The following is a 57,671-nucleotide window of genomic DNA, read 5'->3' as shown; positions in this document are numbered from 1 at the left end:
ACACTCAGAAACCTGATGTTTAGCGGCTTTACTATTTTGATGGCCTAAGGAAAATGTGGCCCTCTTTTTATTTTTATACTCTTGACATACCCGTTATTTCGCTTCGAGCGGTTTTTTCCACAGTCCCAGAATGAGCGCGGAAATCACGGAGCCAATCACGACTGCAAGCAAGAACAGCAAAGCATGATTGGCAAGAGCTGCTACAAAAATCCCGCCATGTGGAGCTGGAAGATTGATTTGCCAGAACTGTGTCAGACCACCAGCAATCGCTGAACCTACAATACAAGAGGTCAGGACACGCAGAGGATCGGCAGCTGCGAATGGAATGGCTCCTTCTGTAATGAAGGACAATCCAAGTACATAGTTCGTCAAGCCAGACTTGCGCTCTTGCTCAGTAAACTTATTTTTGAAGAACGTCGAAGCTAATGCGATCGCCAGCGGAGGTACCATACCACCCGCCATAACAGCCGCCATCATAGCACCGTTCGTGTTACCGCTGGAAGTAAAGACACCGATCGAAAATGCGTAAGCTGCTTTGTTAAAAGGTCCACCCATGTCGATCGACATCATTCCGCCCAGGATCAGACCCAAAATAACTGCATTACCTGTTCCCAAATTGTTCAAAACATTAACAAGCCACGTATTAATACCACCGAAAATTGGATCGAACAGGTAGAACATAATCGCGCCTGAAATTAGAAGTCCAAATACAGGGTATAACAAGATTGGTTTTAAACCATCCAGTGCTTTCGGCAGACCTGCCAAAGCTTTACGCAGGAAGATCACCACATAACCAGCCATGAAACCAGCTGCCAGACCGCCAAGGAAGCCTGCATTAGAGTTTACAGCCATCAGACCCCCAACCATACCTGGCATCAGTGCCGGGCGGTCTCCAATGCTCATCGCGATAAATCCGGCCAGTATCGGAATCAGGAAGTGGAACGCACCTGTTCCACCGCCAATTGTCTGCAACAGTTGGAACAATGCATTGTCTTCTCCTGCCACTTGCTCAATCAAGAAGGAAATTGCTAACAAAATCCCCCCGCCTACAACGAATGGCAGCATATGAGAAATACCGTTCATTAAATCCTTATAGATTTTACTGCCCACGCTGCTCTTCTCCGCTTTCGACTCTTCAGCGCTGCTTTTACCTTCACTACGATAAATGGGGGCATCGCCGTTCAGCGCTTTGCGGATCAGTTCCTCAGATTTACGGATACCGTCGCTTACCGGTCTTTGCAATACAGGTTTACCGTCAAATCTGGCCATTTCAACCTTTTTGTCAGCAGCAACGATTACACCTTTGGCACGGCGAATTTCATCCGCTGTGAGTACGTTTTGCGCACCTTCCGAGCCATTCGTTTCTACCCGGATGTTAACACCCATTTCTGTCGCTTTCTTAATGAGAGCGTCTTCAGCCATAAACGTGTGCGCAATACCTGTTGGGCAGGCAGTCACCGCAACCACAAACTCGTCTGAATTCGGGTTACCAACGATAACATCCGGCGTTTTCTGTGCTTTGGCAGCCTCTTTCTTTGCTTCTTTTGCTTTCTTGGCTGCTTCTTCTTCCGCCTGCTTGGTATCAAACAGCTCGGATACTTCATCCGGTGTTTGCGTATTCATCAGTTTGTCAATGAAATCGGTATCAATTAGAAGCCGGGAAAGAGCCGCTAGTGTGCGAAGATGCGTATTTGCTGCTCCCTCTGGAGCGGCAATCATAAAGAACACTTTTGCCGGCTCTCCGTCCAACGATTCGAATTCTACGCCTTTACTGCTTTTGGCGAAAACGACAGTCGCTTCATTCACGGCTTTGGTCTTGGCATGCGGCATCGCAATGCCGCCGCCGATTCCAGTGCTAGACTCTGCTTCACGTTTGTAAATCATTTCTTTAAACAAGGCACGGTCATTAATACGTCCACTTGCTTCGAGACTAGCGATAAGCTCCTCAATCGCCTCGTCTTTTGTCGTCGCCTGCAGGTCCATGATCATCGTTTCTTTAATCATCAGGTCTGTTATTCTCATTTTTTCACACTCTCCTAAGTTCGATCAGCGTGTTGGCACACGCATAATAAGCTCATGATGCAGCCGAATTACCGTTTTGAAATCGTGACTTGCGGCCGTAATTGTTCAATCTTCTCTTTAGTAGCCAGATCATCGGAAAACGCAGTTGCGCTTCCGGATGCCACTCCTGCACGGAATGCTTCGATCGGATCGCCATGAAGAGCCAGCGTACCCACGAATCCAGCAATCATTGAATCACCTGCGCCTACAGAATTTTTCACCGTACCTGCTGGTACATTTGCGTGATACACTTCATCTGCCGTAATGAACAAAGCCCCTTCTCCTGCCATGGAGATCAGTACATTTTTTGCACCTGCTTCCAGCAGCTTACGACCGTAAGTGACGATCTCCTCCTTTGAATGAATCGTTACGCCAAACAACTCAGCCAACTCGTGGTGATTCGGCTTGATGAGCAGCGGTTTATGAACCAGTGCCTTCATCAACGCCTCACCTGTGGTGTCGATGACGAATTCAGCGCCAGTTTGCTGACATACGCTAATCAGCCGATCGTAGAAATCTCCTCCAAGTGACGGCGGAATACTTCCCGACAAGACGACAATGTCATTTTTCTGGAGTCCCGCCAGCTTTTGCACCAACGCATCGGCCTCTTGCTCACGAATCGCAGGTCCCAAACCATTAATTTCCGTTTCATCGCCATGCTTGAGCTTAATGTTAATCCGTGTGTCATCTTCGATCATTACAAAATCAGTTTTAATGGATTCTTCCCGCAATGTATCGTCGATAAACCTGCCTGTGAACCCTCCGAGAAAACCAATCGCCGTGCTATCTGCTCCCAACTGGTTCAGTACACGTGATACATTAATCCCCTTACCACCTGGCAGTTTTAAATCACGTTTCATCCGGTTCAAATCACCAAGCTTCAAATCATCAACTTCCACGATATAATCAATGGAAGGGTTCAGCGTTACTGTATATATCATTGTTATCCCTCGATTATCTTAGTTTTCTGAGCGATGGATCGGCGTGACCGTTCTGGCATCGATTCAGTAATAAGTATAGCTTCCTTAAGCTCGAACAGTTTGGCGAAGGTTACTTCTCCAATTTTGCTGGAATCGGCTAACACATACGTTTTGCCAGACAGCTGGTGAGCACGTCGCTTGATCAGCGCCTCTTCGGGATCAGGAGTTGTATACCCCATTTCCATATCCACCCCGTTCGTTCCCAAAAAGCACTTGTCGAATCGAAAATTGTCCAAATTTTGTAGGGCAATACTCCCGATTACGGCTTTGGTATGAATTTTCATCATCCCTCCCAGTAGATAGCTTCTGATTCTTTTGCTTACCAGTGCTTCTACGTGGGATAGTCCATTCGTCACGACCGTCACGTCTTTAGCTTCAATGTAAGGAATCATCGCCATCGTTGTTGTTCCCGCATCCAGATAAATACATTCGCCATCCAAAATTTCTTTGGCTGCTATACGGGCCACCGCATTTTTTTCTTGAACGTTTTTGAATGTTTTTTCTTCCATGCCAGGTTCCTGACTTTTCTGATTCAGCAAGGTTGCCCCGCCATGAATCCGCTTGAGCAACTGACGGCTCTCAAGATCTATCAAATCACGCCGAATCGTTGACTCAGAAGCTCCCAACAGATCAGCCAATTCTTGCAACTTTACAACACCACATTCTTGTAAGCGCTGTATTATTAACTTGTATCTTTCTTCCGTCAGCATCATCATTCCCCCAACTGATCATATCGTACCACAAACTTGACAAAAAACAATCACTTTTCTTCAAAAAGATTCAAAAAAATTCATTTCTAATTCATTTTTTTACAAAATGGTGAATTCCTGCTCCAATCATCATGATTGCGTTTACATTTTAAAGAAAATACATCTACTTTTATGTAAATTCATTCTTCTTACATAGGAATTCAGCAGTAAACATTCAAAAACGTTCTAAAGCTTCCATCAGTACTATTTTACCATTATGCGCACAATTCGTCCCCACCTTCTCTACTACTCAGAAAAAGGCTAAACACGAGGACTGCTCCCCTTTGTGTTTAGCCAATCGAGACGCTTAGCGTTCAGCCCTTAACGATTCCAATGACGAAACCGTCATACCCCTTGCTCCCCACGGTTTGGATAGCTGTAGCTGTAATCCTTGATTCCTCAGCTAGCATCTCATAAAACTTTCTTACTCCCTGCACACGAGGGTCTGTGCTATAAGCTTGAACCACTTCTCCTTCACGGATAACATTATCACCGATAATAACGGTGCCAGGATGTGAGAAGCGAAGTGCCCAATCCAGATAAAATGGATTATTGGGTTTATCCGCATCGATAAAAATAAGATCAAAGGGGTCAACTCTCTCCTCTTTCATCTGTGCTAACTGCTCTAAAGCGTCTCCCTCCCGAAGTTCCACTATTCCATCCAACTGAGCCAACGATATATTATACCGGGCAATTTTAGCATGGATCGGATTGGCTTCCAGCGTAACTATTTCTCCATCCTCCGGCAACGCCCTTCCCAACCAGATTGTACTGTAGCCTCCCAAAGTACCGATCTCCAGCACACGTCGCGCTCCCTGCATTTGAGCAAGGATATTTAATAGCTTTCCCTGATTGTGGGATACATCATGCGGAGGTAGTCCCGCCTTTTGATTAGCGGCCAAGACTTGTTCCAAGACAGCATCATGCGGAATGAGACACTCCGAGATATACTGGTCTACTTGATCCCACGTGTTCGTTTGATTCATTCGCTCCACTCTCCTTTGGATTAACTTACAATTTGATTGTAAATGAATTATTATTATAAAAATAATATATGTTTTTGCTCTATTCATAATCTACATATATGAATCTGTCGGAAAGGAAGTATGGTCTTGAACCTGCATGCATTACGCTTATTTCACGTGGTCGCCTCTACAGGGAGTGTGACACGTGCCTCTGAACTTTTAAATATTAGTCAACCTGCGATTACTGCCCAGATTAAAAAATTTGAAAAAGAAATATCTCTCACACTGCTCATGCCGCTAGGAAGAGGGATTGCCTTAACGGATGCTGGTGAAAAACTTGCTGTACTCGCCAGACGGCTCTTTGCTGTCGAACAGCAAATCGAACAATTTTCACAAGATTATCGTGATGGAGCCCATGGTCATATCCGGCTAGCGGCTACTTATTTACCGGCTCATTTTCTCGTTCCGGCCTGGATTGCAAAATTCAAACAACAATATGAACATGTTGAAATGACGATTAACACTACAAATTCCAACGATGCTTTGCAGCAGCTATTAAATATAGAAGTGGATTTGGCTATCTACGGAGGACTGCCTGAGCAGTACCCCGATACGATTCAGACTGAAGAATTATTTCGTGATGAGCTGTGGTTCGTGGTGGCTCCAGATCATCGATATGCAAATCAGCAGGTTTCTTTATTGGAAATGATGCATGAACCCTTTGTTATGCGTGAAAAGGGGAGCTCGACACGGGAGAGATTATTTTCCTTATGTCGAACCTATAATGCCCCCGCCCCCCAGGTCACCCTAAACTTCACAGGGCTGCATGAGACGATTACCGCAGTTATTGCCGGATATGGCGCCAACTTTGTGTCCTCACTGGTCGTGCGTGAATATGTAGAACGTGGCGAGCTGTGCCGGGTATACGTAGAAGACATCCAGCTTCTCAATTCAATCGCCATCTGTACCCGTAAGAACGAACCCCTATCTACCGCTACTCTAAATCTCATTCAGCTCATACGTAACCATTCCTGATGAGCATTAGGCACCTGTGTACACTAGCGCTGTATTTTAAAATAACAAGAGCCATGACTGCGTGCATACCGCATTCATGGCTCACCTTGTTATGATAAATATTCACCCTCAATAATCTTCTCCAGATAATCTTCCGGCTGTGCAAGAAACTCGGCAAAGCTGCACACATCCGCATATTCCTGATGCTCCTTGTCATGATAACCCAGACACTTTTGCTTCGGATTCCACACCAATATGATATCCGAGTAATTGTCTACGTTTAGAGACAGACGCAACAGCTTTTGCCGACCTACCTTCATCTCAACCGTATCTATGAATGAGAAGAACTCAACAAATTGAATATCAAGATCATTTTCTGGCAGGTTCACACGGAGCTGATCCCCCATCAGAAAGGCTATTAAATCCTTCGGAAGCTTGTAGCTTTTCAAAGCATGTCGTTTATTTTCCAGATTATGAAATGCCGGAGGCTCTAGAGACTTTAAATACTCAGCCATTTCTACGTTTTTATTACTTAGTGCAATTGTATATGCCCGTTCTCCATCTTTTTCTGCCAGCGTCACATCAGCGCCTTGCTGAACCAAATACTTCACCATCGCAAAATCGTTGTTGCGTGCCGCCACTGTCAAAGGTGTGGCTTTATAAGGATATACCATATTAGGGGCATTGAAATTAATATCTACGCCATGTTCCAATAGTAATGCTACTGTTTTTAGGTCATGCTTACTAACTGCGCTGCGGAGTGTTGCTCCAGCATGCTGCTTCATATCGAGGCCCAGCTCATGGATAAGCAGCATATTACTTTTGTTACCGTAGTAGGCTTGCTCATAAGCACCGGATTTGACATGATTTTTACCGTCGAGCTTGGCGCCATGGGCGACCACATAACGGACAATCTCTTCGGCACCATAGCGAACAGCCGTCAGGAATGCGGGATTATCCTTCACATTAAGTTGGACCCCCTCATCGACCAGTAGCTTCAAGACTTCCATTTGCTCAGTGATGAGTGTAATATCTAATGGACTTAATGTCGTATATTTGCTGAGTACGATTCCTTGTTCTATATCCCAGCCTTCGGTCAGCGCTTGGCGTAAAGCGGATATATTGCCTTGAACGATATGCATCGCTATCTCAGGAAGAACCTCGAAATTGCCTACATCTTTTAATTTAATCATCGTTATTCCCTCACTCTTTATGTATCTACTATTAATCATGTATATCTATTCTATGCCAACCTCTCCTTTATATAAATCCAACAGACTCCCCAAAATTCATTATTCACTCTAGCGCAAACAAGTGAGTAATAGAGATCAAAATACCTTATAGAAGCTATCATTGTATTATGATTCCGTATACCCTGTGCAACGAAAAGGGGCTCCCGGGCTCCATCCCATCCCATCCAATCCATATCTAAAATATTCACATAAACTATAATATTTATCTGGAATATTAGGAATGGAGGAATTCCTATGTCTATTATTCGAATCTATCTGGAAGCAGACAGTATTGTATCTGGAAACATTGCTATCACAACAAGTATCAATGTCACTCCAGTGGTTAATCGTTACACAGCTATTGTCGTGCTTGGTAATATATTAGGTGGAGTGACCACTATCCCAGCACAAAATTTCACGAATGATAGTGGTACTTCAGTCGCGGCAAACAGTCTTGTGGTTCCGACCAGTAGTGGATACTACAATGTATTTGTAAATGGGACGTTGCAGCGAGGCGGCTTAACAACGCTTTCTGCTACAAACCTAATTATAAATACAGGCCTGATTGTTGGTGCAACAGTAGTCATTGAGGTTATTAATTTCAACTCTAGTGCTTCCTCAACCTCTGTCAACAATGTCACAGTAACGACTACCATAAGTGACTAAGCTACGTAAAACAGGACAAACGCCTCTTTTTTATAATTTTATAAAAGGGTAAAATTTCCTTTGTAAATATGAAACAGAGGGAGTTATTTCCATGCAATTCAATTTTGCGCATTTCCGATTTTATGTTATTGCACTGATCGCAGTGCTCATGCTTACCAGCTGCACCTCAAATAATGCTGCAACTACAGTCCAAACAAATTCTGATGTAGACAATGCGACTCATAGTACAACAGTTGTAGACAAAGAAAGTCAGCCTGTTTTACCCGTCACAGAGTCGCTGGCTCATACCGTTACCTCGGATAAGGATCTTGTGGCTCTTACCATTCCCGCTGGCTGGCGTAAATTTAAACAGGGACAACTGGATTCGGTGCTTAGTGTTTGTGACAAAGAAAAAAAGAACGTAGGTCTGGTTTTCCGTGTCCCCAAGTCAGCTTTTGCAAATAATATGACGCTCGACGAATTCGTACAGCAACGTGAAGAAATCTCCGCATTGGGCCTAGAAAACTTTAAGGTTGTGGATACTACCCCAATCCAGATTGATTCCACAACCGCCAGAACAGCCGATTATAGCGGGAAATACAATGGCCAACAGGTCTATTACTTCAGTGCCATGTTAGAGAGTAAGCAGCACTATCTTCAAGTATTAATCTATTCAAGGGGAGGCTCTGCAGTAGAACAACATCACGAATTTGCAACTATAGCCAGCTCCTTGAAAGTCTTAAGCGACTCACAAGTTAAGCCAGACCTTCGCTCAACAACTATTTTGAAAACATTTAAAAGTGAAGATGCCAAGCAACAAATTCGTCTCCCTTATATATGGAAGACTGGTTTAATTCTTAATCCAGATGCGCTAATTCAAGCCTGGTATGAAAAAAACGATGCATACATGACGATCATCAAGGATTGGAAATCCGAACTGCCGTATGAGAAATCCTCAATGATCACATTAAAAGATTACGCTGAGTTTTCAGCTCAATTAGTACTCAAAAGGTCTGGAAAAGGGATTATTTCGACGGGACCAGTAAAGGTCAATATAAACGGGAATCAAGGCTTGCAATACGAAGTATGGGTAGAGAGTGATAAAGTAAAAATTGTATATTTAATCACTTATTTGGAACATTCCGACTCATTCTCTCAAATTATTTTTTGGACGAGAGCTGATTATTACGATAATCAAAAATCTGAATTTCAAAGATACACCAAAACATACAGAGAAGAAGAAATATAGACATAATAAAATCCGCCAAACACTTAGGAATCTTTGTGTTAAGCGGATTTTGTCTATATGACTATCACAGCTTGAAATTCTAAAAGATTCCCCTTGTTTAGATAGGAGATGTTACTGTACATCCTTTTATTTTTTGTGGGCTAATAAGAGATTAACTATCGTATCCAATTGAAGTTCCAATGAATAAGGATCTTCCATCACAAACTCATCCTCTTTATCGCTGAATGAACCGTACATATAAACCTGTCCTTTTTTTACAGCCGGAAGGCCTTTCCATAGCTCACTATGCAGAATCTGGTTAGCCCCTTCATCTTCTGAACCGTATACAAAGATGTGATCTCCCATATACTCGGGTAAAACCTCAAGCGAAATATTTTCAAAACCTTCTTTCATGTTCAATGCCTTTTTGGTAGGTGGCAGCTTTAGCATCTGATAAATGGTCGGACTTCCGTAATTGCCGCCTTTCGCTGCCAAAACATATATCGATTTATTGGCGACTTGTACAATTGAAACCGTCTCTCCGTCTTTAACGATACCTTGAATTTTCGTTCTGGCCTCTGCAGCTTTCTTCTCATATTCAGTAATCCACTGCTCGGCTTCTTTCTGCTTGCCAAAGATTTCACTGATTCTGCGGAATTTATCCAGTGGCCCCGCTGTAGATTCGCCCTCCCAATACGGCAAGAACACAGTCGTTCCTACCTTTTGGTAGCTGTCGATGTTCTTTTCGATTGAACCGATAATTAAATCCGGTTGCAGAACGGTCAGTTCCTCTAAATCCATAGGAAAATCACCGAGATCCTTGATTCCGGCCAACTTCTCTTTGGGATATCCCGATTGATCAATCCAAACCTCATTCAGCATATAGCTTCTGACCCCCACCGGAATAATCCCCAGTTTTAAAAGATGACCCATATACTGATCCGATGCCACTCGTTTCGGGTTTGCAGGTACTTCCACATCGCCTTTTAATGTCTTAACCGTTCTTGTCTGTGCTTGCACTGCCGCTTGTCCATCGCTGTTGGATGATGTCGCTGTATGATTAGCCTTCGTTTGCGAGCTTCCATTTGTATTCGTCGAAGCCGAGCAAGCTCCCAGCATCAATGATAAACACAACATAATCATCATGGCCGTTATTTTGACTCTTCCGTGCATGAATAAAAGTGGCGTCCGTCTGCATTAGCAGTTCTGCTGCTCGATCTGCTCTTACTTGGCCCAAGTAATGAATCGGACTGGTATGCATTTTACTTTTGAACAACCTTGATAAATGTCCAGTACAGCATTGTAGCTCCTCCGCAATGGACTCAAGTGTCATAGGCCGACTAAAATGCTCACGCATATAGGCTACAGCCTGCGATACAAGGTCGGGCTTAAGAGGTTCGATGTCCTGCCCATACAACTGCTGCAACAACTCATATACAAATTGATGAAATAAGGCTTTAACATGCAGTTTGCCAAGTCCAGAAGCTTCACGCCATTCTTGCTCCAACAGCTTCACTTATCGTACAGGGGCAGCGGGTAATGAGGTGCAAAAGCATACTGATTCTGAAAAGGATTTTCCTTTTCAAGCATGCAGTACATGGAAACGCTCTACCCTGTGAATACTGTTATCCAACCGTACCCATGCGCTTCCACGCACAGCATACAAGAACGCACTAACAGGAAGTCGATAGGTTCGTAGCTCCTCCCCTTTTTCTATCTTCTTATGACGAACATCCATCACCTGTATAAAAACATGATTCCACAGCAAAATGTGATCATTCAACTTCATTGCTTTTGTTCAGCCTCCATCCAAACCGTTCCTTCAGTTCTTATTCCGCGCTATCAGAATTAAATTCATTATAATTGATAATCATTCTCACAAGCAATCGATTGTATCTAACTTCCTCTGAACAGTTCAAAACCATTGATTATGTATGTATATATCGAAATATATGTAAAAAAGCCCTGCAAAAGGGCTATCTTTCTTGCAATTCATTCTACTGTTGATTAGAGCTCACCTGTATGATTATGTTCCAAATCGTTTGCGGTACCCGCATTTTCGGCATAACTCTTCTACCGCTTCTCTCTTGGAGAAACCGAAGTACAGACGGTTGGCACGCTCCCCTTCCATAATGTCGGAAAAAGATTGTTCGTGCACGTTACCTAAATTAATGACACCTTCTCCATCCAGACAGCAAGGGACCACCGTTCCATCCACCAATACCGCCGCCTGGCTACGGAGTGCATGGCAAAAGCCTTTTCCGTCATCTTCCGGGGCACTGAGGCTCGGCCATTCAAATTCATGGTCTTGATTCAAATAAACGTTTGGTGCGATTTTGACCCCACTGCCTGGTATCACCTTTTCCTCAATCCGATAGTCCAGTCCAAACTCTTGCTCCAGTCGTTCAAGCGTTTCCCGGTTGCGCTGACGCTGCACATTAGTCAGATTATCCTGAGTCAGGTTCCAGAGACGGAACGAAATAATGACATTGTGTTTTACTGCTTCTCTTACAAACGTGAAAATATTACCCAAATATCCTTCTCGATCCACGGAGCCTTCGTGCCCGTCAAAGCTGTGAAGAGAGAAGTTCATCTGACGCAGCGCTGGTTGCCCAAGCAGCTTATGTCCGGTCTTCGGCAGCAAGGTACCATTGGTGGTAATATTGACCTTCAATCCTTTCTCATGAGCACTTTCCAGCAAAAGATCAATTTTCGGATGGAGCAACGGCTCTCCTTTTACATGCAAATAGATGTAATCCGTGTGTGGTTTGACCTGATCAAGCACATTTCGAAAGACTTCCGGATCAATAAATTTTTTGACACGCTGTGTTTGAGGACAAAAACTGCATGCGAGATTGCAAATGCTCGTTATCTCAATGTATACCTTTTTAAAAGTTTTCAACATGATTTCCCCATTCTAACCTTCATCCGGAGCATCTTGTTTATGCTCACTAATCTTATGATTATAACGGGTTATCACCGACAGGTAAACTCTCCAGTCTCCCCCTTGGTGTGGGCATCAAATGCTCGACACCTATGCCTATCCAAGATTTGATTTGATATTTTCTATTGACCCTAGGTCTGACCTAAGGTTTATAGTGGAGTTATTCAACTATCAGTAAGGAGTCCTGTCATTGAAAGAACACATTACGATCAGTCAGCTTGCTCAGCTCATGAATGTATCTGTACATCAACTGCGATATTTTGAAGAAAAGGGAATCCTGTATCCATCACATACAGAAGAAAATCAATATCGGATGTACGGGATTCATGAGATTTATCAGCTTTCGCATATTTTATTGTTACGCAAATTAAATGTCCCTGTCGGTCAGATTCAAGAATGTATGACTTTCTATGCTGCCGATGACTATAACCAGCTTTTAGAGCATTCGTTGCAGAAGGTACAAGCTGAAATAGCTAACTTGAAGATGCATGAACAGTTTATTCACAAAGTGCTAGAAGAACATGATAGCCTGACTCAGCGAAATGATGAATATCAGGTCAAACGATTAGGTCCCCGTCATTTAAAGCTATGGTTTGCATTGGAGAATGGTCAAGAGCTCACTGCCGGAAACTTATTTGAACACCACCCTGCCCCACCTCGATTATTTGAAAATGACCTGCATTACTTGTCTGATGCCGGACAGGTGAAGCTTTGTTATGAAACGGTGGATGTGGCTGACTATATTCTGGAAGAAGGCAACTATCTTTATAAGCATCTTTCCGTCATTGAAGAATCTGAGATTGATTATGAAATCAAACAAATGGAACGATATGTAGCTCATCACCAATATAACTGCCAAAGCAAGATTGTCCTAGTAGAAAAATCTTATCTTTCGATGTTCGACAACAATAAGCTGCAATACGAAATTCAGGTTAAAGTAGAATAAATCTTGGAGGGCGTTACATGAGTGCAAAATCCTTTGACATTGTTGCATACCAGAAACAAGACCATGAAGCTGTTTGCAGTCTTTTAGTTGAATCGTTTAAAGCAAAATTTCAATCTCTTGTTACACTGGAGGATCAAGCTATACAGCAGTTGTTAATGAAGGTTTGGGTTCAAAATCCTTATTCTACATCTATGAAACAATTTGTAGCCAAAGAGAACGAAGAAGTTGTTGGTGTTCTTTCCCTCAAATGGAAGACCCCCTCCTCTTCACTTCCTGAAACAAACCCCATTTCTTTGGCTCCGCTCATAAAACAGTTTGGTTGCTTTAATATATTTAAATTTTTGACAGGTATGCATGCGCTGGAGTATCCCCCCGCTGCAGATGAGTGTTACATTGATCATCTGGCAATTCGTTCAAGTCATCGTAACCAGGGAATAGGACGCCGTCTTCTAGCTTTCGCACAGCAATTTACGGTTGAATCTGGTTTTCATACATTGACGCTTCATGTAGCGTATAAGAACCAAGGGGCTATCCGTTTGTATCACAAACTGGCGTTTGAAGTAGAACAATCTAAGTATAATGGGTTACGGCATTTTTGGTTCAAGGAGCCTGTATGGCATCTGATGAGTTGGAAAGAGAACCTACATTCGAGGAGAGAACACCATTGAAAAAAACATTTAAGCTTACACTTGGTATTGTGGCAGGGCTAGCTGTTGCCTTGATACTCATTGTTCTATATCAAAATTCCTACAAGATGACAGAAGAAAAAATACAAATCACGACACCTAAAGGGCTGTTAACAGGTACATTAGCTTTGCCTAAGAACTACTCGGAAAAGGTTGGATTAGTTGTTTTTGTTCATGGGGATGGTCCTATTAATGACACATATGATGATGGATACAAACCACTGTGGGAAAAGTTCGCCTCCAAGGGTTATGCCTCCCTGTCATTGAATAAGCCCGGTATTAATAGTGCCCCTGGCAATTGGCTGGATCAAAGCATGGAGGACCGCGCACAGGAGATCCGATATGCAATAGACTGGGCGAGAACCTTGCCGATGATTGATACGCAAAAAATCGGCCTATGGGGAGCCAGTCAAGCAGGATGGGTCATTCCGAAGATCGTTAAAGAGGAACATGATATTGCATTCAGCATCCTTGTATCGCCTGCCGTGAACTGGATTTCCCAAGGACAATTTAATACCAGAAAAGAAATGGAGCAAGAAGGAGCTACTCCGCAAGAAATTCAAAAGACATTGAACTACGATCAAGAGATTCTACAGTTACTGAAAAAACATGCTTCTTATGAAGAATACCTAAGCATAGCCGATCCTGAGGATATGATCTCCAAAGAAAGATGGAGCTTTATAGGCAAAAATTTTCGGTCTGATTCCACCGAAGAATTAAGTCACTTCCATTCTCCTGTACTCTTGGTTCTGGCTGGCAAAGATATTAATGTAGATGTAAAGGATACCGAGCGAGTCTACCGCCAGAAAATACCCGCAGAGCTGCTGTCCGTTATTCATTTACCTGAAGCCGACCATTCCATGATGGATGAAAAAATCGCGCGTTCAAAATCTCTAACTTTTTTAACAGCCGTATTCACCCCAAGAAAATTGGTGAATGACGAGTATCTCAAATTCCTTGCCGATTATGTCAATCAATGGAAACCCCATAATGTTTTCAGCTAGACTGAGAATAGATCTATAAACAACAAAAAAACGGCATCTCTGCCGTTTTTTCTAAAGGATGGACTCTCAGGGACTCGAACCCTGGACCAATTGATTAAGAGTCAACTGCTCTACCAACTGAGCTAAGAGTCCATAATAAAAGTTTGGTGGAGCCTAGGGGGATCGAACCCCTGACCTCATCGCTGCCAGCGATGCGCTCTCCCAGCTGAGCTAAGGCCCCATCGTAAGTAAGTTTTTTCAACGTTTCAAGCGACTTCTATATCATATAAAATTTTTATTCCTGTGTCAATACTTTTATAAAAAAATATAATCATCTTCCCACTTTGTCCCAAGAAGGATACAGTCAGCGATCAGTCGCTGGCTGTATCTTTAGATAACAATGTTTTCAGTTCCTTCATAAACATATTGATGTCTTTAAACTGACGATAGACGGACGCAAAACGTACGTAGGCGACTTCATCCACTGGGTAAAGCTGTTCCATGACCAGCTCACCGATCTGCTGGCTATCCACTTCTGTGGCTGCTGTGTTGCGGATAGCATTCTCTACCTGGGATACGATCATATCCAGTTGCTCGACGGATACTGGGCGCTTCTCGCAGGCTCGAATGAGACCGCGCAGCATTTTATCACGACTAAATTCTTCACGGCTGCCGTCTTTTTTGATGACCATGAGCGGGGTTTCCTCCACCATTTCAAAGGTGGTAAAACGCCTGGCACACTGCTCACATTCACGGCGGCGACGGATGGACTTGTTATCATTCGCAGGTCGCGAATCCAACACTTTCGTGCCGTTGTAGGCACAATACGGACATTTCATAATCTCACCACTTTCTTTTTCCAATAAATTCCCGAAGATTCTTAGTAATAATTTTGTCAAAACGGATCATAATATGTTTACCATATCGCGAGGAGGTGAACAACAATGGCACAAGGAAACAATGGCAACTCCAACAATCTGGTAGTCAGCAGATCCTCCGGCGCTCTGGAGCAAATGAAATATGAAATCGCTCAAGAGCTGGGTATCAGCATTCCTCAAGATGGATACCAAGGTAACATGACTTCCTATGAGAACGGTTCGATCGGGGGCTACATCACAAAACGCCTCGTAACGATCGCCGAACAACAATTGGCAGGTCAATACCAATAATCGCGGTAATAATGCAGAAATAACAAGATAAAGTGTATGGATGGGCTGCTAAAAACAGCCTGTCCTGCGCTTTTTTCATTTTAAAGCGAAAAGGCTCATCATGTCATTAACTTGCCATTTAAAAATCATTATAAATTTTCGTGTATTGCCTGTAGTAATAAATGACCCGCTGTACATAATGTCGTGTCTCACCAAAAGGGATTTGCTTAATGGACTCTTCTTTTCCATCCCACACTCCCTTATCCAGCCACTCCTGAACTTTCCCTGGCCCTGCATTGTAAGCAGCTACGATTGCTACAGGATTATCCTGAAACTTCATGGATAGGTTATGCAAATACCAGGTTCCCAGCTCAATATTGGTGCCAGGCTCGTGCTTGACACTGTCCAGCGGAACCTTTTGAATCTGGGCACTGTCCATAATCCAATTTGCCGTATTCGGCATAATCTGCATCAGGCCCAGTGCACCCTTATGCGACTGCTTGCTGGTTTTAAAATTGGTTTCTACACGGATAATAGACGCCACCAAAAATGGGTCCACTTCATACGTTTGTGAATACTGCCGAATCTCATCCTTATATTGAATTGGATAGAACCAGGACATCCAATTTGAATTAAGGAACAGGATTAGGACAAACCCGACAAACAAAGTGAGCAGGACTCTTTTCTTTCGCAAAATATTCATGCAAGTCCCTTCCGCTGCCAAAATTGATCAATTTGTCGTTTCGTCTCAGTCTGTGTTCCGCTATTATCGATAACGATATCGGCCAAGCTTTTCTTTTGTTCAATATCCATTTGTGCGGACAGCCTAAGTCCAGCTTGCTCCTCCGTCAGACCGTCTCTGAGCATCAGACGCTGGAGCTGAATATCACGTGGTACGTACACAACCATAATCTCCTCGTACAAGCTCTCCAGCCCGGACTCGTACAATAACGGGATATCTGCCAAAACAAGCTTGTCCGGCTGTTCCCGTTCATATGCTTCCATGCGCATACGCATTTCCTCACGAATAGCAGGATGTGTAATATCGTTAAGTGCCTGCCGCTGGGCAGGGTCTCCGAATACAATCTCACCCAGTTTTTTGCGGTGCAGGGTTCCGTCATTGTTCACTATAGCTTGTCCAAAATGCTGTATGACCGCCGCCAGCACCGGATGCCCCGGAAGCATGACTTCCCGGGCAATGGCATCTGCGTCGATCAGCAGCGCACCTTTGGCGACCAAAAGAGCCGACACGGTGCTTTTTCCGGTAGCAATACCTCCGGTTAATCCGATATTCATGCTCTTTCACCTCATAACAGCTTCAATATGCCCATCATAATCAGTAATAATGCCGGCAATACACCCAGCGCCTTCATAAATCGAAATGCTGATAGAAAGAAGCCTGCCTTCATCCCTGCAATCAAAAATGTTCCACTGAATAACGTAATAGCCAGCGCAGTAGACAGTGGCTGAAAACCAAGCATAGCTGCCCCGAGTCCCGCTCCGAACGCATCGACCGATAATGCAATGCCCAGCCAAACCGCTTCGGTAGCAGATATACTGCCGGAACGGTCCATATCCGCAGCAGACGGACTTCGAAGAATCCGAATAACAAGTCCCCATTTGCGGAACTCCAGAGAAAATAGCGTTCGCTCCTGCTGCTCCACAGAAACTTCTGACGACAGGTCTTTTCTTGAGCTAAGGAAAGACTCTGTATCAGTATCCTCTATACTCTTCTTCTCCCCAAGAACAGATCTGCTCACTGGATCAGTCTGTTCTGTAAGAAGCAACCCCCGAGAGGCCTCCGCTGAATCCTCTGGCGAATCCTCTTTGCGGTGCAGAGCTTGAAACAAAGAGTAACAGCCGATACAGATCAGGATGACAGCGCCAAAAACGGTCGTATATACAGGAGACAGGACACGAGATAGTAACGCGCCCAATTGCATGGATATGCCAATCACCAAACCTGAACATACGGAGATGATAGCAATCGACAACAGTGGAATTTTCATTTTGCGCAGACCATATGTAACACCGACTCCGAAACTGTCCAAACTTAGCGCAAATGCCAGTAACAGCAGGCCTCCCCAATGATTAGCCACTCCAATTCCCTCCCATTGCGAAGGCAGGGCCTTATAACAACCGAAACCCTCCGCAGTATTGGTACTTGGAACAATATATGAGAGGGATGGGCTTGGGGTGACTGTGCCTGTTTAGCGCAGAGGCTGGCAGACCGGACAATGATGTGTGCCACGTCCGGCTACGACAGATTTTTCGATCAATGTGCCACAGTTAACGCAAGGCTTCGCGTTACGTCCATAGATTTGCAATTGATGCTGGAAGTCGCCCGTTTTACCCTGTCCATTAACGAACGATTTAATGGACGAGCCTCCAACCTGAATCGACGCACCCAGCGTGGAGACAATAGCTTCATGCAAGACATGAAATTGGCTATCCGTTAGGCTTTTGGCTGGCTGTGCTGGATGAATCCCCGCCTTAAACAACGATTCATCTACATAAATATTCCCGATGCCCACCACATATGACTGGTTTAACAGCGCTGCCTTGATCGAAGTCGAACGAGTTCCAACAGCAACACGCAGCATTTCGGGTGTAAAGGCCTCGTCCATCGGTTCCAAGCCGAGCTTGTTCAGCGGCTTTTCCAGCAAATCCTGTCCTGCCGGAAATAAGTGCATTGTGCCAAACTGACGCACATCCTGATAACGCAGCTCCGTACCATCTTTAAAATGAAAGATGACATGGGTATGCTTTTCCACAGGATCTTGTTGCGAATACAATCCATATCGCCCTTCCATTCGAAGATGGGAGACCAGCACCAGCCCGTCCAGCAAAATCCGCAGAAACTTTCCGCGTCTCTCAACCCCTGTAATCCGGTGATCGGCCAATTCCATCGCAAAAGCGTGGATATCATCGGGCCGTTGAATGATCCGCGGCAAATTAACGGTGACATGATCTATATGTTTATCAACGATAAGCTCGTTTAGCGTTCGTTTAATGGTTTCTACTTCCGGTAATTCCGGCATGATGTCTTCACCTCACCCTATATTATAACGGAAGCAGCGTCAAATTGGGACTATCTACTCATTGAAATATATTACTTGGCCTCATACCAATTGCTGCCATAGCTTACTTCGGCTTTGAGCGGCACAGCCAGCTTTAATGCGGCTTCCATGGTAGCCGGGACAAGCTCTTTCATCGTTTCCATTTCCTCAGGCGGAACCTCGAACACAAGCTCATCATGTACTTGGAGCAGCATTCTGCTGCGAAGTTTACGTTCACGTAAGGCCTCATCCATCTGTACCATCGCCAACTTGATAATATCGGCTGCGGTACCTTGAATCGGCGTATTCATCGCTGTACGCTCAGCGAATGAACGCAGGTTGAAATTGCTGGCGTTAATCTCCGGCAAATAGCGTCTGCGTTCCAACAGCGTTTTTACGTAGCCGTCCCGCTTCGCATCCTTCACAATATCATCCATGTAACGGCGAACGCCTTGGAACACATCAAAATACTGGTCGATAAAACGAGCCGCTTCCTTCCGCGTAATATTCAAATTTTGTGACAGACCATAATCACTGATCCCATAGACAATCCCAAAGTTGACTGCCTTCGCAGAACGCCGCATATTGGAGTCCACATCTTCCGCTGCTACCCCAAACACATCGGATGCGGTCTTGGTATGGATGTCCATATCGTGGACAAAGGCCTCCTTCAAACGTTCATCATCCGAAATATCAGCCAGCACCCGCAGCTCGATCTGTGAGTAGTCTGCCGCCAAAATAGACCAGCCCGGTTCGGACGGAACAAATACTTTGCGGATTTTGCGACCCTCTTCAAGACGAATCGGAATGTTTTGCAAATTCGGAAATTGACTGCTCAAGCGTCCAGTTGCTGCAACCGTCTGCCGGAAATACGTATGCACCTTACCCGTTTTCTCCGAAATTTCTTTCAGCAATCCTTCGACATACGTCGATTGGAGTTTGGCAATGGTGCGGTACTGCAAAATATTTTGCACAATATCATGATAGGGGGCCAGCTTTTCCAATACCTCCGCATCAGTCGAGTACCCCGTTTTCGTCTTTTTAATGACAGGTAAACCCAGTTTATCAAACAAAATCTCACCCAACTGCTTGGGCGAATTCAGATTAAACTCTACTCCAGCAATGCTGTAGATTTCACCCACCAAGGTTGCAATCTGGGCTTCAAATTCTTTCCCCAAAGCGCGCAGTTCTTCTACGTTCACCAAAATGCCCTGCTTCTCCATATCCGCCAAAATGCGGGACAACGGCATCTCCAGCTCATGAAACAGCTTGTGCATTTCCGTTTTTTCCAGCTCCGCCTGCTGTACAGGCACCAAAGCTTCAATCACCGCTGCCTTACGCGCCACATGATCGGACAGTACAGCCACGTCAGGAACTTTATATTTAGCTCCTTTACCGAACACTTCTTCGTCTGGACGGATCGAAGACAAACCATATTTGGCTGCCAATCCGCTCAATGTCTGGTTTGCATCGGTCGGGTCCAGCAAGTACCCTGCCAGTTGCACATCAAACTCGGCCCCTGCAAACTCAATTCCATGCCAGTGTAAAGCCAAATCCGTACGATGCAGATCATGACCACGTTTTTTGCGTTCAGGGTCAGCAAGCCATTCGCGAATAGATGAAGCTGCATCGCTTTGCAGTACATCCAGTGTCATAAAAAACTGCTGTCCCGTTGCGGCAAATATCAGACCTACGATGTCAGCATGATGCGGATTATCACCATGCGTCTCTACATGCAGCACATCCACATGATCCAACACTTCTACCAATTCGCTAATCCGCTGCTCATCCAGCACTGTTACGTCAGCCGCGGCTTCCTCTACGTCTACCCCAGTACTCCCAACCTCACCTGAAAAGGATAAACGCTCCAGCAAGGACTTGAACTCTAGCTTCGCCAGAGCTGGCCCGGCCGTTTCTGCTTGCAACCCGCCAAAAGCCACATCTTCCAGCTGCTTGTCCAACGTTACATCCCGATAAATGGTCGCCAAATCTTTGCTCATTCGTGCATCATCAGCATGTGTCTCTACGCGTTCTTTCATTTTGCCCTTCAGCTCATTCGTGTGCGCCAGCACTTCTTCAACTGAACCGTATTGATGCAGCAGCTTGAGCGCTGTTTTTTCACCCACGCCGGGAATACCAGGAATATTGTCTGACGTATCGCCCATCAGACCCTTAAGGTCAATAATTTGCAGCGGCTTCAGGCCATATCGTTCCTGAATTTGCTCAGGTCCATACGTCTCCACCTCAGTAACCCCTTTGCGGGTCAAGCCGACTGTGACATGGTCTGAAGCCAATTGAAGCATATCCTTGTCCCCGGTCACGACCAGCACATTGAAACCGGCTTCGTCCGCTGTCTTGGAGAGGGTCCCTATAATATCGTCCGCCTCATAGCCATCCAGTTCAAACTGAGCAATGCCGAAAGCGGTCAATAGCTCTTTCAGCAACGGAAATTGCTGGGACAGCTCTGGCGGTGTTTTCTCCCGTCCACCTTTGTAATCCTCGTATCCTTTATGGCGAAACGTTATTTTACCAGCATCGAAGGCAACCAGAATATGTGTTGGTTTGTGCTCCTCCAAGAGCCGCAATAACATCGTCGTAAATCCGTACACCGCGTTCGTCTGCTGCCCGCTCGAATTCGTTAACGGTGGCATAGCAAAAAACGCCCGGTAAATGATACTGTTACCATCTATAAGCATGAGTTTATCCATTTAGCACCTCGCAAGTTCATCAATGCATTCGTAACGTTCTTACGTTTTACGCATTCCTCTTCCTATCTTAACATACAAGACTCCTTTTTCAGAAAAAAACGGCTGCTTCCTAACCAAATTTGCCTTTTGCTCAAAGACAAGTCTGGGTCAGAAACAACCGCTATATACCTGAAAGCTCTACTGGTTCAAATCTGGTCTCTCCCCTGTCACGAGATATACAGTGCTTTCACCGATATTCGTAGCATGGTCACCAATTCGTTCAATGTATCGTCCTACAAGCAACTGCAGCATGGCTTGTGAAGCCTCTGCCGGCTTTTCTACCATAAAGGCATACAGATCGCTGATCATGTGGCTATACATGGAATCCACACGATCATCCTCTTTGGCCATTTTGTAGGCCAGATCTGTATTTTCATCCAAATAGGATTTGATCGCATCATCTATCATTTCTTTAACAATGGAAGCCATGTGCGGAATATCCACCAGCGGCTTAATGATCTGCTGCCCTTCCAAGCGAAGTGTCACTTTGGCAATATCAAGCGCCAAATCGCCCATTCGTTCCAGATCACTGGAAATTTTAAATGCAACAATGATCCGGCGCAAATCCTTCGCTACCGGCTGCTGGGTAATAATGAGCTTGGAACCCATATCGAGAATATTCTCTTCCAGCGTATTGAGGGATGCATCATTTTTGACCACTTGCTGAGCCAATTCTGTATTTTTGGTCTGCAAACATTCAATGGCCTGATCGAGCGCCTTCGAAACGTGTGCACCCATTTCGCGCAGTACGGCTCTCAGTTCATCTAACCCTTCATCAAAACCTTTTCTACGTATCATTTCGAAGTCACCCCTTCTGGCATATTCATCTGTAGGCTTTAGCCAAATCGCCCTGAAATATAATCTTCTGTACGTGAATCTTGCGGCGTGGAAAACATCGTCTGCGTATCCGCCGCTTCCACCACAACACCATTCAAAAAGAACGCAGTTCGACCGGACACACGCGCTGCCTGATGCATGTTATGCGTCACCATGACAATGGTATACGTGTCTCGCAATTCCTGAACCAGTTCTTCAATTTTCATCGTGGAGATCGGATCCAGCGCAGATGTCGCCTCGTCCATAAGCAAAATATCTGGCTGTACAGCAAGCGCCCGGGCAATGCACAACCGTTGCTGTTGTCCACCGGATAAACTCAGAGCAGAACGCTTCAGAAAATCCTTGACCTCTTCCCAAAGTGCCGCCTGCCGCAGGCTTTGCTCAACCAATTCGTCCAACTTGTCCTTTTGCCGAACTCCATGCAGACGCGGGCCGTAGGCCACGTTATCATAAATCGATTTGGGAAATGGGTTAGGCTGTTGAAAAACCATTCCCACCTGCTTACGCAGAGTTTCTACTTCCATAGTATCGCCGTATATATCCTGACCTGCGATACTCACAGTGCCTTCAATACGCGTTCCCGGTATCATATCATTCATCCGGTTCAGCGTACGCAGCAGGGTTGATTTGCCGCAGCCGGACGGGCCGATGAAGGCAGTTACCGTTTTTTCAGGAATATCGAGGTTTATATGTTTCAGCGCGTGAAATTTCTCATAATATAAATTCAGCTTATCGATCCGGATTACGGAATCATTCATGGATTTATGATCTCCTTCGTGTTGCAGTTATGATCCTCAAGCATTGCACCTGATTTGCACAATATGAAGATTATATAAGCTGTGTGTAAATTTAGTGTGGTGGATTTGTTAACGGTATGTAAAATGATCAAGAACTTAGCATGAGCTCAAGCTCCTGCGCAATTTCGGCTGCATTCAAAGCCGCTTCCTCTGCGGAACGGGACATTTCGCTGTTTTTGGCTTCAATTTCGTTGACAGCCTGCAGTAGTTTGGCAAAAGTTTGTGTTCCGGCAGAAATATATTGAGAGCCTGTATGAATCTGCTGCATACTCGTATCCGTCAGTTCAGCGGTGTCACGCAGCATTTGCTCGATATGGGTGAGTAAGCCTGTAATCTGCGTGGAAAAGGCTTTCGTCTGGAGTGACATATTCCGCACCTCCTGAGACACAATCTGGAAGCCTCGTCCGTGTTCGCCAGCATGCGCCGCTTCAATGGACGCGTTGATCGCCAGCAGTCCGCTATGATCTGCCAGTGCACGAATGGATGAGGCCATGCGCGCAATGTCATTCAGCGATTGGGTCAACGCCGTCATCTGCTCATGCTGGCGCTTCATTTGCTCCGTGACTGCACGATAGGAGAGCAAAACATCCTCCAGTTCTACTTTGCCACGACGGGATAATTCACTCATTGAGCGGGTTAGCCGCACACTGTCGTCGGCCTCTTTAGCTGCATCCAGCACAGTCAGCTGAATACGCTGGACTCCGTCATAGCTATGCCGAATCACATCGCCCCGCTCTTCGTCTGCTTCTCTTTGCATTCGCTGCACGACGGACAGGATATCACGAATCGTGAGTACGCCGAGTAACCGTGTTCCTTCCTTAATCAACACACAATCGTAAAAACGCTGATCTTCGCGCAGCATCGCCAGTTCCACAATGTCCGATGCCTGGCTTTTCAGATCCACAATTAATGTATCGGGGTCGGCAAATATGGCCGCAGGCTTATCATAGAACAACGCCGCAGCAAATCTGCCCGTAAAATGGCGATTGTACGCATCTCTCATAATAATGCCCAATGGAAGATCATTTTTATCCACAACAATGACACAAGGAATATCCTCCTGTGTTTTCATAAGCGCTAACAGTTCTTTACAAGTCATATCCGTACCAATGATCGGAACCTCCCGGCATGGCACATAGGTAGTAATCGGCTTGTATGCTTCACGTTCAATCACGGCAGTGGAACTCGGCTGGGTCTTTGGTTCCGTTATCATCGTTCTGAAGTCCCCTTTTTTTAACTACTTGGAGTGACGGGAACATCATATCGGTCATTTGTTGATTCTAGCGTCTATTTTTGTTAATGAAATGTAAAATCACGAAATGGACACAAAAGTCGTCAGACACTTCCCTGGATAAAGAAAAACGCTCCTCATTTATAATAAATGAGAAGCGCTTCTTTTTTTATTTACAACCAGCTTGTACCCCACTCCACGGATCGAATCGATATGAACCGAGTCGGGATCCAGCTCCAGCTTTTTACGTAAGGAACTGACGTGCACATCCACGGTTCGTTGACCGCCAATGTAGTCAAAACCCCAGACAGCATTCATCAGATCATCCCGAGTCAATACCACACCCGGCTTGCGGGACAAATAAAGAAGTACCTCAAATTCCTTTGGTCTGAGGCTGATGGACTGACCTCCAAGAATGACCTCATATTTCTCAGGGTAAATCTCCAGCTCGCCCAGTTGAATTTTGGAGCTATCTTTCTGATCAGACAGCACTCCTTCATCCCCGCCGGAAGTTCTTCGCAGCACAGCCGTTACACGGGCCAACAGCTCAGAAACGCCAAAAGGCTTCGTGATGTAATCATCTGCACCCGACTTCAGCCCTTGGACAACCTCGGCCTCGCCGTTTTTGGCCGTTAAAATAATGATAGGCGTTGTCAGCCCCTGATGGCGAAGTCTGCTCAGAATGTCCAGTCCGTTCATTCCCGGCAGCATCAAATCCAGCAGGATCAAATCGTAGGACTCTCTGGAGGCTTTTTCAAACCCTGCACTGCCATGATCCTCCGTGTCCACTTCGAAGCCTTCTTGTATCAAATTGTAGGATAGCAATCTGGCAAGCGTTGGTTCATCCTCAATAACCAGCAAGCGTTGTCCCATAAATAACTTCATCTCCTGTTTACCTGTTAAAGGCGCATTGGTCAAAATCCTGAAACCTTTTCCATACTCATGCGACACCCGTTTATTTTATCACGGCATTGTTAAGAGAATGTAAAAAAGGTTATAGTTCATTCTTCCTGTTGCAATAGCGGTAATTCAACTGTAAATGTGGTACCCAATCCAAGCTCACTTTCCACCGAAAGGGTGCCATGATGCAAATCGATCAAGTGTTTGACGATCGACAGTCCCAGTCCCGTTCCTCCAGAGTTGCGCGAGCGTCCTTTGTCCACCCGATAAAAGCGTTCAAAGATACGTGGCAGGTCCTTCTTTGGAATTCCAATACCTGTATCACTGACTGTAAATACGACCTTTTCCGTGTCATTCTCCCGCTGGATCGTTAAAACCTTAATCTTTACCTTGCCACCATCAAGTGTATAGTTGATACCATTAGACAAAAGGTTCAAGAAAATCTGCTGAAGCTTATCTTCATCTGCCTCCATAAACAGCTCATCCGGGATATCCATGTGCAGCGTAATTCTTTTTTTGGCAGCTACATTGTTCAGTTTTTCCAGCAATGATTCTATGAACGACGAAACGTGCACTGGCGAGCAATCCAGCGGAGAACGCTTGGATTCAATTTTGGATAGCTCCAAAATGTCACCGATCAGCCGATTCAATCGTTCGCTTTCATCATATATAATTTGCAAAAATGAACGGGCCGTCTCCTCATCTTTAACCCCGCCACCGAGTAACGTCTCGGCAAAACCCTTGACTGCGGCAATTGGTGTTTTTAGCTCATGAGAAACGTTTGCCACAAATTCGCTCCGCATATTTTCCAACCGTCGAATAGCCGTAATATCCTGTAAAAGGAACAGCATCCCCCGGTATCCGCCTTCATCCTCATACATCGGAACACCATCCAGCAACACGAGTCTTTCCTCGGGATTGTACAAATGAACCTCACCATGCAGCCTTTCTCGGCTTTGTATGCTGCCCTCAATTAGCTTTGTGAGCTCATAGTGCTTCTTCAGCTCATGATACGGCTTGTCCGTCACCCGTTTACCCACGACACCGAGCATTCGCTCAGACTCACGGTTTACAAGCGCAATAGACTCACTTGCATCAATCATTAGAATCCCGCCTGTCATATTACTCATGACGCTCTGGAGTAGATCCTCATTGTCACGTATCGTTTTCATTTGGTTTTGAAGACTGTCAGCCATACGATTAATGGCTTCCCCCAGTTGCCCTACTTCGTCCCGGCGCTGCACACCAACCCTTGCGTCATAATCCAGTCCTGAAATGCGGTTGGCTACCCCTGTAATATGCTCAATAGGCGAGGTCAGACTGCGGGCAATACGATAGCTCACCAATCCAGCAGCAAGAAATAGCAACACGAGTCCAATCCCGATAGCCGTCCAGCCGCGGCGTACTCCCTCCTCCACCGCTTTCAGACTCATGGACAAACGGATATATCCGTCAAAGCCCTTGTCCGATACAACAGGCTCTGCAACGTATAGCATGTTCCGTTGCAAGGTTTCGCTGTAACGAATCGTGCGTCCGATTCTCTCTGTTGAGGCTTGCTGAATTTCTTCACGAGATGCGTGGTTTTCCATCTTACGCGGATCGCTTAACGAATCGCCAACCACCGTCCCGTCCTTGCGAATGAAGGTCACCCGCGATTCCGTCAGACGGGCAATTTCCTTCGCCTTTTGAGAATAATAAGATACATAATCCGTACTGGACAGGGCATCTGCATTCACAAAAGGGAATGTAGCGCGAAGCAGGTCGATCTCCCGTCCCATGTTCTCCTCTAGCACCTTCATATTCGAATTTTTAAAGATTTGTCCCATCGTGATTCCAGCAGCAAGGACAGATACGCCAATCAAAATCAGCATGATCAGGGTAAGCCTGAAACGAAACGATTTCATAAAATATGCCCATCCTTTATGTAAGTTAAGTCTCATTCTACAGGCTACCTTCATTATGTTCCACTGTGAAAAGAAAAAAGGGCCAGGGCATAACACGGCCCCAGCCTTTCCTTTGTCCTCTTATCCGTTTATAACTTCACCGCCATTGATATGAATAACCTGCCCGCTTACATATGAAGAATCATCAGAAGCAAGGTACACATAGGCTGGCGCCAATTCTTCCGGCTGACCCGGACGCTTCATTGGCTGTGCTCCTCCAAACTCGCTGACCGTCTTGGCATCAAAGGTAGACGGGATTAGCGGCGTCCAGATTGGCCCTGGTGCTACAGCGTTCACCCGAATACCTTGATCCGCCAAATTGAGTGAAAGGGAACGAGTAAAGGATGTGATTGCCCCTTTGGTCGAAGAATAGTCAATGAGTGTCTTGTTCCCAGCGTACGCGGTAATCGATGTTGTATTGACGATTGTGCTCCCTTTCTTCAAATGCGGCAATGCTGCTTGCGTCAGGAAGAACATACCGAAAATATTCGTACGGAACGTGCGCTCCAACTGTTCCTTGGTGATATCCTCCAGCTTTTGTTGTGGATGTTGCTCTGCCGCATTGTTCACGACAATGTCGAGCTTGCCCAACTCGTTAACCGTCTGTTGAACCGCTTTTTTGGCAAATTGGTCATCTCCGATATCCCCAGGAATCAATACGCATTTGCGCCCCTCCTGCTCTACCTGACGTTTTGTTTCTTCCGCGTCCTTATGCTCATTCAAGTAGATGATAGCTACGTCCGCACCTTCTTTGGCATACGTGACAGCTACAGCCCGTCCAATTCCACTGTCCCCACCAGTAATAAGTGCAACTTTACCTGTTAGCTTGCCAGCGGCTTTATAAGTTGGTTTTTCAAATTGAGGTGCAGGCGTCATTTTAGATTCAATCCCCGGTTGCTGGTCCTGATGCTGTGGGGGCAAAGTTTGCTGAGGTTGGTTACTTTTAGCCATTGTACATTCTCCCTTCAAAATTAGATATTTTTTAGGATGCAACATTTGCATCCACTCTACTCCTGATTTACCACACAAAGTTATTCGTTAAACGAAAAAAGAAAAATGTAGTTATTTGAGTGCACAAAAAAACGGCCTATGCTTATTCAGCACAGACCGTTTTTTTCAATTTAGCATTTGTCATCATTGGATTATAGGCTCTCACCAAATGCATAATTAAATAATATGGCTGTATACCATTAAAATCGTAATTAGAATCATGAAGACAGCCAGCAGCGTGCTGAACATCCGCATTTTACCAGCGTATTGCGTAATCGGCTGTTGGTTACGAACCGCTTCCAGTGACAAGCGTAATGGCTTACCCATAGCACCAGCAATACCAGAAATGGCAAGAAACAACACCAACACAACAACGATCCATGCTACCGAATAAGAATCCCAAACAAAAATCATATAGATGCCGCTAATAAGTACAAGAATCAGTGCAAATTGAGCCAGACGGTTTAATAGCTGTACAGCCGATATCGTCCCTTCCTGCGCACTTGGAGCCAATTTGTCGATTTTGCCCACAACGAAGGGGAGCAATAAATAAAAACCCATCGCCAGTGATCCAATAATGTGAATAAAAAACATTCTTTATAACCTCCATTTCTTTGTTTTCTCACAAACTCTTTTTCCATAGAACGATCATATTCCAACGAATGACTACCATCTTTTCAGTGTTTTGGGACATGCTTTTCTATGTCAGGATTTTGCAAAATCTTCATGTAACTATCCATGCATATGAACTCTATTATACCGGGGAAGTGGTCCAAAGCAAAGGAAATAAGGAAGAAAACGAATAGATTCCTTATATTCCGTTTAAAAGTAAAAGAGGTGTCCGATGGCCATGGCTATGGCTTGGGAACACCTCTTCAAGTAAAAGTATACCGTTTTAGTAGAAAATTGAATCTATACAGTAACTATTTTAATCACACTGCGGACCGATTCAGCGGATTGATCGAGCGCTGCTTTTTCTTCGGCTGTCAATTCCAACTCGAACACTTTTTCGATACCATTACCGCCAAGAAGTGTCGGTACGCCAAGGAACAAATCCTGATAGCCGTACTCTCCCTCCAGATAGGCAATGACTGGGATAATCCGTTTTTTATCTTTTACAATCGCTTCTGTCATCTGTGCAAGCGAAGCTGCCGGTGCATAATATGCGCTACCATTACCCAACAGGTTGACGATCTCACCGCCACCACCGCGTGTCCGTTGTACGATCGCTTCGATACGTTCCTGCGAAATCAGGGTTTCGATAGGTATACCTCCAACGCTGGAATAGCGTACCAGGGGCACCATATCATCACCGTGACCACCCATAACGAAGCCGCGTACGTCTTCGACGGAAACGTTCAGTTCTTGTGCAATAAAGGTACAATATCGCGCTGTATCCAGCACACCTGATTGGCCAATAACCCGATTTTTCGGGAACCCAAGCGTTTGATAAGCAGTATAGGTCATAGCATCTACAGGATTACTCAGAATAATGACGATAGAATCGGGCGCATACTTCTTCACGTTCTCACAAACGGATTTTACAATTCCTGCGTTCGTATTTACCAAATCATCACGGCTCATACCCGGCTTGCGTGCAATCCCGGCAGTAATAATGACGATATCCGAGTTAGCTGCATCCTCGTAACTGGAAGTGCCCGTGATCTGGCTGTCAAATCCCTGTACCGGACCGGCCTCCAAAATATCAAGCGCCTTGCCTTTGGTCGGATTCTCTAGTTGCGGAATATCGATCAGTACGATATCACCTAGCTCCTTTTGAGCCAGCAGCAATGCGGTAGTGGCACCGGTAAAACCGGCGCCAACAATGGATATTTTTTTACGTTGAATGGACAAGTGGTATTCCCCTTCCTTACAGGTTACTAATAATGGTATCTGCGAACTCGGAGCATTTCACTTGTGTAGCACCATCCATCAGACGAGCAAAGTCATAAGTTACAATCTTCTTATTAATGGACGTCTCCAGCCCTTTATAAATCAGGTCAGCCGCTTCTTTCCAACCCAAGTGTTCAAGCAACATTACGCCCGACAGAATTACGGAACCAGGGTTCACTACGTCTTTGTCTGCGTATTTTGGAGCTGTACCATGTGTAGCTTCAAAGATAGCATGCCCTGTTACATAGTTAATGTTTGCACCTGGCGCAATACCAATTCCACCAACTTGGGCAGCAAGAGCATCGGACAGATAGTCCCCGTTCAGGTTGAGCGTAGCAATTACATCAAATTCAGAAGGACGAGTCAGTACTTGCTGAAGTGCAATATCAGCAATCGCATCCTTAATAATGATTTTGCCTGCATCTTCAGCTGCTTTTTGAGCTGCATTTGCCGCATCCTCACCGTCTTTTTCCTTGATTACATCATATTGGGCCCAAGTAAATACTTTATCTGCAAATTCTTCCTCAGCCACTTCATAACCCCAGTTTTTGAAGGCGCCCTCGGTAAATTTCATAATGTTACCTTTGTGTACGAGCGTTACACTCTTGCGTCCGTGGTCAACAGCATACTGAATGGCTGCCCGTACCAGACGCTTTGAACCCTCGGAAGAAACTGGCTTAATGCCAATACCAGAGGTTTCAGGGAAACGAATTTTGTTCACACCCAGCTCTTGTTGGAGGAACTGAATAACCTTTTTCACGTCTTCGGACCCTTCGGCATACTCGATCCCCGCGTAAATATCTTCTGTGTTCTCACGGAAAATAACCATGTCTACCAATTCAGGACGTTTCACTGGAGAAGGAACACCGTTAAAATAACGAACAGGACGCAGACATACGTATAAATCCAGTTCTTGCCGCAATGCCACATTCAACGAACGGATACCACCGCCAATAGGTGTCGTAAGTGGACCTTTGATGGCTACAATATACTCACGGATGGCTTCCAAAGTATCGTTAGGGAGCCATTCGCCGTATGTATTGAAAGCTTTCTCACCAGCGAATACTTCATACCAGGCAATCTTTTTGCTGCCGTTATATGCTTTTTCTACAGCTGCGTCCAGTACGCGCTTGGAAGCTTTCCAGATATCGCGACCCGTGCCGTCACCTTCGATAAACGGAATTACCGGATGGTTCGGAACCCGTAGTTGACCGTTATCAATCGTAATCTTTTCGCCTTCAGTTGGGAGCTCAAACTTTTCAAATTTCGCCATAAGTTCCTTTTCCTCCTCAGATATGAATGGGTACAGGACGAAAGACATGATCTTTATCACAGACAAAAACGTACATCTCTCGTCGTCCCCTCTATTGTACCTTATTTTTTAAATTCAGGGTATACAACCTCAATCTTCCTTCAACAAAGGGTTAGCGCAACTCTGGTGATACATATTTTTGATCCATTGGACCTGTATATTCGGCGCGAGGACGAATCAGGCGGTTATTTTCATACTGCTCTAAAATGTGTGCGGTCCACCCGGATACACGACTCACAGCAAAAATAGGTGTAAACAGGTCTCTCTTAATACCCAGCTGGGTATACACAGAGGCAGAATAAAAATCCACATTGGGCTTCAAGCCTTTTTGCCCTGTTACAATTCCTTCAATTCGAACTGACATATCAAACAACGTTGTGTCGCCGTTCATTTCCCCCAGCTCGCGGGACATTTTGTGCAAATGCTTGGCACGTGGATCACCGTTTTTATAGACTCGGTGTCCAAAGCCCATAATTTTTTCGCGGTTATCCAGTTTCGCCTGAATATAGGAGTCCACCTGATCCAAGCCACCAATCTCCTCCAGCGTTTTGGCCACAGCCTCATTGGCCCCACCATGCAGTGGTCCTTTTAAAGCTCCAATAGCAGACGTGATTCCGGAATAAATATCCGACAATGTGGCTACCGTTACACGCGCAGCAAAGGTAGACGCATTTAATTCATGATCGGCGTGCAACACGAGAGCCTGATTGAACGCTTTAATAGCCGTCTCCTCTGGATCCTTGCCAGTCAGCTGATACAAAAAGTTTTCAGCGATGGAAATACCTTTTTTAGGCGCAATCGGCTCCAAGCCCTCGCGTATACGTGCTATAGCTGCCACAATGGTAGGCAATTGCGCCTGAAGCTTGACGGTTTTGGTCACATTAGACTCTCTCGACATATCATCCGCCTCTGGGTCATACAAAGCGAGAGACGATACGGCTGACCTCAAGGCAGCCATCGTGCTCAAATTTTTCGGATATAACTTTAATTGAGTAACAATTTCATCCGGAATAGCAGCGTATTCGCTTAACTGGTTGCGAAGCTCCTGCAATTGCTCTTTATCAGGTAATTTTCCAAACCACAACAAATAAGCTACCTCTTCAAAATCGGCGTTAACAGCCAAATCATCAATGTTATAACCCCGGTACGTGAGAACGCCATCTACGATAGAGCTTATGGAGGAAGTGGTCGCTACGATCCCTTCCAGACCTTTAGTCGCTGTCATCGTTACATCTCTCCTTTGTAAAAACATTGTGAACGGACTTGCAATGTAAACATTTTCAAAAGTAAGATATGTCTTTTAAATAGCTGAGTAATGTTAACGCCATATGTCAATATTTAAACCTTCTTTCACTATACTGGATTTTGTCGTTTATGTGAACATTGAGGGCTATTCCAACACATTCAAATGTTTTATCGCTTCCATAAATAAATTTTTGAAACCCCTTACAAAAAATATTGATTCATTTGCACTTTTTTACACAGGTCTTGTCTTCCCCCTTTCCCGCATATGTATAGTAGAGCATTTATTTTATGAAAAACTATCGTAAAAGAAAGGAGCCGTGAAAGCTTGAGCCGGTTAATCCTGAATCGCATATTTCGTGCTCTATGGGTGGCAATCGTGATTGTAGCTCTGTTACTGGGCATATATGTGCTTTTCCCTCTCGTCTATCCTTTCCTATTCGCCTGGCTTGTGGCTTATGCCATGAATCCACTGGTTGGTTTTCTGCGTAGCAAAGCCCGTATGCCACGTTGGACGGCTGTCACGGTCTCATTATTTGTATATTTAGGTGGAATTGCAATTATCCTATCTGCGGCAATCACCCGCATGGTCCGAGAAGTTATAAAGTTGGCCATGACTTTTGACGGACATATTGAGCGTTTTAAAAGTCTGTTTATCGATTGGACACAAAGTGATTTGATTCAAAACATAATTATTGAAATTAACCATTTCATCCGGGATAATCCGGATTACCAACATACCATTAACAGTAACATTGATAAGACAACTCAAACTGTCAGTTCGGCTGTCACTACGCTAGTCGCTCAATTTTTTAATGGAGTTTTGAACTTGCTGACCTCTCTGCCTAATATGGGAGCAGTTCTAATGGTTATCGTATTAGCAGCCTTTTTTATTAGTAAGGATTGGGACCGACATAGTCGGATGCTCTCAAACACGATTCCTGATACGATTCGCAAGCCATTGTCGGATATATGGCACGATTTGCGTAAAGCACTGTACGGCTATTTGCGTGCACAGTTCATTATCATCTCCATTACGGCATTAACGGTCATTGTTGGGCTGTTCATATTGCGTGTGGAATCCGCCTTTACCATCGGTTTGATGATCGGGTTGGTGGACTTGCTACCTTATTTGGGGGTTGGCATTGTGATGATTCCGTGGATACTGTATGCGTATATGTCTGGTAATTTGGCACTAGGGGTAGGATTGTCGATCCTTTATATTATCCTGTTGATTGGACGACAGATCGTGGAGCCTAAGGTGCTGGCCAGCAGCGTGGGCTTGAACCCGCTTCCCACCCTCATCGGTATGTTCATCGGGCTCAAGCTGTTTGGCGTTTTAGGACTAATTATCGGACCTGTATCACTCATTGTCATTGATGCACTGAATCGCGCGAATGTCATTCAGGACTTGCGCAACTATATTCTCGCTGGAAGAGTCCGCTAGATCACGGATAGGAAAACGGCAGCTCACGTCAAAACCGCCGAAACGTAATACTGCCGTTCTTCATTTTTTTCTCCAACCACTTCAATAAAAAGCGTCGGTACAACGCTCGTGTTAAAGGGAACACCAACGTAAAACCAATAATATCTGTTAAAAATCCAGGGATAAGCAGCAAACTCCCACCGAAAAAAACACATAATCCATCCAGCATTTTACGGCCAGGCATTTGTCCCCGGTTCATTTCATTTTTCGCATCGGCAATCACCTTACGACCTTCAAATTGCATCATGGCAGCCCCGATTAGGGTCGTCAGAATGATGAGTAAAATCGTTTTGCCCGCTCCAATCCAGTGACTTACCCATATAAACCCGTACAGCTCCGCCAAAGGAATGAGCAGCAGCAACAGCCACAGACGTTTACGCATCATCATGACTTCTGTCCCTCCCCGCCTGTAAAAGCAAACCTTAATGCAGTGTACAGCTCAGGTAGCGCCTGATCCAGTCGAACGGGCTTCCATTCGGTGTTCAACCATACGTGCCGTGTCATCCCTGTGACAAGCAGCTCTCCCGGCAGCGTGTCTGCCTGGGTCCATACCTTTCCCAGATACCTTTGATGCTCATCTTCCGTTACCCGTCGAACCTCATAGATATAGTTTAGACGTAATCTGGAGAAGTCCGTAATTGCGGTATAAATGGTAATTAAATCATCATATCGAGCAGGACTCGCATATTTCGCATTGATTTCAATAACTGGCAGCAAGACTCCTCGTTCCTCCATACTCCGATAGTTAAAACCCGCCTGTCGGATCATTTCGGTGCGCCCGATCTCAAACCAGTTCAAATAATTCGCATGATATACGACCCCCATCTGGTCGCTTTCCTGATAACGGACGCGTAGCGGTGCGCCATACCAGCGTAATTCCGTTTGTTTCTCCTCTTGAGTCATACAAGCTCTCCTATCTTTGTGCATCTTTATCTCTATTTTGCCCTCTCTCCATTAAACCATATTTACAGCCCGGGAACAAAAAGAGGGCAGACCGAACGGTCCGCCCTCTCCAATCATATATAATAATGCCTTTATTATTGTGGCAACGGCTTGGACAGTTTATAATATCCGCTATCCGAAGCCAGCTTGAGCAAGCTCTTAGCCTGGCTTCCCGCCCAGGCGTAACCAAGTCGTCTTTCCTCACTAATTTTCATGATGTCGGTATACTTTTTGCCATCCCGGTCTGAAAAGAAATACTTATTGTCTTCCACATTATAGAACCGATACCACATTACGCTCGATGCATCCTTTTGGAAAAACTCCGGACCTTGACGATTGTATTTGATACCGTCGATTCGGTTCGCGTCAAACCATTTCAAAGCACTCTGAGCCGCTTTTTTCACTTCAGCAGTTTGCGGCTGGGACATGAGAAAAGCAGTAATGCCTACTGATTCTGTAGTTGTTTTGGAAGGTAACTCAAATGCCCGGGCTTCAACAGATGCATAAGTAGCCGGATCGTGCTGTGCACCCCAGATTGTTGGTGTACCATTATTTACAATTTGAGATTTAATTGTGTACTGGATACCTTTGTTTAGCGCTTGCTGAAGTCTGGAGCGGTAAGAGTTATCCAGAATATCGCTATCAAACGGCTGCTTCTTGTTCACAATATCGTCAGCCAAAACCATAACTCTTACCATCGCATCATCATTATAAGTTACAGCATCGGAATAATTACCACGTTTAGGGTATACCTGAGGCCAGCCACCTGAGGAATATTGAGAGGTTAGTACGAAGTCGACTGCTTTTTGTACACTGTTCTTAATATCTTTATTTTTGGTTTTTTTGTATACATCCGCTAAAAAACGAATCTCGGTTGTCGTGGCCTCGTTATCAAACGTTCCGAGTTCAACACCATCCTTGCTTTTCCATGTGGAGCGTGCAGCTTTGCCATCCCATTTGGATTTATAATTCTTTTCCATAGCTTTGAAGAATCCGCCATGCGGCAATTGCCAGGATACAATATTTAAGGCAAGCGTCGTATCCTTGGATATATCCCCCGTAGAAAACTTGCTAAAGTCGCGCATTTTGTTCAAGAGGCTGTCTGTATTCACAACAGCGGTTGGCTTCGCCACAGCCGACAGCCCAAATAATGGCTCACGATCCAAAACACCTGAATTTACATCACCACCATAAACGTCCCGTCCCACAGCTGAATCTGTGGTAAGTTCATAAGAAGCAGTCGCCGATTCACGTCCTGAATCATATGTAGTCGACACCATCTCCTGTGCCGCAGCCCATGAGGGACTTAGGAGTCCTGACGTTACTGTAATCGCCAAACTTGAAAGCGCTATCATCTTTACGGTTGGACACATCTTCTTTTTCATTTGAACCTCTCCCTTATTTTGATTTGGGTAATTGTGTTCAGTTTAACCCTATTTACTCTTGCTGAAGATTCTTTTTGATAGCGAGGGGAACTAAACCACTATTTATGCATGATAAATAGTTAGTTGTATTATATGAAAATATACCCAAACGATCAATATATTTTAATTTACTAATAGATTAAAAAAGTTACAAAACGTTGAACACAATAAAAATCCTCTTACTAATGCTGGATTAGTAAGAGGATTTTACGTGCAGCTCATATATAGTAGGTCGATGAGCAACATCGCTTAACCAAATCGACCCATGATGTACTCCTGAGTAAGCTCATTTTCAGGATTCGTGAAAATATCGTTCGTTTTCCCATGTTCAACCAGACTTCCAATATAAAAATAAGCAGTATAATCGGAAATCCGTGCAGCCTGCTGCATATTGTGCGTCACAATAACGATGCGCAGTTCTTTTTTTAATTCGGTGATGAGCTCTTCTACCTTGCCTGTAGACACAGGGTCCAGCGCGGAAGCTGGCTCGTCAAGCAATAGAATTTTCGGCTGAACGGATAGTGCACGTGCAATGCAAAGCCGCTGCTGTTGCCCGCCAGACAGCGCCAGAGCGGAGTCGTGAAGGCGATCCTTGACCTCGTCCCATAATGCTGCTTTACGCAGGCTACTTTCGACGATTTCATCAAGCTGTTTCTTCTTGCGCACCCCACGGTATTTAGGACCGAAGGCGATATTATTGTAAATGGATTTGTAAAAAGGATTGGGACGTTGCCACACCATGCCAATTTGCTGACGCAGCTTGATCACGTCCGTTTCCGGTGCCGTCAAATCCTGTCCATCCATCCAGATATGTCCCGTTGTAGAGGAAGACGCAATCTCATCATTCATCCGATTAAGGGAGCGCAAAAAGGTCGATTTACCGCAGCCGGAAGGCCCGATCAGGGCAGTCACTGTCTGTTCCGGAAAGGCCAGATTCACTTTTTTCACAGCCTCAAAGCTGCCATAATAAATACTCAAATCCTCAGTACTGAACGGATGCGGCGGTTGCCCCGCAAGCTGTTCCGAACGCGTATACTGAACGGATGTTGCTGGTGCGGCGGTTTTTACCGTTCGCGTAATCACATGTTCCATTGTTCTCCATCCCCTTTCTAATCCATACGTTTGGCAGCTGTCAGACGGCGGTATACAACTCTTCCGAACCATCTTGCACTCAAGTTGAATGTAAGCACAAGCAGCACCAGTACGGCAGAAGCGCCTGCAGCGATATCTTTGGAGTCGGGAGCAATCCCCTCACTGTTGACCTTCCAAATATGGACAGCCAATGTCTCAGCAGGTCGCATCGGGTTAATAGGCGATCTGGCATGCAATGGATTCCAATCAGTAAAATCAAGCGGCGGCGTACTCATCCCTGCTGTAAACAGCAATGCTGCGGCTTCCCCGAAAATACGGCCTGCGGCCAAAATGGTACCCGTAATCAAGCTTGGCAGCGCAGCTGGCAACAAAATGGAGGTGATGATTTTCCACTTGGACAATCCAAGCGCAAGTCCAGCTTCCTTTTGCTCCTTCGGCACAGCTCGGAAAGCCTGCTCCGTTGTGCGAACCATCAGCGGTAGGTTAAATACGGCCAAAGCCAAGGCTCCTGATAAGAGGGAAAAGCCAAAATCAAACGTATTTACGATAAGTAGTAGTCCAAACAATCCGATGACGATAGACGGGAAAGAGGACAATACTTCGACGACAAGTCGTATAAAGTCCGTAATTTTCCCCGGCTTTGCATATTGCGCCATGTAAATACCTGCGCCCCAGCCAATCGGAATGGTGATAATCAAAGTTAAGATTAACAAAAATACGGAATTAAATAGTTGTGGGCCAATACCACCGCCTGCACGTAATGTTTGGGGAGCACTGGTTAAAAAGTCAAAAGAAATATGACTGACTCCGCGGGCCAAAATGAAGCCCAGTAATCCAACCAAAAGTGCAACAATGAACAAGGCGAAGAAACAGATTACAAATGTAGCGATCTTGTCGGTCGTTTTAGCTTTCATCAAACCCGGTTTCTCCTTTCAAGCAGCCTTACCAGCAGCACGAAAATGAATGTCATGAGCAGAAGAACAAGCGCCATGCTCCAGAGAGCATTGTTATGAACGGAGCCCATCGCTGTATTACCCATGCTTAGTGTAATGACGCTGGTCAAGGTCGAAGCAGATTCCAGCAAGGAATGCGGTATATGCGGAGCATTCCCGATTACCATCTGTACAGCCAACGCTTCTCCGAAGGCACGAGCCATACCGAGAATAATTCCTGTTAAAAGAGCAGGCAACAGCGTCGGAATAATAACACGGGCAATTGTCTGCCAGCGAGTAGCACCCAAAGCATAAGAGGATTCACGCAGCCCCCCCGGCAAGGAAGACAACGCATCTGCCATAATACTCGTTATCGTCGGCAAAATCATGACTGACAACACTAGGCAGCCTGCCAGAATGCCGATGCCTTGTCCTCCAAACACGTTCCGCAGCAGCGGGACGATCACGGTCAAGCCGACAAAGCCATATACAACAGACGGAATACCGGATAATAATTCAATCGCAGGTTGAAGGATACGTTTACCCGATTTCGGCACGATTTCCGTCATAAATAAAGCCGCACATAAGCTGAGTGGACTGGCAATTAAAGCCGCCAGTATGGTTACTGCAAAAGAACCCGTAATAAACGGAAGCGCGCCGAAGGACTTAGGTTCGCCATCCGGGCTCCATTTGGTTCCAAAGAAAAACTCTCGCAGACTGACTCCATTCACCGCAAATGTAGCTACACCTTTGGAGGCAACAAAATATACGATGGAGACAATGACTGCAACTAAAAAAACGACACAAACCGACGTATATATTCGGCCGGTCCATTCTTCCCAGTAATGTCTTTCTTTCATAACTCGGGATCGTTTATTCTGTTCCATGTATGCCTTCCCTTCAATTGGTTCCATACTGTAACTCCTTTAACCGAAGAATAGAGGCCGGACGCTAGTCCGCCTCTTCTTCGTGAATATACTCGCGTTAGCTGCGTTCATCGAACAGGAGGTGTGACTCTCCTTATTTCGTGATATTACCGTCAGCATCACGTTTCACTTGCATACCTGCTACTGGAATGTATCCCAAGTCTACGACATCCGTTTTTTGGATTTCATCTGACAGAATGTAGTCCAGGAATGCTTTCACATGCTCTTTTGGCTCACCTTTAGTGTACATATGCTCGTAAGCCCACACTGGATATTTACCTTGTTCTACATTTTCAACGTTAGCTTCAACACCATCGTATTTCAGAGCAGTTACTGTGTTGTCGATGTAGGACAGAGCCAGATAACCAATCGCACCCGGTGTTTCAGCAATCAGCTTTTTCACAGTACCGGAGGAATCTTCTTGAATGGAGCCCGGCAGATCTTCTGTTTTTTGTCCCAATGCGTATTTTTCAAATGTTGCACGAGTACCAGAGCTGCTTGGACGGTTTACAATAACGATTTTTTGATCCGCACCGCCAACTTCTTTCCAGTTCGTGATTTTACCTGTAAAGATTTGTACCAATTGATCTTTTTTCAGGTCTGTAACGCCTACTTTAGGATTCGCTACCGCTGACATGGCTACAACAGCTACTTGGTGATCGACCAGCTCCTCTGCGCCGCTCTCCAGTTTTTCTTTTGCAAACACGTCGGAGTTACCGATATCCGCTTGTCCGCCGGAAACCTGAGTCAAGCCAGTACCGCTACCGCCGCCCTGTACTTGAACTGCAATGCCTTTATATTTATCGACAGCCATAAATTTTTGTCCCGCTTGCTCTACCAATGGTTGAAGTGCAGTGGAGCCAACAGCCAGAATGTTTCCTGTCAGTTCAGCAGCTGCTTTATTGTCTGTTCCTGTAGCAGCTTCTCCTTGTGGTGCAGCATTGTTACCTGATCCGCAAGCTGCAAGTGCAAATACCATGGTGAGAGTCATCAGAATGAACGGCCATTTTTTCAACATTTTTTATTGTCCTCCCCTTAGTTAAGTGACGGTTTTTTATTTATGACCATCAACACTTTTACATTGTAGGCCTGGAATGTTAGACGAACGACGTGGTTTTGTAAAACAAATATAAAATATTGATAGATAAATTATTTTTCGGTATATAATTAATCTATAGTTTGAAATTCACATATGAATGGCACATAAGGAGAGCTGTTGGATTCCATGAATATTCTAAAATTGCGTATCTTAATGCTGATCGACAAATTCCATAAGGCGACGGATGTGGCCGAAGCTTTGCAAGTCAAACAACCTACCGTCAGCTTTCATATGAAAAGCTTGGAAAAGGAAATGGGTGTTTCTCTATTCTCTCTTCAACAAGGCAGAATTATGCTAACGGAGGCTGGAAAAAAATTATTACCTTACGCAAAGCAGATCATCTCTCTGGAGCAAGAAGCTAGACAAGCTGTAGATGAACTGACAGAAGAATCACAGGGTCAATTACATCTGAGTGCAGAGTCGATATCAGGTACGTATCTCCTCCCCACTTTGATGGCTAAGTTTGCTGAGCGGTATCCAGATTGTCGTATTCAGTTGGAGATTCAATCCCCGGATGCAATTAAGCAGCTACTGAAACAAGGGGAAATTGATTTTGCTTTTCTCGACGATAGAGATTCTCTTCCAGAGTATACGGTGGCAGAGCCAGTGGCTTCTGATCAAGTAGGAGTTATCCGTTCTGCATCTGCATACAAATTAGGGGAGGTCGATGGACCCGATATGCTGGACAAGCACACATGGGTAAAATATAGCGGTTCATCAGTTGTAGATCAGTATTCCTCGCTAGTTAAGCCTCATCTGGAGATCAACTCTTGGGAAGCGGTAAAGCAAGTCGTAAGCGGCGGAGAAGCGCTTGCCTTCTTTCCTGCAAGCGGAGTGGATAATAATGAAAATGCTGCTCCCTCGGTGGAATGGCTCCCTTATCCCGAGGCTGATAACCAAAGGAGCCATTATCAAATAAACATCGTGTATCAACAAGATACACACATGAACTTGATGCAACAGGCATTTCTTGATTTCATACGACGAGAAGGACTGGAAATGAAAAGCTAGAGAACATAAAAAAAGAGCATCCAAGTCTTATTGACTTGAATGCTCTTTTGCTTGTTATAACGATACATACAGCCTCGGTATTATGTCATGAGACTTTAATTACGCTTGTGCTGGAACGCAGCTAATTTTGATCAGGTTCGTAGAACCGGAATCACCAAGAGGTACGCCCGCAGTAATTACAACCAAATCGCCCTCTTTAACGAGGCCAGATTTGCGACCGCCTTCCAGTGCGTTGTCAAACAGACTATCTGTTGTGTCAACGACTGGTCTGCCTTGTACTGCATGTACGCCCCAGATCAGAGCCAAACGGCGAACTGTTCTTTCCTGTGTTGTCACAGCAACAATCGGAGCTTCAGGACGGTATTTAGAAATCATACGCGCCGTTGTTCCGCTTTGTGTGGACGTCAGGATCGCTTTGGCATGCAGGTCAAGTGCAGAAATAGAAACAGATTGACTGATTGCTTCTGTAATACTAATTTCTTGAGCCGTTCTTTGTTTCTTGAACAAATCACGGTAGTTCAGAGAGGACTCAGCTTTTTCTGCAATACGTGACATCGTCAATACGGATTCTACCGGATATTTACCCGCTGCTGTTTCGCCGGACAGCATAATTGCGTCTGTTCCGTCAAAAATAGCATTCGCCACGTCACTTGCTTCCGCACGAGTCGGACGCGGGTTACGTTGCATGGAATCCAGCATCTGTGTTGCCGTAATAACAGGCTTGCCAGCTACATTACATTTGTTAATCATCAATTTTTGCGCCAGAGGCACTTCTTCAGCAGGAATTTCCACACCGAGGTCACCACGGGCAACCATCAGACCATCCGAAGCTTCCAAAATTTCATCCAGGTTGTCAACACCTTGCTGATTTTCTATTTTGGAAATGATTTGGATATGACTTGCGTTGTGTTTCGCCAGCAATTCACGGATTTCCAGAACGTCACTTGCTTTACGAACAAAAGAAGCCGCGATGAAATCAATGTCCTGCTCAATACCGAAAATGATATCATTAGCATCTTTTTCGGTAATACCAGGCAAAGAAATAGCAACGCCTGGAACGTTAACGCCCTTCTTGCTTTTGATCGTTCCGCCATTAACAATGCGGCATTTGATTTCAGTGCCTGATACTTCAATAACGGTGAGTCCGATCAGACCATCGTCGATCAGAATGGTGGAGCCGGGCTCCACGTCCGAGGGAAGATCTTTGTACGTAATGGAAATACGATCTTGCGTACCGAGAATTTCTTCCGTTGTCAGCGTAATGAACTCGTCCTGAACAAGCTCAATAGGTTCAACTTCGAGCTTTCCTGTCCGGATTTCCGGCCCCTTCGTATCGAGCAAAATAGCAACGTTTTTGTTAAGCTCCTTACAAGCTTGACGGATGTTTTTAATCCGGTTGCCATGCTCCTCGAAATCACCGTGAGAGAAATTTAGGCGGGCTACGTTCATACCAGCCAAAATCAGTTTCTTCACATTTTCCAATGACTCACTGGAAGGACCGATGGTACATACAATCTTAGTTTTGCGCATTTGGGTTTTTCCTCCGTTTTCAAAGGTGCTACTCTTTATATCTTTTTCCAACAATTAAATCTACTACACTTTTTCCTATTTGTATAGGAAGTTCGTCATATTTATTGTTACCCGTTTACAGCGTATTACAACATAGGCTCAGATTCCGAAGGTTTTAAGAAGGTGTATTGACCTATTTTTCGGAATTTTTGATACCGATCTTCCCTCAATTCATCGCAGCTCATATTCGTAAGGTCTGCCAAATGACGTTCCAATAGCTCCTTGATTGCGGCAGCAGTCACTTCATAGTTACGATGCGCGCCCCCTTTCGGCTCCGGCACAATATCCTCGATAATTTCCATGCGCAGGAGGTCATTAGCCGTAATCTTCATGGCTTCAGCTGCCTGATCGGCCTTGGAAGCATCTTTCCATAGAATCGAAGCTGCACCGTTTGGAGAAATGGCCGAATAAATGGCATGTTCCAGCATCAGCACACGGTTACCGACTGCAAACGCAAGCGCACCGCCGCTTCCACCCTCGCCGATGACCACACAAATAACAGGCACCGAAAGCTTTGCCATCTCCCGCAAGTTGCGGGCAATCGCTTCCGATTGACCTCTCTCCTCTGCTGTATTACCCGGATAAGCGCCCTTCGTATCAATAAATGTAATAATAGGGCGTTTGAATTTATCAGCCTGCTGCATAAGACGCAAGCCTTTACGAAATCCTTCCGGATGAGCACTACCAAAGAAACGTGCAATGTTATCTTTCGTATCCTTACCACGCTGTTGACCAATGACGGTCACCGGAATACCATTTAGCTTGGCAATTCCGCCCACAACCGCCAGATCGTCTCCAAACAAGCGGTCGCCGTGCAATTCAATAAAGTCCGTAAACACCTGCTCAATCAGATCAAGAGACGTTGGTCTTTGATGATGACGGGCCAAATGCATTTTTTGTGGTGCTGTAATGTTCGAATATATTTCTTCTTCCATCTCGAGATAACGTTCCTCGAGACGGTTGATTTCATCTGTAAAATCAATTTGCTTATCCTGTCCGAATTGCTTGAGTTCTTCGATCTTCTGTCGCATCTCGACCAGGGGCTTTTCATAAGGCAATTCACCAGCCATCTATTCCACCCCTTTCACACTGTGCAGATCAAGCAGTTGCCCGAGGGTATCACGCAGTTCCTTGCGGTGTACAACCATATCCAATTGTCCATGCTGCAAATTAAATTCGGATGTTTGAAAATCATCCGGCAACTTCTGTCTGATTGTCTGTTCAATTACAATACGCCCTGCAAAGCCGAATACAGCTCCTGGCTCCGCGATATTAATATCTCCAAGCGTAGCAAAGCTGGCGGACACTCCACCTGTAGTCGGGTCGGTGATAACAGAAATATACAGCAAGCCCTGCTCATCCAGACGAGCAAGAGCAGCACTTGTTTTGGCCATCTGCATCAAGCTTAAAATACTTTCCTGCATACGTGCCCCGCCGGAAGTTGAGAAAATAATTAGCGGCAAACGCTTGTCTATTGCTTGCTCAATGGCGCGGGTAATTTTCTCTCCTACGACCGAACCCATACTGCCAGTAAAAAAGTCAAAGCTCATCACAGCAACGACAACAGGATGTCCATAAATAAGGCCGTCGCCCGTAACGACAGCCTCTCGCAAGCCAGATTTCAGGGTCTGTTGCTCCAGCTTGCTCGCATATCCCGGAAAGTCCAGCGGGTCAACCGAAATCATATCGGCATCATATTCCGTAAACGTGTCTTCGTCGAGCACCATGCGAATGCGATCCATAGCATTCAAACGCATATGGTATCCGCACACCGGACACACTTTCAAATTTTTCTCTAGTTCTTTGCTGTATTGAATACTTCCACACTTGCCACATTTGGTCATAAGACCTTCGGGAATTTCCCGTTTGGGACGATCCGGCATGTCCGCTTGATCGCCGCTCAGCGCCCGTTCCGAAGGGATGGTCGCGTATTTACGCTTCTTTTGGAATAAATCTTTAAACACAACTACACCTCTCCAGCCGTTTATTTGTCAGCCGTAACCGATACAAGGTCCTCTGCCGTCTATGCGGCACCTTTAAGCATTATGTTCATACACACGTCAACGCCTGTTACTAAAACTTTACCGCCGATCGTGCATCCTTTGTTCCACTCATGCTGCTGTATCACTTCCGCCGTTCCGGACTCAAGGGCGCAAAATCGAATTAAGCACTTCCTGTATTTCTTCGACTTCACCCGAAGGCACAAGTATCTCAAACTGTTGCTTGGACGCGCTGATGGCCCGGGCCTGCACCATAAAACCTTCTTCAGACAGTTTGAGCTTAATCATGTCAGCCAGTCTGGCCGTCGGTGCAATATAAATCACCGTCCACATGCCTTGTTTCTACCCCCTAAGCCTCAAGTTTTGAGCCCATATAATAGACTCATGATAACATACCTTACTTTTTTCCCGCAACAAAAGCCCTCCTGATCATTCAAGTTCGTCGGAGGGCCTAGAAAATCATCAACTCTGTCTACACAGGTCAATTAAGCGTCCAATGATGCAGGATAATGCTTGGCATGGAGGCTCCGATGTGCAATGCGCGAAGAAGCAGCGGCAGCTAGTCCGGCGACAAGATCGTCTAAAAACACATGAATACCACTGCCTTTTTGGTTCAGCTGTTCAATAATCCCCGTCTTTTCCTTATCCAGATAACCAAAACTGGTTAAGCCGATCATGCCGTACACACTCGTAATTCCAAGAGCCAGTGTCTCGTCCACTCCGTACAGCGGTTCGTCAGCCTCCATAATGGCTTGCAATGGCTGGGGGAGAAGTTTTTTTTCGGCCAGCTCATCGAGCGCAATACCTGTGAGCAACGTATATTGAACCTCACGCTTTTGTAAAACCGCTTTGACACTGTCTATACATTCTTCCATCGTCAAATGAGGATAATATTTTAGCTGAAGCTGAAAAACAATGTCCGCAATGGACTCGATACGAATGCCTCTGCGATTTAACAAAGTTTCTGCATATTCATAGGACATAATTTCCCTCCCGCTTTCACCGTGCAGTCTATTCTTTCACCGTACGGGACCTTATGGTGCAGGGTACGTGTTGAATCTCCTGTTCCGCCAGTTTTCCAAGTGTATGCGGGAAGGAAGGAAAATGTTCATTAAACCGTTACAATAAGGGCGGTTTGCTGTGTGCCTATCATTTGACTTTCACCGTACCTTCACCCAACATCGACTCCATTTGATCAAAAAGCTGAGGAGAGGGCTTAATGCTGTAAGCATCGCTCAAGGCCAGCAGACGCTGGTTGCTCTCATAAAAAAGTACGGTAGGCATAGCACCGGGATGCTCCTGGAGCAGTGCCTTGAGACTGACCAGCAAGCTGGCGTCCTCCTCGGCCTGGCGGGTGATTTTGACAAACACCCGCTGATGAGTGGTCGGCTCCGAGCTGCGCGGGACTGGCACCTGCTCACCTCGAGCCGCTTCGGCTCCACGCGGTGAAGCAGCCATCACGGGACGGGCCGCCTTCGGTTGAGGCGAAGCAGATGCATTGGCTGCCGAAGGCGGGGGCGACACGCGCGACGTTCTCCCGCCCGGGCCGCCAGCAGCAGAGCCAGCCGCTGGCACGGATGCTCCAGCGGCGGACGAGCGCGTACTGGCACGTCGGCGCTGGAGGAGCCGTGCCAGCGAGTCTTCCGCCAGCGGGGCGGTCTCATCCGCAAGGAGCTTGAAGTGCTCGTCCTGCTGCTGCATCTTGGCTCGAAGCGTAAGCAAAGCTCCCTTTTCAATCCACTGCTGGCTTCGCTTCCATACCTCAGGAAACAGCACAACCTCACAGCGCTCAATCTGATCCTCCAGCTCAATGAAGGCCATGGCCTTACCCTGCTTGGTCGTAATCGTTTTGAGTGACACTACCATGCCTGCGGTCACAACAACCGTTTCATCTGGCACATCGCCAAGCTCCATCAAACGATCCGCCTCGCTGCTTTCCAACAGCGACTCAAAATCATCCAACGGGTGCCCGGATAAATACAGTCCCAGCAGTTCGCGTTCCAGCTCTAACTGCTGGCTGGCACTGAATTTGGGTACATTGGGATATTCGATATCCCAATTGGGCATTTCCACAAAACCAAACATATCAATTTGCAAGTCATCCCGTTCCTTGCGCCACTTGACGGCTGCATCGACCGTTTCATCCAGCATGGCAAGCAATTGTGCCCGATGACCCGTCAAAGAATCAAAGGCTCCTGCCTGAATAAGCGATTCAATTACTCTCTTATTACATACCCGCAAATCGACACGTCGACAAAAATCGAGCAGGCTGTCGAAAGGCCGTTCCTTGCGAACAGCGAGAATGCTCTCCATCGCCTGTGTGCCGACATTTTTAATCGCTGCTAGGCCGAAGCGGATGCCTCCCTGCTGTAAAGGAGTAAACAACACCCCGCTCTCATTCACATCAGGCGGCAACACTGCGATATCCATACGACGGCATTCGACGACATATTCAGCCACTTTCCGATGACTTCCCATCACGGCTGTCAGCATTGAAGCCATAAATTGCACCGGATAATGGGCCTTTAGATAAGCCGTTTGAAATGCTAGCACACCATAAGCAGCTGCATGAGCACGCGGGAAGCCGTAGTCAGCAAAACGGACAATCATATCGTAAACCCTTCCGGCCTCCTCCTCCGTGTATCCCTGCTTGATACTGCCTTCGACAAAATGCCCGCGCTCCAGATCCAACACTTCGCGCTTTTTCTTGGACACAGCCCGGCGCAACAGATCGGCTTCTCCCAGGGAAAAGCCCGCCATGCGTGAAGCAATCTGCATGATTTGCTCCTGATACACAATAATACCGTACGTATCCTTTAAGATCGGTTCCAGGTCAGGATGCGGATAAGAAATCTCAATCTGACCATGCTTGGCCTGTATAAAGTTAGGAATAAAGCCCATCGGGCCCGGACGATACAAAGCCAGGACAGAAATGATATCCTCGAATACACTCGGCTTCAAATCCTTGAGTACCCGGCGTACACCGGCCGACTCCAGCTGGAATACGCCTCCTGTATCTCCTTTGCCCAGCAAGTCATAGGTATGCGGATCGTTATCGGGAATACGACTAAAATCAGGCGTTTCTCCATGCTCTTCCGCAATCCAGTGTATGCACCGTTCAATAATGGAGAGCGTACGCAGCCCAAGGAAATCCATTTTAAGCAAACCAATGCGCTCTAGATTTTCCATCGAGTACTGCGTCAAAGGTACCCCTTCGCTCCCCTCTTGAAGCGGAACTGCATCGGTCAATGGAGTCCGCGAAATGACAACACCTGCTGCATGTGTCGAAGCATGACGAGGCATTCCTTCAACCTTGATCGCCATATCCAGCAGTTCACGTGTCTTGGGCTTCGTTTCATATAGCGTTTTCAGCTCCGGGGTGATTTCCAGCGCATGACGGATATTAATGCCTAGCTGCGCCGGAATCAGCTTGGCTGCCTTGTCCACCTCGCCATACGGCACGTTCAATGCACGACCGACATCACGGACAGCGGCTCTTGCTGCCAGCGTTCCAAAGGTAATAATTTGCGCTACATGCTCATTTCCGTACTTCTGTACTACATAGTCGATAACCTCGTCACGCCGTTCATCACTAAAATCAATATCTATATCTGGCATACTAATTCGTTCTGGATTCAGAAACCGTTCAAAGAGCAGGTTGTATTTCATCGGATCGACATTCGTGATGTTAAGCACATAGGCAACCAAACTGCCTGCTGAAGAACCCCGCCCCGGTCCCGTTGCAATCTTATGCTTATGAGCGAAGGCAATAAAATCCCATACAATCAGGAAATAATCGCTGAAACCCATACTGTCAATGGTATTCAACTCATAGTTTAGCCGTTGGTTCAACCTTTCCCGTTCCTCCGGTTGCTCCCATCCGGGATCGCTTCCATAGCGACGCTCCAGCCCTTGCACGCACAGATTGCGTAAATAGGACGAAGAGGTCATTCCTTCCGGCAGCGGGCGATATTCAGGCAAAATGGATTGACCGAATTCCAGCTCTAGTTCGCATTTTTCAGCAATACGCACCGTGTTGGCGATGGCTTCTGCCACATGCGGGAATAAACGAGCCATATCCTCCTGACTTTTCAGATACAACTGACGTGTTGGTATACGCAAGCGTTCCTCATCGTCAACTGTCTTCCCTGTCCCGATACAGATCAGAACGTCTTGCACGTCCGCATCTGGCTCAGTCAAGTAATGCACGTCATTCGTCGCCACCAGTGGAATATTCAGTTCCTTCGCCAGTGCGATCAAGAGAGGATTTACACGTTTTTGCTCCGAAAGACCATGGTCCTGGAGTTCCAGATAAAAATCATCGCCAAAAATGTTACGATACCGTTCCGCTGCTCGTCGTGCTTCGGCTTCCCGACCATGCAGTAAATGCTGCGGCACTTCACCGCCCAAACAAGCGCTCAGGCATATGATGCCTTCATGATGGGCAGTCAAAGCCTCCATGTCGATGCGCGGCTTGTAGTGAAAGCCCTCCAAATGGCCGATGGAGCACAACTTCATCAGATTTTGATAGCCTGTTTTATTTTTGGCGAGCAAAATTAAATGATATATAGGCTGATCCTTCCGACTGCCACGCTCCTTACGCGATCCTGCCGTCATATAGGCCTCACACCCGATAATCGGCTTAATGCCGTTCTCTACACACGCTCTATAAAAAGGAATGGCACCGTACATAACCCCGTGGTCTGTAAGGGCCAGCGCCTTCATTCCGTAAGCTGACGCCTGTTTGACCAACTCCGCGGTACGAGCCGCGCCGTCCAGCAGGCTGTACTCGCTATGAACATGCAAATGCACAAATGAACTCATGCGCTTCTCTTCCTTTCACCGCTTGATTTTCTTCAAACTATTTTATCATATCCGCGTTAGTAGCGCCCATAGAATAAAAGTACAGACCTCGGCGGACAAGCGCGGTCCTGATTCGTATACCTAAGGAGGAAAAGAGCATGAGCACTTTTATATCCAAAGCGATTCTCGACTTCTTCATTGCCTTTGGCATCGTGCTCGGGGGAGCCATGCTCGGCGGAATGGGAGCTGTGGTATCGCTTCAGCCGCCAACCCAGACGATGCTGGAGGTTGCCGGAAGAATTAAAATATGGGCGCTTGCCGCCGCTGTGGGGGGAACGATGGACCCGATCCGGGTCATTGAAAGCAATATGTTGGATGGTAATTTGTCACCTGCCATTAAGCAGATATTGTATTTGATTTTCGCCTTTTTAGGCGCTCATATGGGTGCAGAGCTGGTCAAGTGGGTATGCGGCAACGGACGACCGTGAGGTGAAACGACTATGAGAGTCCCCCCTTTTGAGCGCCTGCGCCCTTTTATGCAATTATCCTCCGTCTTTGTACTCGGTATGATTACGGGAGGAATGATCTACAATGCCATCTGGCATGCCAGCTTCAATCAGCTATGGACGAACAACCAGGATCTTCAATTCCAGCTCCAGCAAGCCGAGGAAGACAACAAAACATTGCGCAAATACAGCAAGCGCCAAACCGTTGTCAAAGAAATCAAGCTGATCGCGGAGGAAGCTTCGGCCGAAAAAATTGATTCTATCAACCTGAAGGAACTTCTTCGCCGTGTCAGTCGTGATCTGGAGGTGCTGCGCGGCAGAGATATGTTCGAGATTGACTCTGACAGCAAGCTGGTACGTATGTTGCTGCACCAAAAAAAATACACCGTTCGTGACAAGGAGTATACGATCCAGGTCAAAACGATGCTTGTAATGGAAGGGGTGCTGCAAATTTGGCTGGAAGCAAAAGAAAGACTGCCTGAAAGCCACTAAGTCGATCTATTCGACTTCACACCCTGCTCCGATCCATAGGTAGCCACAGGTAGACTAACCATGTTCAATGGATTGAAGTGTCATCACTGCTTTGCATACCAAATGGTTTTCCCGTGAAATTGCAATTTCTAGCTTGCAGGTGCGGCGACTCAGCTCGAGCAGCAACGGACGAAGAACGACAGCATCCTCTATCTGTACGGGTCTAATAAAATAAGTCGTCAAATTGTCCAGCACATAATCTTTGCCGGTCATGTCTCTAGCTGCCCGGTAGCCCGCTTGTGTCATCACGTTGACCAGTACGCCTTCCGAGATCGTACCTAAATTGGTCGCCATCTGCGGAATAATAAAACCGCGAAAAAATAACGATCCGTCCTCATTACGCTCTTCAGCAAACCCGTTCCAGATCAACTGGTCGAACGTCTCGCCAAGTTGTGGCTGCTTTTGGGCGTTACGCAGCGCCTCCAGCACCTCACGCCGTGTAACAGACCCAAGCAGCTTGCGGTTACGGTCCACGACCGGCAAATAATCTACACCTTCCCACGCCATCATTTGCGCGGCGGAAGCCAGCGAGGTCTGGTAGGTGACCGTTATCGGATTGCGGATCAGACATTTATCCATCGTATGCTCAGGTAGAAGCCCCTCCACATCTTTGCGGCTGACGATACCAATTAAACGATTCCATTCATCCACTATTGCAAAATGATGATGTCCGGTCGTCACCGAAAGTTCTTCAAACTCGGTAAGCGTGCTGTTGATTTTCAAGGTCAACGTTTTCGGTTTGCCTGCCGTAATGTCTTCAATCAGCATAATTTTCTTTTTGATCAAGCGGTCAAATATGGCTCTATTAATCATAGATGCCACTGTAAAAGTATCATGGCGTGAGGAAATGATCGGCAGACTAATCTGATCTGCGAGCTGCTTAACCTCTCGGCTCGTACCGAAGCCCCCTGTAATCAGCACACCTGCCCCCTGCTCCAATGCAAGTGAATGCGCATCCTCACGGTTACCTACGATCAGCAAACTACCTGCGTCAATATAACGGGCCATAGCTTCCTCGCGCATCGCTCCGATCACATACTTGTGCAAGGGCTTCTCCAGCCCCTCACTTCCGCCCAGCACATGTCCCTCTACAATATTTACGACATCTGCAAAGGTCAGCTGCTCGGACAAGCCGCGCGGTCGCTTCTCCACTCGTACTGTTCCGATCCGTTCCTTGGTAATGACGATTCCCAGGTTCTCGGCTTCCTTCACGGCCCGATAGGCCGTTCCTTCGCTGACACTCATTTCTTTAGCCAACCTGCGCACAGAAATTTTGGAGCCTATTTTCAACTGCTCGATATGTCGCAATAGCTGCTCATGCTTCGTAACTGTTTCATCTAGCCCGTCCAACTCTGTTACACCCCCAACGTTCAATCTGTATCATTCTGTATCTATTATAGCACAATATCCCTATATTTTAGACCCTTGTTCATTTTGAGTTCTCCGCTTCGCAAATAGTAAAAAAAGCGATCCCCTCTTTTACAAGGAATCGCTTCTTACTATGATTGATTTGCCATCTGGGAGGCAAGCCCAGGACAAGCTGAAAAAACTCACTACATGCTGCCTTTGTCAGCTTTTTTATCCCATTTCATCTGCCACTGCTGCATTTTGGCCCGCCGCACACGCTCCAGCGTTTTGCGCTTTTCCTCATCCACACCCAGCAAAAAATGCATATTTGCTCCGATGACTAGCAACGCAAAAAGTACCCATACCATTCCAAAGCCGTTGACCCAGTTCAAACCGCCTGCAAGCGAGATGCGTGGTAACGCGACCAAAACCATAGCCAATGCAATGAGTGTGTACAAACCGTGTTTCCATTTTTTGAAAGAACCCAATCGTATCCCTTCCTCTCCCTGTGACTCTATGTATCTAGTCTATGAGAGGACAGGAAGGAATATGAGACAAACTTACAGAGATGAACCGTACAAATGTTGAAGGCTGTCTGCAATAATTTTGTTAACGTCCTCAATAATCACGCTCAGGCGACGTTCAGCGTCGAACAGGCGACGGATGTTGAGGTTCAAGCTAAGTACCTCAAACAGCTTCTCCATCTTTTCCATCTCTTCCTGTGCTGGCATATCGCCGCTCATCATGCGTTGCTGTACTTCCATTTGGCGTTCACGGAAATCGTCGAGCATTTTCTTGGCTTCTGGATCGGTTTCGATCAGCTTCATCGCTGACGTAATTTCGTCTACCTCTTTGCTTTCCTTCAATGCTTTCGCTAAATCATGGGCTTTGTCATAGATGTTCATGATTGTTTATTCCTCCAATACAAGTTTAGTGTCAACATTTCACATTGTCCGTCAATCACCAAGGGATATATGTCCTCATATGATGAATCAGTGCTATTACAGCCCATTCACGTTTCCCGTTACTTTCAAGACATCAAGTTGCTGCCCGGAAGGAGATCCACGATGTCCATCAAAAAAACAACGATTCAAATCATCGGATCGGGCATCTTGCAGGATGACGTACTCATGGTCGGCGAGTCCCTGCTTCGCAAATGGAAAATATCCGCTGGCCACCCCGTTCAGCTCGCCTTCGGTTCGTTCCGCCAAGAGGTTACCGTCATATCGGTGCCCCGCTACAGCGGCCTACGTGTGGGAAGCGTGCTAGCCCGAAAAATGGGGCTTCATGCCAATTGTAATCTGCGAGTAACCTACAGCCGAGGTCGCCGGACACTTCGAGTGGGCCCACTTATTAGCGTGCTGGTCAGTCGGGACTATCCCGAACAGCCCGACAAGCCTTTCGGGTCGATCACCCTGTTCTGCCGTGAACTAGTCGGGGAATGCCGCAGACAAGGAGCATATGTGTATTTTTTCACCCCGGAGCATATCGGAAGTCAGCCCGGGCGAGTTCAGGGATGGGTGTATGACGGAGGCTGGAAAAAGACGGTCATGCCTGCCGGCGATGTCGTCAATAATCGTCTTACCTCCCGTAAACTCGAGAACAGAACTAGCGTACAGCATTTCATGAAAGAAGTAAAATCGCAGTACGGCACGACCATTTTTAACGAAAAGTTTCTGGATAAGAATGAAGTATTTGATGCGCTTAAATCCAATTCTTCCCTGCGCAAGTATTTACCCGAGTCCCACTTGCTGCAAACCTTTGCTGTTTTCAAAAAAATGTGCAACCAGTATCCCGCTGTTTTTCTCAAGCCAGTGCGCGGAAGCCTAGGTAAAGGCATAATGCGCATTAACAAACAAACGGATGGTACCTTTTCGGTGCTATCCACAACAGCGGGCACACCCCGCAAGCAAATGTATGCCAACGTCGATAAACTGTACAAAAGCTTAGCGGGAAAAATGAAAACAACACGCTTTCAACTCCAACAGGGACTTACCTTGATTGATCACGGTAAGCGTCCGGTCGACTTTCGTGCGCTTGTACAGAAAAATTCGTCTGGAACCTGGACCGTAACATCCATTGTCGCCCGGATCGCCGGAGGCAGCCACTTTGTGTCCAATCTGGCAAGAGGCGGCACGCTGAGTACAGTCAAGGAAGCACTTGCCAAAACCACGCTGCCCGCAACCGTTAAATCGAATGGGCATACCTCTCTCAAAACAGCAGCACTGGATATCGCAAGCGGAGTGGAAAAAGCGATTCCCGCCCATTTCGCAGAATTTGGTATAGATCTGGCAATAGACAGCACGGGGCGCATCTGGTTGCTGGAGGTCAATTCGAAGCCATCGAAGAATGACAACACGCCGTTAAATGATCAGAAGACTCGCCCGTCCGTAAAAAAAATGATTGAATACTGCTGTTATTCAGCCGGCTTCAAATGAATTCATCTCTTCCAGAGTCTGGCTGCCAAAGGAGCTGTTGTCGGTGTCTCTTGTTGTGCCAGGCACGCTGGGCGTGCTTGTTAGCCGGAATCAGGCCGCCACTCCCCCTATTACCGAAGCCGATTTTTGCCGCAGGCTAAGTCTGTTGGGCAGGCGCTCTGGTCTTAGCGTAATGGCGTTTACCGCCGAAGGAGTTTCACCTGAAGATCACTCCATACGAGGTTATGTTTACCGTAACGGAGTATGGACATCCGGCCGCTTTCCGTTGCCGGACATTGTGTATAACCGCTGTCTCCATGTTCACGAGAGCCAGAATGTCAGGCGCACACTGGAAGATATGGCGGAGCAAAAATCGCGCAAGCTCATCTACTGGTCGCGTAACTTACCTGGCAAATGGCAAGTGTATCGAGCTTTGCATGCGGTAGATAAAGTGCGTCCCTTTGTGCCGCCTACGGCGCCATACCGGGACACGATCCAGCTTGTGGAATGGCTACGACGCCATTCGGAGCTGTTTATGAAGCCACAGACCGGAACACATGGCAAGGGCACACTGTATCTCCGGCTGGCAGAAGGAGGCCTGGGACTACTTGTACAGGGTAGAGACTCCCGTAACCGCCCGTTCCGGCGCTTGTTTTCCGAATTGGATGCAGGATTGTCATGGGTCCACGGAATTGCACACAAACGCGCTTATATCGTGCAGCCTTATTTGAAATTAACAAGCCAAAGCAATCATCCCTTTGATGTTCGCGCACTCATGCAAAAGGATGGCAACGGCTATTGGCGCCTGACGGGCTTTGCCGTAAGAGAAGGCAGACAAGGAACTCTGACTTCTAATCTTCACGGTGGGGGCGAAGCCCATCCAGCTGAGCCTTACCTTCGTGAACAATTTGGCGCGGACACCACGCGTCTCATCATCGGGCAGATGATGGCGCTGTCCTTGACCATTACCAGGGCGCTGGAGGAACGTTATGGCCGCCTTGGCGAGTTGGGAATTGATTACGGTATTGACCGGAGCGGGAATATCTGGCTATTGGAGGTTAATTCCCGACCTGGCCGGGCCTCCTTTTTTCAGACCCGTCAGCCAGAGTGCGCTTTCCAGTCGGTCAACCGCCCGCTCGAATATGCTCGATATTTAATGACCCATTCCAAAGCGACAGGGCCAAAGGGCGCGGGCGCCTCCCTTGAACATACGGTATAGGAGGATAAACAGATGAGTTTAACGCATTGCAATGTGCATTTCTCACAGCAGCCCGACAAGGTGGCGTATATATCCACTTCCTTGTTGAAAAGCCTTAAATTATCCGGAGCCAAGTCCGTACGTCTGCGGCTCGGTAAGGATCAGATTCCCGCTACAGTAAAACCAATTCAGAAGGCGGGACGCCATCTATACTTGACCTCCGGCTTACGTAATGCAATCCGTGTTCCCAAAAGCGGGGCCATCTATTTGCGAAATCTGGATGGGGATATACAGCTAGGGCCGTTGATTGGCGTGCTGTCTGACGGTACCAACTCCACCACTCGCCCTTTCGGATCACGCACAGGCTTTATTAAGCAACTGCTGAAGGAAGGCAGCAAAAAATCTTATATTTTTGCCTTTACCCCTCGGGATATTAACTGGCAAAATGATACGATTAACGGCTATTTTCTGTCTTCCAGCGGGGAATTCACACGTAAACTTGTACCTCTGCCGGACGTAATTTATAATCGTTTGCCGAGCCGACGCTCTGATTTTTCCCCGGCGATCAATCAACTACGCGAACGCTTTTCCCGCAAACGAATTCCCTTCTTTAACTGGAGCTTTTTCAATAAGTCCGATATCTATAATCTGCTGGAAAATAATCCAGATGTTAACCGCTATGTTCCTGAATCATATATGAATCCCAGCTCTGAACGTATCCGAGGTATGTTGGAGCGACATCAATTTGCTTATTACAAGCCAAGTGGAGGTAGCCTCGGTAAAGGAATCTACCGCCTGTCCCATGTTCCCAAGCAAGGCTATTTTGTGAGGTACCGTAAGAAAAATAGCAATGTATTGCTAAAATTCACCTCTTTTAACTCCATGCTCAGGATGCTTCACTCCAATCAGGGACAGATGTTAAAGGGTTACGTCATTCAACAGGGTATCCAGCTGATCGAGATTGACAATTGCCCGATTGATTTCCGGTTTCACATGCATAAAAATGGAAATAATCAGTGGGTCGTCGTCGGCATTGGAGCCAAAAAAGCCGGACGCGGCAGTGTCACGACCCACATCAAAAACGGCGGCTCCCTTATGACACCTGAACAGGCGTTGAACCGGGTATTCGGAGACCGGGCGGGTGAAGTGCTTCAACGTGCCAAAAACGTAGCAGTCACGCTCGCAGAAGCCATTGAACACCATCACCAGCATCTACTGGGTGAAATCGGCTTTGATCTGGGTATTGATCAGGATGAAAAGGTATGGATGTTTGAAGCCAACTCCAAGCCAGGCCGATCCATTTTTCAGCATCCATCGTTGCGTGCGGAGGGTAAAGCATCCGTGGAGCATATTTTGGACCACTGTCTTTACCTCAGTAAATTCCGCAGAAAAGAGGAACTATGAATACCCGGGCGGAGCAAAAGCCAGTCGTTGCTGTATTGACAGTGCACGACGAAGAACAATTCTTCAAGGGCAATCAGCGCAATTTCAGGGATATTCTTGAAACGGGAACACGGATGGGCTATCAGGTGTACATTGTTACCGTCAGGGACCTGAAACTGGCAGACGAAACGGTTAAGGGCTACGTTTTCAACAAGAGCTTACAGACGTGGGAGGAACAGAATTTTCCACCTCCACAGGTCATTTATAATCGCATCCCCAATCGTAATTATGAACTTAAAACCTCTGTGCGCACAAAGTTGGATGAAATTTCACATGCCTCAGGCATTGAGCTGTACAATCCAGGCTTTTTTAACAAATGGGAACTGTTCAAGTGGTTGCGTACCTCGGAAACCACTAGTCAGCTTGTTCCGGCAACCAAACGGTTAAGCAACCTGTCTTCCTTAGGAAAAATG

56 protein-coding genes and 2 tRNA genes (1 of these 58 only partly in view) are annotated in these 57,671 nt (G+C 46.2%); 15 read left to right on the top strand and 43 right to left on the bottom strand.

Annotation, left to right across the window (positions count from 1 at the left end):
- Nucleotides 1-93: 93 nt before the first annotated feature.
- From ACUYLD_RS03515 to ACUYLD_RS03500, 4 genes are all read right to left on the bottom strand, one after another.
- The gene (locus ACUYLD_RS03515; RefSeq protein ID WP_446674425.1) at nt 94-2,022 is read right to left on the bottom strand and encodes a PTS fructose transporter subunit IIABC; all 1,929 of its coding nucleotides are present in this window, start codon (nt 2,020-2,022) and stop codon (nt 94-96) included.
- Between the two features lie 68 nt (nt 2,023-2,090).
- Nucleotides 2,091-3,002 (bottom strand): 1-phosphofructokinase, encoded by a 912-nt coding sequence (gene pfkB / locus ACUYLD_RS03510; RefSeq protein ID WP_254349388.1) that lies wholly within the window; start codon nt 3,000-3,002, stop codon nt 2,091-2,093.
- 2 nt (nt 3,003-3,004) lie between these two features.
- The gene (locus ACUYLD_RS03505) at nt 3,005-3,751 is read right to left on the bottom strand and encodes a DeoR/GlpR family DNA-binding transcription regulator (protein WP_061828662.1); all 747 of its coding nucleotides are present in this window, start codon (nt 3,749-3,751) and stop codon (nt 3,005-3,007) included.
- 353 nt (nt 3,752-4,104) lie between these two features.
- Nucleotides 4,105-4,776 (bottom strand): O-methyltransferase, encoded by a 672-nt coding sequence (locus tag ACUYLD_RS03500; protein WP_446674424.1) that lies wholly within the window; start codon nt 4,774-4,776, stop codon nt 4,105-4,107.
- A gap of 126 nt (nt 4,777-4,902) precedes the next feature.
- Here ACUYLD_RS03500 and ACUYLD_RS03495 point away from each other — a divergent pair, with 126 nt between their 5' ends.
- Nucleotides 4,903-5,790 carry a LysR family transcriptional regulator gene (locus tag ACUYLD_RS03495; RefSeq protein ID WP_446674423.1) on the top strand — a complete coding sequence of 296 codons (888 nt, stop codon included), beginning with the start codon at nt 4,903-4,905 and terminating at the stop codon, nt 5,788-5,790.
- 89 nt (nt 5,791-5,879) lie between these two features.
- Here the strand turns inward: ACUYLD_RS03495 and ACUYLD_RS03490 are convergent, their stop codons facing one another.
- On the bottom strand, nt 5,880-6,962 hold the full coding sequence (locus ACUYLD_RS03490; protein ID WP_446674422.1) for an ankyrin repeat domain-containing protein: 1,083 nt from the start codon (nt 6,960-6,962) through the stop codon (nt 5,880-5,882).
- A gap of 294 nt (nt 6,963-7,256) precedes the next feature.
- Here ACUYLD_RS03490 and ACUYLD_RS03485 point away from each other — a divergent pair, with 294 nt between their 5' ends.
- Nucleotides 7,257-7,667: a DUF4183 domain-containing protein gene (locus tag ACUYLD_RS03485; protein ID WP_322159209.1), complete on the top strand. Its 411-nt coding sequence runs from the start codon at nt 7,257-7,259 to the stop codon at nt 7,665-7,667.
- Nucleotides 7,668-7,758: 91 nt separating this feature from the next.
- Nucleotides 7,759-8,895: a hypothetical protein gene (locus tag ACUYLD_RS03480; RefSeq protein ID WP_322159208.1), complete on the top strand. Its 1,137-nt coding sequence runs from the start codon at nt 7,759-7,761 to the stop codon at nt 8,893-8,895.
- Between the two features lie 126 nt (nt 8,896-9,021).
- Here the strand turns inward: ACUYLD_RS03480 and ACUYLD_RS03475 are convergent, their stop codons facing one another.
- The 4 genes from ACUYLD_RS03475 to ACUYLD_RS03460 form a co-directional block, all read right to left on the bottom strand.
- Nucleotides 9,022-10,020, bottom strand: coding sequence for an ABC transporter substrate-binding protein (locus tag ACUYLD_RS03475; RefSeq protein WP_446674421.1), 999 nt, complete (start codon nt 10,018-10,020; stop codon nt 9,022-9,024).
- The gene (locus tag ACUYLD_RS03470) at nt 9,935-10,381 is read right to left on the bottom strand and encodes a hypothetical protein (protein ID WP_446674420.1); all 447 of its coding nucleotides are present in this window, start codon (nt 10,379-10,381) and stop codon (nt 9,935-9,937) included. Before ACUYLD_RS03470 ends, ACUYLD_RS03475 begins: the two co-directional genes overlap by 86 nt.
- Nucleotides 10,382-10,456: 75 nt before the next feature.
- Nucleotides 10,457-10,663 (bottom strand): hypothetical protein, encoded by a 207-nt coding sequence (locus tag ACUYLD_RS03465; RefSeq protein WP_446674419.1) that lies wholly within the window; start codon nt 10,661-10,663, stop codon nt 10,457-10,459.
- A gap of 237 nt (nt 10,664-10,900) precedes the next feature.
- Nucleotides 10,901-11,779, bottom strand: coding sequence for a radical SAM/SPASM domain-containing protein (locus tag ACUYLD_RS03460; RefSeq protein WP_446674418.1), 879 nt, complete (start codon nt 11,777-11,779; stop codon nt 10,901-10,903).
- Nucleotides 11,780-12,008: 229 nt separating this feature from the next.
- On the opposite strand from ACUYLD_RS03460, the gene ACUYLD_RS03455 reads away from it, so the two are divergent.
- Genes ACUYLD_RS03455 through ACUYLD_RS03445 form a run of 3 tightly spaced genes read left to right on the top strand, consistent with a single transcriptional unit; the run spans nt 12,009 to nt 14,454 of the window.
- Nucleotides 12,009-12,764: a helix-turn-helix domain-containing protein gene (locus ACUYLD_RS03455; protein ID WP_446674417.1), complete on the top strand. Its 756-nt coding sequence runs from the start codon at nt 12,009-12,011 to the stop codon at nt 12,762-12,764.
- Between the two features lie 17 nt (nt 12,765-12,781).
- Nucleotides 12,782-13,432, top strand: coding sequence for a GNAT family N-acetyltransferase (locus tag ACUYLD_RS03450; RefSeq protein ID WP_446674416.1), 651 nt, complete (start codon nt 12,782-12,784; stop codon nt 13,430-13,432).
- Entirely contained in the window at nt 13,429-14,454 is a 1,026-nt protein-coding gene (locus ACUYLD_RS03445) for an alpha/beta hydrolase family protein (RefSeq protein WP_446674415.1), read from the top strand. The genes ACUYLD_RS03450 and ACUYLD_RS03445 overlap by 4 nt, the downstream gene beginning before the upstream one ends.
- A gap of 59 nt (nt 14,455-14,513) precedes the next feature.
- Here ACUYLD_RS03445 and ACUYLD_RS03440 read toward each other — a convergent pair.
- The 3 genes from ACUYLD_RS03440 to nrdR form a co-directional block, all read right to left on the bottom strand.
- A tRNA-Lys gene (locus tag ACUYLD_RS03440) sits at nt 14,514-14,586 on the bottom strand.
- 12 nt (nt 14,587-14,598) lie between these two features.
- Nucleotides 14,599-14,674: transfer RNA gene (locus ACUYLD_RS03435), tRNA-Ala, on the bottom strand.
- A gap of 130 nt (nt 14,675-14,804) precedes the next feature.
- On the bottom strand, nt 14,805-15,272 hold the full coding sequence (gene nrdR, locus ACUYLD_RS03430; RefSeq protein WP_013309614.1) for a transcriptional regulator NrdR: 468 nt from the start codon (nt 15,270-15,272) through the stop codon (nt 14,805-14,807).
- Between the two features lie 105 nt (nt 15,273-15,377).
- Between nrdR and ACUYLD_RS03425 the strand changes: the two genes are divergently transcribed.
- Nucleotides 15,378-15,602: an alpha/beta-type small acid-soluble spore protein gene (locus ACUYLD_RS03425; protein ID WP_013309613.1), complete on the top strand. Its 225-nt coding sequence runs from the start codon at nt 15,378-15,380 to the stop codon at nt 15,600-15,602.
- Nucleotides 15,603-15,720: 118 nt separating this feature from the next.
- Here ACUYLD_RS03425 and ACUYLD_RS03420 read toward each other — a convergent pair whose 3' ends face one another.
- The 15 genes from ACUYLD_RS03420 to citZ all read right to left on the bottom strand — a co-directional run bounded on the left by ACUYLD_RS03420 (nt 15,721) and on the right by citZ (nt 32,515).
- A complete protein-coding gene (locus ACUYLD_RS03420; protein WP_023987928.1) occupies nt 15,721-16,284 on the bottom strand; it encodes a lytic transglycosylase domain-containing protein in 564 nt (187 codons plus the stop codon).
- Nucleotides 16,281-16,877, bottom strand: a complete 597-nt coding sequence (gene coaE, locus ACUYLD_RS03415; RefSeq protein ID WP_061828670.1) for a dephospho-CoA kinase — start codon at nt 16,875-16,877, stop codon at nt 16,281-16,283. Before coaE ends, ACUYLD_RS03420 begins: the two co-directional genes overlap by 4 nt.
- 11 nt (nt 16,878-16,888) lie before the next feature.
- Entirely contained in the window at nt 16,889-17,680 is a 792-nt protein-coding gene (locus ACUYLD_RS03410) for an MntP/YtaF family protein (protein ID WP_446674414.1), read from the bottom strand.
- Between the two features lie 111 nt (nt 17,681-17,791).
- Complete coding sequence (gene mutM / locus ACUYLD_RS03405) at nt 17,792-18,622, bottom strand: DNA-formamidopyrimidine glycosylase (protein WP_446674413.1); 831 nt, start codon at nt 18,620-18,622, stop codon at nt 17,792-17,794.
- A 71-nt stretch (nt 18,623-18,693) separates the two neighbouring features.
- Nucleotides 18,694-21,348, bottom strand: a complete 2,655-nt coding sequence (polA, locus tag ACUYLD_RS03400; RefSeq protein WP_446674412.1) for a DNA polymerase I — start codon at nt 21,346-21,348, stop codon at nt 18,694-18,696.
- A 177-nt stretch (nt 21,349-21,525) separates the two neighbouring features.
- On the bottom strand, nt 21,526-22,185 hold the full coding sequence (gene phoU / locus ACUYLD_RS03395; RefSeq protein ID WP_025721993.1) for a phosphate signaling complex protein PhoU: 660 nt from the start codon (nt 22,183-22,185) through the stop codon (nt 21,526-21,528).
- Nucleotides 22,186-22,223: 38 nt separating this feature from the next.
- A complete protein-coding gene (gene pstB / locus ACUYLD_RS03390; protein WP_029516628.1) occupies nt 22,224-22,982 on the bottom strand; it encodes a phosphate ABC transporter ATP-binding protein PstB in 759 nt (252 codons plus the stop codon).
- A 127-nt stretch (nt 22,983-23,109) separates the two neighbouring features.
- Nucleotides 23,110-24,234, bottom strand: a complete 1,125-nt coding sequence (locus tag ACUYLD_RS03385; RefSeq protein ID WP_446674411.1) for a methyl-accepting chemotaxis protein — start codon at nt 24,232-24,234, stop codon at nt 23,110-23,112.
- Between the two features lie 159 nt (nt 24,235-24,393).
- Nucleotides 24,394-25,125: a response regulator transcription factor gene (locus tag ACUYLD_RS03380; RefSeq protein ID WP_013309604.1), complete on the bottom strand. Its 732-nt coding sequence runs from the start codon at nt 25,123-25,125 to the stop codon at nt 24,394-24,396.
- 128 nt (nt 25,126-25,253) lie between these two features.
- Nucleotides 25,254-27,056 (bottom strand): two-component system histidine kinase PnpS, encoded by a 1,803-nt coding sequence (gene pnpS, locus ACUYLD_RS03375; protein ID WP_446674410.1) that lies wholly within the window; start codon nt 27,054-27,056, stop codon nt 25,254-25,256.
- A 120-nt stretch (nt 27,057-27,176) separates the two neighbouring features.
- A complete protein-coding gene (locus ACUYLD_RS03370; protein ID WP_446674409.1) occupies nt 27,177-28,046 on the bottom strand; it encodes an SDR family oxidoreductase in 870 nt (289 codons plus the stop codon).
- Nucleotides 28,047-28,262: 216 nt separating this feature from the next.
- Nucleotides 28,263-28,679, bottom strand: coding sequence for a hypothetical protein (locus ACUYLD_RS03365; RefSeq protein WP_013370353.1), 417 nt, complete (start codon nt 28,677-28,679; stop codon nt 28,263-28,265).
- A 318-nt stretch (nt 28,680-28,997) separates the two neighbouring features.
- On the bottom strand, nt 28,998-29,939 hold the full coding sequence (gene mdh / locus ACUYLD_RS03360) for a malate dehydrogenase (protein WP_061828678.1): 942 nt from the start codon (nt 29,937-29,939) through the stop codon (nt 28,998-29,000).
- Nucleotides 29,940-29,955: 16 nt separating this feature from the next.
- Entirely contained in the window at nt 29,956-31,251 is a 1,296-nt protein-coding gene (gene icd, locus ACUYLD_RS03355; RefSeq protein WP_069291602.1) for an NADP-dependent isocitrate dehydrogenase, read from the bottom strand.
- Between the two features lie 151 nt (nt 31,252-31,402).
- The gene (gene citZ, locus ACUYLD_RS03350; RefSeq protein ID WP_028542893.1) at nt 31,403-32,515 is read right to left on the bottom strand and encodes a citrate synthase; all 1,113 of its coding nucleotides are present in this window, start codon (nt 32,513-32,515) and stop codon (nt 31,403-31,405) included.
- 345 nt (nt 32,516-32,860) lie between these two features.
- On the opposite strand from citZ, the gene ytvI reads away from it, so the two are divergent.
- Nucleotides 32,861-33,979, top strand: coding sequence for a sporulation integral membrane protein YtvI (gene ytvI, locus ACUYLD_RS03345; protein WP_254349374.1), 1,119 nt, complete (start codon nt 32,861-32,863; stop codon nt 33,977-33,979).
- 28 nt (nt 33,980-34,007) lie between these two features.
- Here ytvI and ACUYLD_RS03340 read toward each other — a convergent pair whose 3' ends face one another.
- The 7 genes from ACUYLD_RS03340 to ACUYLD_RS03310 all read right to left on the bottom strand — a co-directional run bounded on the left by ACUYLD_RS03340 (nt 34,008) and on the right by ACUYLD_RS03310 (nt 40,352).
- Entirely contained in the window at nt 34,008-34,406 is a 399-nt protein-coding gene (locus ACUYLD_RS03340) for an FxsA family protein (protein ID WP_013309596.1), read from the bottom strand.
- On the bottom strand, nt 34,403-34,921 hold the full coding sequence (locus tag ACUYLD_RS03335) for an acyl-CoA thioesterase (protein ID WP_103048099.1): 519 nt from the start codon (nt 34,919-34,921) through the stop codon (nt 34,403-34,405). The genes ACUYLD_RS03340 and ACUYLD_RS03335 overlap by 4 nt, the downstream gene beginning before the upstream one ends.
- 134 nt (nt 34,922-35,055) lie before the next feature.
- Nucleotides 35,056-36,345, bottom strand: a complete 1,290-nt coding sequence (gene pelA / locus ACUYLD_RS03330; protein ID WP_446674408.1) for a pectate lyase — start codon at nt 36,343-36,345, stop codon at nt 35,056-35,058.
- 288 nt (nt 36,346-36,633) lie between these two features.
- Entirely contained in the window at nt 36,634-37,476 is an 843-nt protein-coding gene (gene pstB / locus ACUYLD_RS03325; protein WP_446674407.1) for a phosphate ABC transporter ATP-binding protein PstB, read from the bottom strand.
- 17 nt (nt 37,477-37,493) lie between these two features.
- On the bottom strand, nt 37,494-38,390 hold the full coding sequence (gene pstA, locus ACUYLD_RS03320) for a phosphate ABC transporter permease PstA (protein WP_061828684.1): 897 nt from the start codon (nt 38,388-38,390) through the stop codon (nt 37,494-37,496).
- The gene (pstC, locus tag ACUYLD_RS03315) at nt 38,390-39,322 is read right to left on the bottom strand and encodes a phosphate ABC transporter permease subunit PstC (RefSeq protein ID WP_013370343.1); all 933 of its coding nucleotides are present in this window, start codon (nt 39,320-39,322) and stop codon (nt 38,390-38,392) included. The genes pstA and pstC overlap by 1 nt, the downstream gene beginning before the upstream one ends.
- A gap of 106 nt (nt 39,323-39,428) precedes the next feature.
- On the bottom strand, nt 39,429-40,352 hold the full coding sequence (locus ACUYLD_RS03310; protein WP_446674406.1) for a phosphate ABC transporter substrate-binding protein PstS family protein: 924 nt from the start codon (nt 40,350-40,352) through the stop codon (nt 39,429-39,431).
- A gap of 207 nt (nt 40,353-40,559) precedes the next feature.
- Between ACUYLD_RS03310 and ACUYLD_RS03305 the strand changes: the two genes are divergently transcribed.
- Nucleotides 40,560-41,444: a LysR family transcriptional regulator gene (locus ACUYLD_RS03305; protein WP_254349372.1), complete on the top strand. Its 885-nt coding sequence runs from the start codon at nt 40,560-40,562 to the stop codon at nt 41,442-41,444.
- Nucleotides 41,445-41,543: 99 nt separating this feature from the next.
- Here ACUYLD_RS03305 and pyk read toward each other — a convergent pair whose 3' ends face one another.
- The 6 genes from pyk to ACUYLD_RS03275 all read right to left on the bottom strand — a co-directional run bounded on the left by pyk (nt 41,544) and on the right by ACUYLD_RS03275 (nt 49,837).
- Nucleotides 41,544-42,974: a pyruvate kinase gene (gene pyk / locus ACUYLD_RS03300; RefSeq protein ID WP_023987907.1), complete on the bottom strand. Its 1,431-nt coding sequence runs from the start codon at nt 42,972-42,974 to the stop codon at nt 41,544-41,546.
- Nucleotides 42,975-43,099: 125 nt separating this feature from the next.
- Complete coding sequence (locus ACUYLD_RS03295) at nt 43,100-44,083, bottom strand: acetyl-CoA carboxylase carboxyltransferase subunit alpha (protein ID WP_220027477.1); 984 nt, start codon at nt 44,081-44,083, stop codon at nt 43,100-43,102.
- Complete coding sequence (accD, locus tag ACUYLD_RS03290) at nt 44,084-44,977, bottom strand: acetyl-CoA carboxylase, carboxyltransferase subunit beta (protein WP_013309586.1); 894 nt, start codon at nt 44,975-44,977, stop codon at nt 44,084-44,086.
- Between the two features lie 180 nt (nt 44,978-45,157).
- Nucleotides 45,158-45,346: a hypothetical protein gene (locus ACUYLD_RS03285; RefSeq protein ID WP_013309585.1), complete on the bottom strand. Its 189-nt coding sequence runs from the start codon at nt 45,344-45,346 to the stop codon at nt 45,158-45,160.
- A gap of 152 nt (nt 45,347-45,498) precedes the next feature.
- Entirely contained in the window at nt 45,499-45,996 is a 498-nt protein-coding gene (locus ACUYLD_RS03280; RefSeq protein ID WP_023987905.1) for a phosphatidylglycerophosphatase A family protein, read from the bottom strand.
- A 166-nt stretch (nt 45,997-46,162) separates the two neighbouring features.
- The gene (locus ACUYLD_RS03275) at nt 46,163-49,837 is read right to left on the bottom strand and encodes a DNA polymerase III subunit alpha (protein ID WP_446674405.1); all 3,675 of its coding nucleotides are present in this window, start codon (nt 49,835-49,837) and stop codon (nt 46,163-46,165) included.
- Between the two features lie 137 nt (nt 49,838-49,974).
- On the opposite strand from ACUYLD_RS03275, the gene ACUYLD_RS03270 reads away from it, so the two are divergent.
- A complete protein-coding gene (locus tag ACUYLD_RS03270; protein WP_013309582.1) occupies nt 49,975-50,304 on the top strand; it encodes a YtrH family sporulation protein in 330 nt (109 codons plus the stop codon).
- A gap of 12 nt (nt 50,305-50,316) precedes the next feature.
- Nucleotides 50,317-50,814, top strand: coding sequence for a hypothetical protein (locus ACUYLD_RS03265; protein WP_061831708.1), 498 nt, complete (start codon nt 50,317-50,319; stop codon nt 50,812-50,814).
- 54 nt (nt 50,815-50,868) lie between these two features.
- On the opposite strand, the gene ACUYLD_RS03260 is transcribed toward ACUYLD_RS03265, so the two are convergent.
- The 3 genes from ACUYLD_RS03260 to ACUYLD_RS03250 all read right to left on the bottom strand — a co-directional run bounded on the left by ACUYLD_RS03260 (nt 50,869) and on the right by ACUYLD_RS03250 (nt 53,105).
- Nucleotides 50,869-52,203 (bottom strand): DRTGG domain-containing protein, encoded by a 1,335-nt coding sequence (locus ACUYLD_RS03260; RefSeq protein ID WP_069291593.1) that lies wholly within the window; start codon nt 52,201-52,203, stop codon nt 50,869-50,871.
- Between the two features lie 203 nt (nt 52,204-52,406).
- Nucleotides 52,407-52,688 carry a hypothetical protein gene (locus ACUYLD_RS03255; protein ID WP_069291592.1) on the bottom strand — a complete coding sequence of 94 codons (282 nt, stop codon included), beginning with the start codon at nt 52,686-52,688 and terminating at the stop codon, nt 52,407-52,409.
- A gap of 72 nt (nt 52,689-52,760) precedes the next feature.
- Nucleotides 52,761-53,105: a YlbF family regulator gene (locus ACUYLD_RS03250; protein WP_250261855.1), complete on the bottom strand. Its 345-nt coding sequence runs from the start codon at nt 53,103-53,105 to the stop codon at nt 52,761-52,763.
- A 162-nt stretch (nt 53,106-53,267) separates the two neighbouring features.
- Here ACUYLD_RS03250 and ACUYLD_RS03245 point away from each other — a divergent pair, with 162 nt between their 5' ends.
- The 4 genes in view from ACUYLD_RS03245 to ACUYLD_RS03230 are tightly spaced (at most 43 nt apart) and all read left to right on the top strand, a layout consistent with a single transcriptional unit that may run on beyond the window.
- On the top strand, nt 53,268-54,638 hold the full coding sequence (locus tag ACUYLD_RS03245) for a YheC/YheD family endospore coat-associated protein (RefSeq protein WP_165175993.1): 1,371 nt from the start codon (nt 53,268-53,270) through the stop codon (nt 54,636-54,638).
- 43 nt (nt 54,639-54,681) lie between these two features.
- Nucleotides 54,682-55,836, top strand: coding sequence for a YheC/YheD family endospore coat-associated protein (locus ACUYLD_RS03240; protein ID WP_446674404.1), 1,155 nt, complete (start codon nt 54,682-54,684; stop codon nt 55,834-55,836).
- 12 nt (nt 55,837-55,848) lie between these two features.
- Nucleotides 55,849-57,219, top strand: coding sequence for a YheC/YheD family endospore coat-associated protein (locus ACUYLD_RS03235; protein WP_061831703.1), 1,371 nt, complete (start codon nt 55,849-55,851; stop codon nt 57,217-57,219).
- Nucleotides 57,216-57,671, top strand: partial view of a YheC/YheD family endospore coat-associated protein gene (locus ACUYLD_RS03230; RefSeq protein WP_446674403.1) — the beginning only. It continues 654 nt past the right edge of the window; only the first 456 of its 1,110 coding nucleotides appear in the window; it begins with the start codon at nt 57,216-57,218; its stop codon lies beyond the right edge, outside the window. Before ACUYLD_RS03235 ends, ACUYLD_RS03230 begins: the two co-directional genes overlap by 4 nt.

Source organism: Paenibacillus sp. SER-28 (assembly GCF_052906305.1).
Note: the sequence above shows the minus strand (reverse complement) of the source record. Positions and strands in the feature narration are given on the sequence as shown.

What these genes read in the sequence shown, in the direction of transcription:
- ACUYLD_RS03515 (WP_446674425.1), bottom strand. Translation starts at nt 2,022, where the DNA reads ATGAGAATAACAGACCTGATGATTAAAGAAACGATGATCATGGACCTG.
- pfkB (WP_254349388.1), bottom strand. Translation starts at nt 3,002, where the DNA reads ATGATATATACAGTAACGCTGAACCCTTCCATTGATTATATCGTGGAA.
- ACUYLD_RS03505 (WP_061828662.1), bottom strand. Translation starts at nt 3,751, where the DNA reads ATGCTGACGGAAGAAAGATACAAGTTAATAATACAGCGCTTACAAGAA.
- ACUYLD_RS03500 (WP_446674424.1), bottom strand. Translation starts at nt 4,776, where the DNA reads ATGAATCAAACGAACACGTGGGATCAAGTAGACCAGTATATCTCGGAG.
- ACUYLD_RS03490 (WP_446674422.1), bottom strand. Translation starts at nt 6,962, where the DNA reads ATGATTAAATTAAAAGATGTAGGCAATTTCGAGGTTCTTCCTGAGATA.
- ACUYLD_RS03485 (WP_322159209.1), top strand. Translation starts at nt 7,257, where the DNA reads ATGTCTATTATTCGAATCTATCTGGAAGCAGACAGTATTGTATCTGGA.
- ACUYLD_RS03480 (WP_322159208.1), top strand. Translation starts at nt 7,759, where the DNA reads ATGCAATTCAATTTTGCGCATTTCCGATTTTATGTTATTGCACTGATC.
- ACUYLD_RS03475 (WP_446674421.1), bottom strand. Translation starts at nt 10,020, where the DNA reads ATGATGATTATGTTGTGTTTATCATTGATGCTGGGAGCTTGCTCGGCT.
- ACUYLD_RS03465 (WP_446674419.1), bottom strand. Translation starts at nt 10,663, where the DNA reads ATGAAGTTGAATGATCACATTTTGCTGTGGAATCATGTTTTTATACAG.
- ACUYLD_RS03460 (WP_446674418.1), bottom strand. Translation starts at nt 11,779, where the DNA reads ATGTTGAAAACTTTTAAAAAGGTATACATTGAGATAACGAGCATTTGC.
- ACUYLD_RS03450 (WP_446674416.1), top strand. Translation starts at nt 12,782, where the DNA reads ATGAGTGCAAAATCCTTTGACATTGTTGCATACCAGAAACAAGACCAT.
- nrdR (WP_013309614.1), bottom strand. Translation starts at nt 15,272, where the DNA reads ATGAAATGTCCGTATTGTGCCTACAACGGCACGAAAGTGTTGGATTCG.
- ACUYLD_RS03425 (WP_013309613.1), top strand. Translation starts at nt 15,378, where the DNA reads ATGGCACAAGGAAACAATGGCAACTCCAACAATCTGGTAGTCAGCAGA.
- ACUYLD_RS03420 (WP_023987928.1), bottom strand. Translation starts at nt 16,284, where the DNA reads ATGAATATTTTGCGAAAGAAAAGAGTCCTGCTCACTTTGTTTGTCGGG.
- coaE (WP_061828670.1), bottom strand. Translation starts at nt 16,877, where the DNA reads ATGAATATCGGATTAACCGGAGGTATTGCTACCGGAAAAAGCACCGTG.
- mutM (WP_446674413.1), bottom strand. Translation starts at nt 18,622, where the DNA reads ATGCCGGAATTACCGGAAGTAGAAACCATTAAACGAACGCTAAACGAG.
- polA (WP_446674412.1), bottom strand. Translation starts at nt 21,348, where the DNA reads ATGGATAAACTCATGCTTATAGATGGTAACAGTATCATTTACCGGGCG.
- phoU (WP_025721993.1), bottom strand. Translation starts at nt 22,185, where the DNA reads ATGATACGTAGAAAAGGTTTTGATGAAGGGTTAGATGAACTGAGAGCC.
- pstB (WP_029516628.1), bottom strand. Translation starts at nt 22,982, where the DNA reads ATGAATGATTCCGTAATCCGGATCGATAAGCTGAATTTATATTATGAG.
- ACUYLD_RS03385 (WP_446674411.1), bottom strand. Translation starts at nt 24,234, where the DNA reads ATGATAACGGAACCAAAGACCCAGCCGAGTTCCACTGCCGTGATTGAA.
- ACUYLD_RS03380 (WP_013309604.1), bottom strand. Translation starts at nt 25,125, where the DNA reads ATGGGACAACGCTTGCTGGTTATTGAGGATGAACCAACGCTTGCCAGA.
- pnpS (WP_446674410.1), bottom strand. Translation starts at nt 27,056, where the DNA reads ATGAAATCGTTTCGTTTCAGGCTTACCCTGATCATGCTGATTTTGATT.
- ACUYLD_RS03370 (WP_446674409.1), bottom strand. Translation starts at nt 28,046, where the DNA reads ATGGCTAAAAGTAACCAACCTCAGCAAACTTTGCCCCCACAGCATCAG.
- ACUYLD_RS03365 (WP_013370353.1), bottom strand. Translation starts at nt 28,679, where the DNA reads ATGTTTTTTATTCACATTATTGGATCACTGGCGATGGGTTTTTATTTA.
- icd (WP_069291602.1), bottom strand. Translation starts at nt 31,251, where the DNA reads ATGGCGAAATTTGAAAAGTTTGAGCTCCCAACTGAAGGCGAAAAGATT.
- citZ (WP_028542893.1), bottom strand. Translation starts at nt 32,515, where the DNA reads ATGACAGCGACTAAAGGTCTGGAAGGGATCGTAGCGACCACTTCCTCC.
- ACUYLD_RS03340 (WP_013309596.1), bottom strand. Translation starts at nt 34,406, where the DNA reads ATGATGATGCGTAAACGTCTGTGGCTGTTGCTGCTGCTCATTCCTTTG.
- ACUYLD_RS03335 (WP_103048099.1), bottom strand. Translation starts at nt 34,921, where the DNA reads ATGACTCAAGAGGAGAAACAAACGGAATTACGCTGGTATGGCGCACCG.
- pelA (WP_446674408.1), bottom strand. Translation starts at nt 36,345, where the DNA reads ATGAAAAAGAAGATGTGTCCAACCGTAAAGATGATAGCGCTTTCAAGT.
- pstB (WP_446674407.1), bottom strand. Translation starts at nt 37,476, where the DNA reads ATGGAACATGTGATTACGCGAACGGTAAAAACCGCCGCACCAGCAACA.
- pstA (WP_061828684.1), bottom strand. Translation starts at nt 38,390, where the DNA reads ATGAAAGCTAAAACGACCGACAAGATCGCTACATTTGTAATCTGTTTC.
- pstC (WP_013370343.1), bottom strand. Translation starts at nt 39,322, where the DNA reads ATGGAACCAATTGAAGGGAAGGCATACATGGAACAGAATAAACGATCC.
- ACUYLD_RS03310 (WP_446674406.1), bottom strand. Translation starts at nt 40,352, where the DNA reads ATGTTGAAAAAATGGCCGTTCATTCTGATGACTCTCACCATGGTATTT.
- ACUYLD_RS03305 (WP_254349372.1), top strand. Translation starts at nt 40,560, where the DNA reads ATGAATATTCTAAAATTGCGTATCTTAATGCTGATCGACAAATTCCAT.
- pyk (WP_023987907.1), bottom strand. Translation starts at nt 42,974, where the DNA reads ATGCGCAAAACTAAGATTGTATGTACCATCGGTCCTTCCAGTGAGTCA.
- ACUYLD_RS03295 (WP_220027477.1), bottom strand. Translation starts at nt 44,083, where the DNA reads ATGGCTGGTGAATTGCCTTATGAAAAGCCCCTGGTCGAGATGCGACAG.
- ACUYLD_RS03285 (WP_013309585.1), bottom strand. Translation starts at nt 45,346, where the DNA reads ATGTGGACGGTGATTTATATTGCACCGACGGCCAGACTGGCTGACATG.
- ACUYLD_RS03280 (WP_023987905.1), bottom strand. Translation starts at nt 45,996, where the DNA reads ATGTCCTATGAATATGCAGAAACTTTGTTAAATCGCAGAGGCATTCGT.
- ACUYLD_RS03275 (WP_446674405.1), bottom strand. Translation starts at nt 49,837, where the DNA reads ATGAGTTCATTTGTGCATTTGCATGTTCATAGCGAGTACAGCCTGCTG.
- ACUYLD_RS03270 (WP_013309582.1), top strand. Translation starts at nt 49,975, where the DNA reads ATGAGCACTTTTATATCCAAAGCGATTCTCGACTTCTTCATTGCCTTT.
- ACUYLD_RS03265 (WP_061831708.1), top strand. Translation starts at nt 50,317, where the DNA reads ATGAGAGTCCCCCCTTTTGAGCGCCTGCGCCCTTTTATGCAATTATCC.
- ACUYLD_RS03250 (WP_250261855.1), bottom strand. Translation starts at nt 53,105, where the DNA reads ATGAACATCTATGACAAAGCCCATGATTTAGCGAAAGCATTGAAGGAA.
- ACUYLD_RS03245 (WP_165175993.1), top strand. Translation starts at nt 53,268, where the DNA reads ATGTCCATCAAAAAAACAACGATTCAAATCATCGGATCGGGCATCTTG.
- ACUYLD_RS03235 (WP_061831703.1), top strand. Translation starts at nt 55,849, where the DNA reads ATGAGTTTAACGCATTGCAATGTGCATTTCTCACAGCAGCCCGACAAG.